45 protein-coding genes, 2 tRNA genes and 1 pseudogene (1 of these 48 running past the window's edge) are annotated in these 57,671 nt (G+C 73.1%); 24 read left to right on the top strand and 24 right to left on the bottom strand.

Translation table 11 applies throughout. The features are described from left to right. Positions 1–62 carry the beginning of an O-methyltransferase gene (locus tag ACFY3L_RS12560; protein ID WP_389322044.1) on the bottom strand. The gene continues 493 nt to the left of window position 1, outside the view, so the window shows 62 of its 555 coding nt (coding positions 1–62); its start codon is at positions 60–62; the stop codon falls past the left edge of the window. 51 nt (positions 63–113) lie between these two features. Between ACFY3L_RS12560 and ACFY3L_RS12555 the strand changes: the two genes are divergently transcribed. Continuing rightward, positions 114–827 (top strand): hypothetical protein, encoded by a 714-nt coding sequence (locus tag ACFY3L_RS12555; RefSeq protein WP_389322042.1) that lies wholly within the window; start codon positions 114–116, stop codon positions 825–827. Between the two features lie 17 nt (positions 828–844). Here the strand turns inward: ACFY3L_RS12555 and ACFY3L_RS12550 are convergent, their stop codons facing one another. From ACFY3L_RS12550 to ACFY3L_RS12525, 6 genes are all read right to left on the bottom strand, one after another. Next, the gene (locus tag ACFY3L_RS12550; protein WP_389322040.1) at positions 845–2,089 is read right to left on the bottom strand and encodes a serine hydrolase domain-containing protein; all 1,245 of its coding nucleotides are present in this window, start codon (positions 2,087–2,089) and stop codon (positions 845–847) included. A 940-nt stretch (positions 2,090–3,029) separates the two neighbouring features. Next, positions 3,030–3,605 (bottom strand): ATP-dependent Clp protease proteolytic subunit, encoded by a 576-nt coding sequence (locus ACFY3L_RS12545; protein WP_389322038.1) that lies wholly within the window; start codon positions 3,603–3,605, stop codon positions 3,030–3,032. Between the two features lie 496 nt (positions 3,606–4,101). Further along, entirely contained in the window at positions 4,102–5,979 is a 1,878-nt protein-coding gene (locus ACFY3L_RS12540) for a propionyl-CoA synthetase (protein WP_389322036.1), read from the bottom strand. A 10-nt stretch (positions 5,980–5,989) separates the two neighbouring features. Then, positions 5,990–6,268, bottom strand: coding sequence for a DUF6295 family protein (locus ACFY3L_RS12535; protein WP_389322034.1), 279 nt, complete (start codon positions 6,266–6,268; stop codon positions 5,990–5,992). A 2-nt stretch (positions 6,269–6,270) separates the two neighbouring features. Beyond that, entirely contained in the window at positions 6,271–7,020 is a 750-nt protein-coding gene (locus ACFY3L_RS12530) for a dienelactone hydrolase family protein (protein ID WP_389322032.1), read from the bottom strand. A 1,166-nt stretch (positions 7,021–8,186) separates the two neighbouring features. Beyond that, the gene (locus tag ACFY3L_RS12525) at positions 8,187–10,787 is read right to left on the bottom strand and encodes an FHA domain-containing protein (protein WP_389322030.1); all 2,601 of its coding nucleotides are present in this window, start codon (positions 10,785–10,787) and stop codon (positions 8,187–8,189) included. Between the two features lie 106 nt (positions 10,788–10,893). Between ACFY3L_RS12525 and ACFY3L_RS12520 the strand changes: the two genes are divergently transcribed. From ACFY3L_RS12520 to ACFY3L_RS12445, 16 genes are all read left to right on the top strand, one after another. After that, positions 10,894–12,066: a S8 family serine peptidase gene (locus ACFY3L_RS12520; protein ID WP_389322028.1), complete on the top strand. Its 1,173-nt coding sequence runs from the start codon at positions 10,894–10,896 to the stop codon at positions 12,064–12,066. Between the two features lie 139 nt (positions 12,067–12,205). Then, positions 12,206–12,769 carry an RNA polymerase sigma factor gene (locus ACFY3L_RS12515; RefSeq protein ID WP_389322026.1) on the top strand — a complete coding sequence of 188 codons (564 nt, stop codon included), beginning with the start codon at positions 12,206–12,208 and terminating at the stop codon, positions 12,767–12,769. Between the two features lie 67 nt (positions 12,770–12,836). Continuing rightward, the gene (locus tag ACFY3L_RS12510; protein ID WP_389322024.1) at positions 12,837–13,286 is read left to right on the top strand and encodes a hypothetical protein; all 450 of its coding nucleotides are present in this window, start codon (positions 12,837–12,839) and stop codon (positions 13,284–13,286) included. A 50-nt stretch (positions 13,287–13,336) separates the two neighbouring features. Beyond that, complete coding sequence (locus ACFY3L_RS12505; protein ID WP_389322022.1) at positions 13,337–13,744, top strand: VOC family protein; 408 nt, start codon at positions 13,337–13,339, stop codon at positions 13,742–13,744. Next, positions 13,735–13,807, top strand: a tRNA-Ala gene (locus ACFY3L_RS12500). Before ACFY3L_RS12505 ends, ACFY3L_RS12500 begins: the two co-directional genes overlap by 10 nt. Before the next feature lie 21 nt (positions 13,808–13,828). Further along, positions 13,829–13,904 (top strand) — tRNA-Gly (locus ACFY3L_RS12495). Between the two features lie 35 nt (positions 13,905–13,939). Further along, positions 13,940–15,217, top strand: a complete 1,278-nt coding sequence (locus ACFY3L_RS12490; RefSeq protein WP_389322020.1) for an SDR family NAD(P)-dependent oxidoreductase — start codon at positions 13,940–13,942, stop codon at positions 15,215–15,217. After that, the gene (locus ACFY3L_RS12485; RefSeq protein WP_389322018.1) at positions 15,211–16,323 is read left to right on the top strand and encodes a gala protein; all 1,113 of its coding nucleotides are present in this window, start codon (positions 15,211–15,213) and stop codon (positions 16,321–16,323) included. Before ACFY3L_RS12490 ends, ACFY3L_RS12485 begins: the two co-directional genes overlap by 7 nt. Next, positions 16,320–17,918, top strand: coding sequence for an ankyrin repeat domain-containing protein (locus ACFY3L_RS12480; RefSeq protein ID WP_389322016.1), 1,599 nt, complete (start codon positions 16,320–16,322; stop codon positions 17,916–17,918). The genes ACFY3L_RS12485 and ACFY3L_RS12480 overlap by 4 nt, the downstream gene beginning before the upstream one ends. Further along, positions 17,915–19,324 carry a hypothetical protein gene (locus ACFY3L_RS12475; protein ID WP_389322014.1) on the top strand — a complete coding sequence of 470 codons (1,410 nt, stop codon included), beginning with the start codon at positions 17,915–17,917 and terminating at the stop codon, positions 19,322–19,324. Before ACFY3L_RS12480 ends, ACFY3L_RS12475 begins: the two co-directional genes overlap by 4 nt. Before the next feature lie 292 nt (positions 19,325–19,616). Further along, positions 19,617–21,011: a hypothetical protein gene (locus ACFY3L_RS12470; protein WP_389322012.1), complete on the top strand. Its 1,395-nt coding sequence runs from the start codon at positions 19,617–19,619 to the stop codon at positions 21,009–21,011. A 193-nt stretch (positions 21,012–21,204) separates the two neighbouring features. Next, complete coding sequence (locus tag ACFY3L_RS12465) at positions 21,205–22,392, top strand: AAA family ATPase (protein ID WP_389322010.1); 1,188 nt, start codon at positions 21,205–21,207, stop codon at positions 22,390–22,392. A gap of 1,175 nt (positions 22,393–23,567) precedes the next feature. Continuing rightward, a complete protein-coding gene (locus ACFY3L_RS12460; protein ID WP_389322008.1) occupies positions 23,568–24,872 on the top strand; it encodes a VWA-like domain-containing protein in 1,305 nt (434 codons plus the stop codon). Between the two features lie 65 nt (positions 24,873–24,937). Then, positions 24,938–25,618, top strand: a complete 681-nt coding sequence (locus ACFY3L_RS12455; RefSeq protein ID WP_389322006.1) for a hypothetical protein — start codon at positions 24,938–24,940, stop codon at positions 25,616–25,618. Continuing rightward, positions 25,615–27,075, top strand: coding sequence for a histidine kinase (locus ACFY3L_RS12450; RefSeq protein WP_389322004.1), 1,461 nt, complete (start codon positions 25,615–25,617; stop codon positions 27,073–27,075). Before ACFY3L_RS12455 ends, ACFY3L_RS12450 begins: the two co-directional genes overlap by 4 nt. Continuing rightward, positions 27,063–27,731 (top strand): response regulator, encoded by a 669-nt coding sequence (locus tag ACFY3L_RS12445; RefSeq protein ID WP_389322002.1) that lies wholly within the window; start codon positions 27,063–27,065, stop codon positions 27,729–27,731. The genes ACFY3L_RS12450 and ACFY3L_RS12445 overlap by 13 nt, the downstream gene beginning before the upstream one ends. A 299-nt stretch (positions 27,732–28,030) precedes the next feature. Here the strand turns inward: ACFY3L_RS12445 and ACFY3L_RS12440 are convergent, their stop codons facing one another. Next, complete coding sequence (locus ACFY3L_RS12440) at positions 28,031–28,966, bottom strand: SDR family oxidoreductase (protein ID WP_389322000.1); 936 nt, start codon at positions 28,964–28,966, stop codon at positions 28,031–28,033. An 84-nt stretch (positions 28,967–29,050) separates the two neighbouring features. Here ACFY3L_RS12440 and ACFY3L_RS12435 point away from each other — a divergent pair, with 84 nt between their 5' ends. Together ACFY3L_RS12435 and ACFY3L_RS12430 are read left to right on the top strand one after the other, a co-directional pair. Next, entirely contained in the window at positions 29,051–29,680 is a 630-nt protein-coding gene (locus ACFY3L_RS12435) for a TetR/AcrR family transcriptional regulator (protein WP_389321998.1), read from the top strand. Positions 29,681–29,738: 58 nt separating this feature from the next. Continuing rightward, positions 29,739–30,653: a proteasome assembly chaperone family protein gene (locus ACFY3L_RS12430; RefSeq protein WP_389321996.1), complete on the top strand. Its 915-nt coding sequence runs from the start codon at positions 29,739–29,741 to the stop codon at positions 30,651–30,653. 1,245 nt (positions 30,654–31,898) lie between these two features. Here the strand turns inward: ACFY3L_RS12430 and ACFY3L_RS12425 are convergent. Next, positions 31,899–33,890, bottom strand: a complete 1,992-nt coding sequence (locus ACFY3L_RS12425; protein ID WP_389321994.1) for an FAD-dependent oxidoreductase — start codon at positions 33,888–33,890, stop codon at positions 31,899–31,901. Between the two features lie 83 nt (positions 33,891–33,973). Here ACFY3L_RS12425 and ACFY3L_RS12420 point away from each other — a divergent pair, with 83 nt between their 5' ends. After that, positions 33,974–34,804, top strand: coding sequence for a phosphoribosylaminoimidazolesuccinocarboxamide synthase (locus ACFY3L_RS12420; RefSeq protein ID WP_389321992.1), 831 nt, complete (start codon positions 33,974–33,976; stop codon positions 34,802–34,804). An 84-nt stretch (positions 34,805–34,888) separates the two neighbouring features. On the opposite strand, the gene ACFY3L_RS12415 is transcribed toward ACFY3L_RS12420, so the two are convergent. From ACFY3L_RS12415 to ACFY3L_RS12395, 5 genes and pseudogenes are all read right to left on the bottom strand, one after another. After that, a complete protein-coding gene (locus ACFY3L_RS12415; protein WP_389321990.1) occupies positions 34,889–35,533 on the bottom strand; it encodes a hypothetical protein in 645 nt (214 codons plus the stop codon). Positions 35,534–35,622: 89 nt separating this feature from the next. Continuing rightward, complete coding sequence (locus tag ACFY3L_RS12410) at positions 35,623–36,693, bottom strand: D-alanine--D-alanine ligase family protein (RefSeq protein ID WP_389321988.1); 1,071 nt, start codon at positions 36,691–36,693, stop codon at positions 35,623–35,625. Then, a complete protein-coding gene (gene alr / locus ACFY3L_RS12405; RefSeq protein ID WP_389321986.1) occupies positions 36,686–37,789 on the bottom strand; it encodes an alanine racemase in 1,104 nt (367 codons plus the stop codon). Before alr ends, ACFY3L_RS12410 begins: the two co-directional genes overlap by 8 nt. A gap of 66 nt (positions 37,790–37,855) precedes the next feature. Next, the gene (locus ACFY3L_RS12400; RefSeq protein WP_389321985.1) at positions 37,856–38,596 is read right to left on the bottom strand and encodes an ABC transporter permease; all 741 of its coding nucleotides are present in this window, start codon (positions 38,594–38,596) and stop codon (positions 37,856–37,858) included. Positions 38,597–38,649: 53 nt separating this feature from the next. Further along, a pseudogene (locus ACFY3L_RS12395) lies at positions 38,650–39,303 on the bottom strand (ABC transporter ATP-binding protein); the annotation flags it as partial. Positions 39,304–39,436: 133 nt separating this feature from the next. Here ACFY3L_RS12395 and ACFY3L_RS12390 point away from each other — a divergent pair. Beyond that, a complete protein-coding gene (locus tag ACFY3L_RS12390; RefSeq protein WP_389321984.1) occupies positions 39,437–41,266 on the top strand; it encodes a histidine kinase in 1,830 nt (609 codons plus the stop codon). Next, positions 41,230–41,871: a response regulator transcription factor gene (locus tag ACFY3L_RS12385; RefSeq protein ID WP_344503318.1), complete on the top strand. Its 642-nt coding sequence runs from the start codon at positions 41,230–41,232 to the stop codon at positions 41,869–41,871. The genes ACFY3L_RS12390 and ACFY3L_RS12385 overlap by 37 nt, the downstream gene beginning before the upstream one ends. Here ACFY3L_RS12385 and ACFY3L_RS12380 read toward each other — a convergent pair. From ACFY3L_RS12380 to ACFY3L_RS12360, 5 genes are all read right to left on the bottom strand, one after another. Beyond that, positions 41,839–42,780 carry a WxcM-like domain-containing protein gene (locus ACFY3L_RS12380; protein ID WP_389321982.1) on the bottom strand — a complete coding sequence of 314 codons (942 nt, stop codon included), beginning with the start codon at positions 42,778–42,780 and terminating at the stop codon, positions 41,839–41,841. The genes ACFY3L_RS12385 and ACFY3L_RS12380 overlap by 33 nt on opposite strands. Next, positions 42,780–43,745 carry a glycosyltransferase family 2 protein gene (locus tag ACFY3L_RS12375; RefSeq protein WP_389321980.1) on the bottom strand — a complete coding sequence of 322 codons (966 nt, stop codon included), beginning with the start codon at positions 43,743–43,745 and terminating at the stop codon, positions 42,780–42,782. The genes ACFY3L_RS12380 and ACFY3L_RS12375 overlap by 1 nt, the downstream gene beginning before the upstream one ends. Positions 43,746–43,748: 3 nt before the next feature. Then, complete coding sequence (locus ACFY3L_RS12370) at positions 43,749–44,852, bottom strand: DegT/DnrJ/EryC1/StrS family aminotransferase (protein WP_389321978.1); 1,104 nt, start codon at positions 44,850–44,852, stop codon at positions 43,749–43,751. Further along, a complete protein-coding gene (locus ACFY3L_RS12365) occupies positions 44,849–47,140 on the bottom strand; it encodes a hypothetical protein (RefSeq protein ID WP_389321976.1) in 2,292 nt (763 codons plus the stop codon). The genes ACFY3L_RS12370 and ACFY3L_RS12365 overlap by 4 nt, the downstream gene beginning before the upstream one ends. Before the next feature lie 99 nt (positions 47,141–47,239). Further along, entirely contained in the window at positions 47,240–48,640 is a 1,401-nt protein-coding gene (locus ACFY3L_RS12360) for a hypothetical protein (protein WP_389321975.1), read from the bottom strand. A gap of 90 nt (positions 48,641–48,730) precedes the next feature. On the opposite strand from ACFY3L_RS12360, the gene ACFY3L_RS12355 reads away from it, so the two are divergent. Beyond that, the gene (locus ACFY3L_RS12355; protein WP_389321973.1) at positions 48,731–49,750 is read left to right on the top strand and encodes an ROK family protein; all 1,020 of its coding nucleotides are present in this window, start codon (positions 48,731–48,733) and stop codon (positions 49,748–49,750) included. A 1-nt stretch (position 49,751) separates the two neighbouring features. Here the strand turns inward: ACFY3L_RS12355 and ACFY3L_RS12350 are convergent, their stop codons facing one another. Further along, the gene (locus ACFY3L_RS12350) at positions 49,752–50,315 is read right to left on the bottom strand and encodes a hypothetical protein (protein ID WP_389321971.1); all 564 of its coding nucleotides are present in this window, start codon (positions 50,313–50,315) and stop codon (positions 49,752–49,754) included. Positions 50,316–50,374: 59 nt separating this feature from the next. On the opposite strand from ACFY3L_RS12350, the gene ACFY3L_RS12345 reads away from it, so the two are divergent. After that, entirely contained in the window at positions 50,375–51,268 is an 894-nt protein-coding gene (locus tag ACFY3L_RS12345) for a pirin family protein (protein WP_389321969.1), read from the top strand. Here the strand turns inward: ACFY3L_RS12345 and ACFY3L_RS12340 are convergent. From ACFY3L_RS12340 to ACFY3L_RS12325, 4 genes are all read right to left on the bottom strand, one after another. Next, positions 51,265–54,171, bottom strand: coding sequence for an RICIN domain-containing protein (locus ACFY3L_RS12340; protein WP_389321967.1), 2,907 nt, complete (start codon positions 54,169–54,171; stop codon positions 51,265–51,267). The two genes, ACFY3L_RS12345 and ACFY3L_RS12340, sit on opposite strands and share 4 nt — an antisense overlap. Before the next feature lie 89 nt (positions 54,172–54,260). Beyond that, positions 54,261–55,250 (bottom strand): hypothetical protein, encoded by a 990-nt coding sequence (locus ACFY3L_RS12335; RefSeq protein WP_389321966.1) that lies wholly within the window; start codon positions 55,248–55,250, stop codon positions 54,261–54,263. A gap of 90 nt (positions 55,251–55,340) precedes the next feature. Next, a complete protein-coding gene (locus tag ACFY3L_RS12330) occupies positions 55,341–55,904 on the bottom strand; it encodes a sigma-70 family RNA polymerase sigma factor (protein WP_389321964.1) in 564 nt (187 codons plus the stop codon). Between the two features lie 99 nt (positions 55,905–56,003). Further along, the gene (locus ACFY3L_RS12325; protein WP_389321962.1) at positions 56,004–56,726 is read right to left on the bottom strand and encodes a hypothetical protein; all 723 of its coding nucleotides are present in this window, start codon (positions 56,724–56,726) and stop codon (positions 56,004–56,006) included. Between the last annotated feature and the right edge of the window lie 945 nt (positions 56,727–57,671).

Here is a 57,671-nt window from a genome sequence, read left to right as displayed (position 1 = left end):
TCGCAGGACATCGGGAAGCCACTGGTCTCGGCACGCTGATACGCGGCATCGACGAGATTCATGGCATCGACCCTATCGAACGGTGCCCGGCCGGGCGTGCGAAGCTGACCTCCGTGAAGTCACCGCGGATCCTCACCCTCGCCGCCCTGCTGGCCCTCGCGGCGCCGCCGGCCCTCGCCGGCTGCGGCTCCTCCGGGGACTCGCCCTCCACCGGCGACAAGGGCGGCGGCGCGCAGACCGCCACCAACGCGTTCGAGGTGAAGGACGACGTCAGCGTCGTCGAGGTCGACAGCGCGGGCGGCGCGATCACCGTGAAGGTCGGCTCCGGCCCCACGATCAAGGTGACGGAGACGTCGACCTTCAAGGCCGACAAGCCCGGCCGCAAGCAGACCGTCGAGGGCGGCGAGCTGGTCCTCGCGTCGACCGGCTGCGCGAGCGGCGACTGCTCGATCGCGTACACGGTGGAGATCCCGTCGACGCTCAGCGTGCGCCTCAACAGCGCGGGCGGCACGGTCTCCCTCACGGGGCTCACCGGGATCATCGACGTGTCCACCGACGGTGGCGCGCTCACCGCGGCGGGCCTGGCCCCGCCGGAGCTGACCGCCCGCACCGGCGGCGGCGCCGTCGACGTGACCGTCACGCAGTCCCCCGACCGCATCGACCTCGACAGCGGCGGCGGCGACGTGTCGCTGAAGCTCACCGCCGACGGCTACGCCCTCGACGTGCAGCTCGACGGCGGCCAGCAGTCCGGCACCGTGAAGTCCGACGCGGCCTCCCTGCACAAGGTGCACGTCGTCACCGGCGGCGGCAGCCTGACCTTCAAGTAGCCGCTGCCTTTCAGTGCTTAGTCCGTCAGTGCGGAGTAGATCAGCTGGCGCAGCTGCGGCCGGATCGGGTGGGTGCTCGACGGCAGCAGCTGCGTGTAGAACGCCACGGTGAGCCGCTCGGCGGGGTCGATCCAGAAGGCGGTGCTGGCGGCGCCGCCCCAGTAGTACGTGCCCGGCGTGGACGGCGTCCTGGCCGGGACGGGGTCGCGGACCACGGCGAACCCGAGCCCGAAGCCGATCCCCTCGAACGTCGTCTCGGCGAAGCCGCCCGTCTGCAGCCGGTCGAGGTCGACCCCGCCGGGCAGGTGGTTGCGGGTCATGAACCGCACGGTCCGGCTGCTCAGCAACCGTCGTTCCCCACCGTCCAGCGCGCCTTCCCGCAGCAGCATCGCGGTGAACCTGTCGTAGTCGGCCGCGGTGGAGATCAGCCCGCCGCCACCGGACTGCATGGTGGGCTCTTCCAGCGCGTACTTGCCGATGGCGTCGAACCGGGTCGCCTTGCCGCCGGCGGGGCTGGGCACGTAGAGCGCGGCGAGCCGCTTCGCGTCGTCACCGTCCGGGTCCACCGCCCACCGGGTGTCGGCCATGCCGAGCGGCTCGAAAATCCTGGTCCGCAGGAAGTCGCCGAGGCTCTGCCCGGACACCACCTCGACCAGCCGCCCGAGCACGTCGGTGGACACCCCGTAACCCCACCCGGTGCCGGGCTGGAAGAGCAGCGGCAGCGCCGCCCAGTCCCGGCTCGCCTGCGCCAGGTCCACCCCGGTCTTGGCGAGGATGTCGTACCCCGCCTTGCGGTACAGCGCGTCGACGACCGAGGTCTGCAGGAACCCGTACGTGAGCCCCGACGTGTGCGTCAGCAGATGCCACACCCTGATCGGCTCGACCGCCGGCACGGTGAACGGCGCGGAGGCCGACCCGCGGTCGTACACCTGCGGCGCCGCGAACTCAGGCAGCCACCTGCTGATCGGGTCGGTCAGCTCGAACCGCCCCTCCTCCCAGAGCATCATCGCCGCGACCGAGGTGATGGGCTTCGACATCGAATAGATGCGCCACAGCGTGTCAGGCTCGACCGGCAGCCCGGCCTCCATGTCCCGCCACCCGTACGTCGAGGCGTGCGCCACCCGCCCGTCCCGGCTCACCACCAGCTGCCACCCGGCCAGCCGCCCGTCGTCGACGTACCTGGCGAAGTGCGCGTCCAGCCGAGCCAGCCGCTCCGCGTCGATTCCAACCTGACCGGGCGCGACCTCAGGTTCAATGCTCACCCCCGGCAGCCTAACGCGAGTTCACCCCCGCGCCAGATCAAGCCCACCCTGCCCCCGACCCGCCGCCGGCCCGAACCCCGCCGCCGAACCCGGCTCGAGCGCAAGCGAACCAGCCCTGTAGCCCGCACTCATCCGAGGGCGGAACCCCGATGTCGAGCAAACCCACCCCGAGCCGAGCCCGGCGTCGAACTGGACCTGCCCGTGGAGAGGAACCTCGGCACGGGAATCGAGCCCTGACCCGAGACCAGCCATCAACCCGGCACAATGACGCCTCGCCAGCCGTCACGCGGCTCAAGACCAACCCGGCACGAGACCAGCCCTCGGGTGGACCGGCCCGCGAGGTTCAACCCACATCCGGACCAGCCCACCATCACACCGACCAACCGCCAGACCGGCCCGCACGAGACCACCCCGTCGCCGGTTCGACTGCGCCATACCCGCCCGCCGCCGAACCGGCCCCGCACGAGACCAGCCAACCGCCGGGCCGGCTCACCGCTGCGGCGACCCCGCTGCCGGGCCGCCCACCGCGGGGCAGTCCCGTCGCGGGGCAGTCCCGTCGCGGGGCAGTCCCGTCGCGGGGGCGACCCGTCGCAGGGGCGACCCGTCGCAGGGGCGACCCGTCGCAGGGGCGACCCGTCGCAGGGGCGACCCACCATGGGGTGACGCACCACGGGGTGACCCGTCGCGGGCCGACCCACCATGGGGTGGCCCACCACGGGGTGACCCGTCGCGGGCCAACCCACCATGGGGTGACCCACCACGGGGTGACCCGTCGCGGCCAACCCACCATGGGGGTGACCCGTCGCGGGGCCGACCGTCGGGCAAACCGGTCCGCGTGGCACTTGCCCATGGCGCGACCTTGCCGGCGTGGCGGGCGGACCGGCGTGGTGGGCGGACCGGCGCGGGCCAGGGCGGCTGCGGGCGCCGGTGCAGGCGGAGATCAGTTCAGCGCAAGCTGCTCCGCTCCCGCCACGACCCTGTCGACGAAGCCGTAGTCGACGGCTTCCTGGGCGGTGAACCAGCGGTCGCGGTCGGAGTCGGCTTCGATCTGCTCGTACGTCTGGCCGGTGTGCTCGGAGATCAGGCGCTGCATCGTCTTCTTCGTGAAGAGCATCTGCTCGGCCTGGATGGCGATGTCAGCGGCGGTGCCACCGATGCCGCCGGACGGCTGGTGCATCATCACGCGGGAGTGAGGCAGGGCGTAGCGCTTGCCCGGGGTGCCTGCGCTGAGCAGGAACTGACCCATCGAGGCGGCCATGCCCATCACGACGGTCGAGACGTCGTTGGGGATGAAGCGCATGGTGTCGTAGATGGCCAGGCCGGCGCTGATGACGCCGCCCGGGGAGTTGATCCAGAAGCTGATGTCCTTCTCGTGGTCCTCGGCGGCGAGGAGGATCAGCTGGGCGCAGATGCGGTTGGCGCTCTCGTCGTTGACCTCGGTGCCGAGGACGATGATGCGCTTGGTGAGCAGCCGGTCGAACACCGCGCTGTCGAAGGGGACCTGCATGTCTGCCATGAGCGGCGTCCTTTCCCGGGGCTTTCCTCGACCGTAGTGATCGCACGCGCGGAAGGGACCCCTGGTTCGCTGTGAGCGTGTTCGCTGTCAGCGTGTTCGATACCGACAATATGGTGATATTTCCGGTTTAGCGGGCGCGGAGCGCCTGATAAACCGGAAATGCGCAGGCGCGGACGGCCTGGCAAGCCCGGAAGCGCAGGCGCGGACCGTCCGGCCACACCCGAAACGCAGGCGCGGACCACCGCCACACCCGAAACGCAGGCGCGGACCGTTTGACAAGCGCGGAAACACGCCGGCGCGGACGGCCTGGCAAGCCCGGAAGCGCAGGCGCGGACCGCCTGGCAAGCCCGGGAACCCGGAAGCGGACCGCCTGGCATGCAGGTCAGGGAGCGCACCGTGAGACCGGAGCGCAAGGACAAGCCGGGAGCACGCGGGCAGCGGAGCACCCTGACAAAGCCGGAGAAGACGCCTGTACAACCCCGAGCGCAAGGAGCACTCACTCGGAACGCAGGATCGGGCGCAGGGTGTCCAGGACCGACGGGTCCTCGATCGTGGACGGGACCGCCGGGTCGTCGCCGGCGGCGATGCCGCGCATCGTCTTGCGCAGGATCTTGCCGGAGCGGGTCTTCGGCAGCGCCGGCACGATCTGCACGCGGCGGAGGGAGGCGACCGCGCCGATGCGCTGCCGTACCGACGCGACCAACTCCTGCTCGATGACCTCGTGCTCGGTGTCGACGCCCGCCTTCAGCACCACGAATCCGCGCGGCACCTGACCCTTGAGCTCGTCGTCGACGCCGATGACCGCGCATTCGGCGACGGCCGGGTGGGCGGCCAGGACCTCTTCCATGGAGCCCGTGGACAGCCTGTGGCCGGCGACGTTGATGACGTCGTCGGTGCGGCCCATGACGTAGAGGTATCCGTCGTCGTCGAACCGGCCGCCGTCACCGGTCAGGTAGGCGTCGGGGAACGCGCTCAGGTACGACTCGACGAACCGCTCGTCGTCGCGCCACAGGGTCGGCAGGCAGCCCGGCGGTAGCGGCAGGCCGATGACGATCGCGCCGTCGACGCCGGCCGGGGCGGGCGTGCCGTCCGGCTGCAGGACCCGCACGTCGAAGCCGGGCACCGGCACCGACGGCGAGCCCGCCTTCGTCGGCATCGGCTCCAGACCGCGCAGGTTCGCCGCGACCGGCCAGCCGGTCTCCGTCTGCCACCAGTGGTCGACGACGGGGACGCCGAGGGTGGCGCCGGCCCACTCGTACGTCTGCGGGTCGAGCCGCTCCCCCGCCAGGAACAGCGTCCGGAGCGAATCCGTCCTGTACCGGGCGACGAAGCTGCCCGACGGGTCCTCCTTGCGGATCGCGCGGATCGCGGTCGGCGCGGTGAACAGGGCCGTCACGCCGTGCTGCTCGATGACCCGGAAGAACGCGCCGGCGTCCGGGGTGCCGACGGGTTTGCCCTCGTACAGGACGGTGGTGGCGCCGGCGAGCAGCGGGCCGTAGACGATGTACGAGTGGCCGACGACCCACCCGACGTCGGACGCCGCCCAGAACACGTCACCCGGTCCCGTGGCGTACACGTTGGCCATCGACCAGGTCAGCGCGACGGCGTGCCCGCCGTTGTCGCGCACGATGCCCTTCGGCCGGCCTGTCGTGCCCGACGTGTACAGGATGTACAGCGGGTCGGTCGCGGTCACCGGTACACACGCCGCCTCCGTCGCACCGTCGAGGGCGTCGTCCCAGGTCAGGTCGCCGTCGCGCAACACTCCGGGGGCCTGCGGCCGCTGGAGGACGACGCAGTGGTCGGGCCGGTGGGTGGCCTCGGCGAGCGCGGCGTCGAGCAGCGGCTTGTACTCCACGACGCGGCTGCCCTCGATCCCGCACGACGTCGCGACGACCACCTTCGGCCGGGCGTCGTCGATGCGGGCGGCGAGCTCCTTCGGCCCGAACCCGCCGAACACGACCGAGTGCACGGCGCCGAGCCGGGCGCACGCGAGCATCGTGACGACCGCCTCCGGAACCATCGCCATGTAGACGACGACCCGGTCCCCCTTCCCGACGCCCAGCCTGCGCAGCGCTCCGGCGAACCTCGCGACCTCGTGTTGGAGTTTGCGCCAGGTGTACGAGCGGAGCGTGCCCGTGACGGGACTGTCATAGATGAGGGCCGTGTCGTCGGCGCGCCCGGCGGCGACGTGCCGGTCGACGGCGTTGTGGCAGGTGTTGAGCTCGGCGTCGGGGAACCAGCGGTAGAACGGCGGGCGGTCGCCGTCCAGCACCCGCATCGGCATGCGGACCCAGTCGACCCCGGCGGCGGCATCCCGCCAGAACCCGTCGGGGTCGGTGAGGCTGCGCTCGTACGTGTCGCGATAGGCGCCCATCCCTCGATGCTTACACCGGAGCGCTCCGGCTGGCCAGGCCCGCGGGCGCATGGTCGAGCGCGGCCTGGATCGCGGCCATCAACGCCCTGGCCGCCTCCTCGGTCAGCTCGACCGCGACCCGTGCCGCCGGCCCCTGCGCCGGATCCGCGAAGTCGATGTTGAGCGTGTGCCCGAACGGCGCGTGGTGCGGGTGGTCGACGTACACCGCCGCCCGCGTCACCTCGAACCAGCCGTCCGGCCCCTTCGCACTGCCCTCGATCTCGACGGTCTCGGTGTCGTACGTGCACATGCTCAGACCTCCAGCCGCTTGCCGTCGAGGTGCCGGTCGAAGAACGCGAAGATCCGCTTCCATCCGTCGACCGCCGCCTTCTGCCGGTACCCGGGCCGGTCCGGCGAGAAGAACCCGTGCCCCGCGTCCTCGTAGCTGTGCCGCTCGAACTGCTTGCCGTGCTCGGCGAGGATCCCGGCGAGCCGCTCGACCTCCGCCGGCGAGGGGTTCCTGTCGTCGTCGCCGAACAGCCCGAGCACCGGGCAGCCGAGGTCAGGCAGCCGATCCTTGATGGACGTCATCTTCAGCCCCGTCGACGCCGGCGGCGGCTCCAACGCGAACGCCCCGTAACAGTCCACCGCCGCGTCCAGCGGCATCGCCGTCGCGACCAGCAGCGCCTGCCGCCCACCCGAGCAGTGCCCGATGACCCCGACCTTGCCGTTGTGCCCGTCCATCGCCCGCAACGCGTCCGCCGCCGTCCGCACGTCCTTGATGATCTGCTCGTCCGCGATCCCGCCCTGCCCCCGCACGAACGCCGAAGCATCATCCGGCGACGCCCCCGGCGCCTCCCGCCAGAACAGGTTGGGGCAGATCGCGAGGTACCCGTTCACCGCGAACCGCCGCACCATCTCCTTCGTCGACTCGTCCCACCCCGGCAGGTGATGGATCACCACAACCCCCGGATACGCCCCCGGACCGAGCGGCCGGGCCTGGTAGGCCTGAATCTTCTCGTCACCGACGTACACCGTCTCGGCGCGGATCGCATCAGACATAACCCCAACCTACCGCCGCGCCCAGCCCCTCCACCCCCGCCGCCCGCGCCACACCCAACGCGACCAAGGCTCGCGTCTCCCCCAGCGTGATGATCGAAGGACGGATCCGGTCACCCCCACAGCCAGACCCGTCCTTCGATCTTCGCCCGGACCAACGCAAGTCGAAGCGGCGCGCCCTCAACCGAATCGGCACAGCACGGAGCGGGCCGCACCAGACAGCACGACACGGCACGAGGCAGGCCAGCACGCGGCGTACGGCACGAAAGCAGCGCAGGCCGGAGATCTCGGGGCGGCCAGCGCGGGGCGGGGCTGGGCCGCACGGGGCGAGCAGCGCGGCACAGAGCAACGAGGGGCGGGGACGAAGCGGGGCGGGCTCGACCCATGCGGGCCGGCCACGCCATCTGATCGACGCTGGACGAGGGCGACGGCGCCGTGTCGATGCCCTTGGGCGCAGCACCAGGAACCGAGGCCTGAGTCAGAGCGGCACCGATGGGCACGGACCGGACCGGGCCGAAGTCGTGCAGGCTCGGTCCATGCGGGTCGCCCCTCGCCGCCTGACCGGCGCCGCGACGGGTTGCTGCCCGATCGACACCACGGGGGTAGTACGCCTGGCCGACGCCAAGCGCTGGACGGCGCGAACCGAACCCAGTCGACGCAAGCTGAAGCCGGGCGCCGCTACGGCCCCATGCGGCGCCCGCCGAACAGCACCCACGAAGCGACGCGGCACCCAGTCAAGCCACGCGGCACCGGCCGAGCCCGCGGCCTGCAGCGACACAGACCGGACCGATACAGGCCGAAGCGGCGCTTGACCAGCCGCACACCGCCCGGGCGAAGCACCACCCGGCGAAGCGACGCTGCGCCCGCCCGAGCCATTCAGCAGCCAGCCAGCCAGGCCACGCGGCAGCCACCACAGCGACGCGGCACCCAGTCGAGCCACGCGGCAGCCAGCCAGACCACGCAGCGGTCGGCAAGGCGGCGCGGCGGCCACTGCAGCGACGCGGCACCCAGCCAAGCCGGCCAGCACGCAGTCGAGCCACGCGGCAGCCAGCCGGACCACGCAGCGGTCGGCGAGGCGGCGCGGCGGCTGAACGAGCCACGCAGCGGCTGGTGGAGCAGTGCGATGCGGTGGTGGCGCAGGGTCGGCGGGTGTGGGTGGTGGGTGAGGACTACTGGCGGCCGGGCTCCAGGCGGCGGAGGGCCAGGCGGGCGAGGGCGATGAGCGCGGTGGTCTGGAGCAGCAGGATCAGGACGGAGCGCCACCAGTCGCCCGTGGTGTGGGCCCAGAGGGTGTCCTTGAAGGGGATCATCGACTGGAGGTCGACGGTGGAGGCGCCCGCGGCCAGGCCCCAGCGGGTGGGGAAGAGCCAGGCGATCTGCTGCAGGACGGTCTGGCCCTGGAGCTCGAAGAGGCCGCCGGAGAGAACGAGCTGGGCCATCACGACCACGACGAGGACGGGGGTGGTCTGCTCGGTGGTCTTGGCGAGGGCGCTGACGAGCAGGCCGAAGGCCATGGAGGCGAGGGCCACCAGGGCGACGGGGATGCTGATCTCCAGGAGCCAGTGCTCGGGGAAGATCAGGGGGTCCTTGGGCGGGTTCTTGCCGAGCAGCGCCAGCCAGGTGAAGAGGGCCGTCTGCGCGACGATGATGATGGCGAAGACGAAGACCTTCGAGGCCAGGTACGCGCCGGCGGAGAGGCCGACGGCGCGTTCGCGTTTGTAGATGGTGGCCTCGTTGACGATCTCGCGGATCGCGGCGGCGGTGCCCAGGAAGGCGGCGCCGACGGCCAGGACGACGAGGAGGCGCTGGGCTTCGAGGCTGAACTTGGTGAGGCCGGGGGCGAGACCGTTCTCCCCGGGGACGGTGCGGGTCAGCAGGGCCAGGGCCAGCGGCAGGCCGAGGGTGAACAGGGCCAGGCCGCGGTCGGCGCCGATGACCCAGAACATGCGCAGGCACAGGGTGAGGAACTGCCGGATCGGGGCCGCCGGGTGCAGGGCTCTGCTGCGCAGTGACGCACCGCCGAGCTTGACCCGCGCCCGCCCGACCGCCCGCGCCGGCCTCTCCGGCGGCGCACCGGGCGCGGCAGAAGCGGCAGGGGCAGGGGCGGAGATAGGGGCAGGGGACGCCGGCCGCTGCGGCATGGTCTGCTCGGCGGTCTGCGACTCCACACCACCCGAAGCACCAGACGAAGCACCAGACGAAGCGGCAGACGAAGCAACAGACGAAGCGGCAGAGGAAGCGGCAGAGGAAGCGGGGTCGCGGGGCCTCGGGACGGTCACCCGCTCGACCGCGGCGGGCTTCGGCAGGGGCGCCTCGGCGATCTGGGCGGTCACATACTTCGTGTAGAGCTCCGAGCTGCGATACGCCCGCATCCAGTGGTCGGCGTTGGCGGTGACCTCGCGGAACACCTCGGCGTAGTCCTCGGCGCCGAAGAAGGAGAGCAGCTCGCCGGGCGGGCCGAAATAGCCCATGCGGCCGCCGACGGTCAGGACGAGGACGCGGTCGCACAGGTCGAGGTGCATGACGTTGTGGGTCACGACGGCCACGGTGCGGCCCTTGTCGGCGAGGTCGCGGAGCTCCTCCATGACCTCCTTGTCGAGCGCGGGGTCGAGGCCCGACGTCGGCTCGTCGAGGAACAGCAGCGACGGCTCGGTCAGCAGCTCCAGGGCGACCGAGACGCGCTTGCGCTGGCCGCCGGAGAGCTTGTCGATGCGCATCTTGGCGCGCTCGGTGAGGTTGAGGGTGCGCAGCACCTCGGCGACGCGGACGCGCCGCTCCTGGCGCGGCACGTCGTCGGCGAAGCGCAGCGCGGCGGCGAAGCGCAGGGCGCGGCGGACGGTGAGCTGGCGGTGCAGGACGTCGTCCTGCGGGACCATGCCGATGCGGTAGCGCAGCTCGGCGTAGTCGGCGTAGAGGTCGCGGCCGTCATAGCGGACCGTGCCCTGGGTGGCGGGGCGCAGGCCGGCGACGGCCTTGACGAGGGTCGACTTGCCGCAGCCGGAGGGGCCGATGACGGCCAGGAGGCTGCCCTCGCTCAGGGCGAAGCTGACGTCGTCGAGCAGGATCGCGTCCTTGATCCTGACGGTGAGGTCGTCGGCGATGAGGGAGGACGGGCCGGCGTCCTCGAACTCGTGCAGGCGCATCCCGTCGAAGATGAACTCGTGCCGGCCGATGGAGATCATGTCGCCGGGCTGCATCGCCTGGCGGGTGACCTGCTTGCCGTTGTGGAACGTGCCGTTGCGGCTGCCGAGGTCGACGACCTCATACCCGGTCGGGGTGCGGCGCAGCTCGGCGTGGTTGCGCGAGGTGCGCAGGTCGGTGAGGACGATGTCGTTGTCAGGGCCGCGGCCGAGGCGGATCAGCGCCGCCGCGTCGTGCAGGGCGGCGCCCCGCTGCACCGGCGGCTGGGCGGCGGGGACCGGCTCGGTGATCGTGACGACCTTGAACGCGACCTTGGGCCCGTCCGCGGCGCCGAGGTGCACCGCTCCCCCGTCGACGGCGGCGACGAAGGCGGCCTTCTCCCCGTCGACATACGTCCCGTTGCGGCTGCCGAGGTCGCGCAGGAACCAGCCGTCATCGTTCCAGATCACCTCGGCGTGCCGGCGGGAGATCAGGGTGCCCTCGACCACCAGGTCGTTGGCCGCGTCGCGGCCGATGGTCACGGTGTCGTCGGGCCGCACCAGTGAGCGCGCCTCACCGGCCGGGCCGGTGACGGTCACTTCGAGGACGGTGAGCTCGCGGGTCACGGTCTGCTGGTCATTGCTCGCCACGGGCATCATCATGCCGCCCACGTACGACAGAAAACAGCGGGGGTTTTTTGTATCAGGAAGCCGACTGCCGCCCTCTAGTTCCCAGACCACGTGAGGAGGAGAGCCCATGGCACCAGCGGACGCCCGTTCGGAGCAGTGGCGGTCGCGACGCGCCCGCAGGCTCGCCGGGCTGGGGTGGGTGCGTCGCGAGGACCGGGCGGACGGCACTCCGGTGCGGTTCGTCGCGGACGAGCTCCTGGTGCTCGACGACCACTTCGCCACCGCTCGTCAGGCGTTCATGGAGCAGGGCTTCGCCGTCCGGGACATCGTGGAGGAGGGGGATGTCCCGGAGGGGTTCCGGCGGGTGCGGTTGCCTGGCCTGGACGTCGCGCGTGCCGCGAGGCGGGTGCGGGTCCAGGCCGAGGCGGCCGGTGACACCAGAGTGGCCGCCGGGCCGAATCACGTGTTCGTATCGACGCCGTTGGAGCACGCGGGGCCGTATGGCCCGCCGCGGCCGGCGGCGCCGGGGCGCCTCACGGTGCGTGACCGTGCGGTGCCGGAGGTCGAGGTGCTGGTGCTGGACACCGGGGTGTGGCTCAACAGCCCGCTGCCCAAGGACCGGTATGTCACCGACGACCTCGAGTCCAGCATGCAGAGCGACGACGACGTGCGCGACGGCGACGTCGGGCACGCCAACTTCGTCGCCGGGGTGCTGGTCGCCAGGTCCGCACACGTCCGGCCACGGGTGGTGAGGATCGTCGACACGTTCGGGGTGTGCCGGGAGACCGACCTGATCGCGGGGCTCCGGCAGGCGTACGACCATCAGATCATCAACCTGTCGCTGGGCGGCTACACGCTCGACGACCGGCCGCCGGTCCTGCTGACGGCGGCGCTGACGAAGCTACTGGGCAGCGGCGACCGGGTGGTGGTCGCCGCTGCCGGCAACGACGGGCAGCACGACCGGCCGTTCTGGCCGGCGGCGTACGCGGGCACCAGCGTGTCGTGGCGGCGGCGGGTGGTCGCGGTCGCGGCGCACGACGGCCGGCGGATCAGCGACTGGAGCAACACCGGCACGTGGATCACGCTCGTGGCGCCGGGCGCCGACGTCACCAGCACGTTCGTGCATCACGAGGACTTCAGCGACGGCTGGGCGAGGTGGAGCGGGACCTCGTTCGCGGCGCCGTACGTCGCGGCGGCGATCGCCGACGCGCTGCCCGGTGCCGGCTCGGCCCGGCTGGCGGCGGAGGCGGTCATCGCCGGCGCGTCCCGCCGGTACGGCCGCTACGCAGGGCTGGCGTGATCGTATGCGCCACGGCAGCCACGGCAGGGGACAGCGGTGCCACACCGGGAGCATTACCAGGGGGAGGGGGGTGACGGGGTGCGGCACGCAGGTCGCCGCACCCCGTCACCGACAGGGCGCGATGATAGCCTTCGAGACCATGGCTGAGCCTGAAAACGCCGAGGTCCTGAGGGCGGCCGCCACCGGCGACCACAAGGCTTGGGAGTCCATCGTGGACAGATACGCCAACCTTGTCTGGTCGGTCGCGCGCAGCTTCCAGCTCGGCCGTTCCGACGCCTCGGACGTCAGCCAGGCGACCTGGTTGCGGCTGGTCGAGCACATCGCCGACATCCGTGACGCGGACCGGCTCGGCTCCTGGCTGGCCACCACCGCCCGGCGGGAGGCGCTCGCGCTGCTGCGCCGCGGCGGGCGGGACGTGCCGGCCGGCTCGGCCACCGACTTCATCGGGATCCTCGGCGGCACGCTCGCCGGCGAGGACGAGGACCTCGACGCGGGGGTGCTGCGCGACGAGCGGGACAAGGCGCTGTGGCACGAGTTCAGCGCGCTGTCCGGCCCCTGCCAGCAGCTGTTGCGGGTGCTCATCGCGGACCCGCCGCCGAGCTACGCCGAGGTGTCGGCGGCCCTCGACGTGCCGGTCGGCAGCATCGGACCGACCCGGCAGCGCTGCCTGGGCACGCTGCGACGCAGATTGGGCTCGACATGAGGCCACAACGGACCGCACCACAACCAGACCTCGACATGACGCCACGGACACAAGCAGGGCCGACCCGATGATCGGGGAGGAAGAGGTGCTGAGGGCATTGCGCGAGATCGCGGGCCGGCACGACCCGCTGCCCGACGACGTGCTCGCGGCGGCACGGGCCAGCATCGGCTGGCGTGACCCCGACGCGGCCCTGGCCGAGCTGACCGCCGACTCGGCGCGGGAGCGGCTCGTCGCGGTCCGCGGTGGCGGCTCGCCACGGCTGCTGTCGTTCTTCGGCGGCTCGCTGACGATCGACGTGCAGGCGACGACCCGCTCCGGCGTCGTCGAGGTGGTCGGCGCGGTGTCCCCCGCGGTGCCGGCCAGGATGGTCCTGGAGTCCCCGACCGGCAGCAGCCACGAGACCGACGTCGACGACGAGGGGCGGTTCCGCTTCCAGGATGTCGTCGCGGGGTCTGTACGACTGCGGTGCGAACCGGCCGACGGCTCGCCCGTCCACACGGAATGGGTCCTCCTCTAGGAGGGGCAATTCGCCACGAGACGGACACATCCGGCGGTACCCTGCAAGGCATGCCGATCGATCACGTGCAGATCGTGTCCATCCCGGTGAGCGACCAGGACCGGGCACGCGACTTCTACGTCAACGCGCTCGACTGGGAGCTGGTGAGCGACAACGACTCCGGCGACCGCCGCTGGGTCGAGGTGGCCCCGAAGCACGGCCAGACCGCGTTCACGCTCGTCACCTGGTTCGAGACCATGCCCGCGGGCTCGCTGCGCGGCATCGTGCTGGACACCGACGACATCGAGAAGACCTACGAGGAGCTGTCCGAGCGGGGCATCATCTTCGACGGACCGATCGAGGAAGGGCCGTTCTCGCGGGTCACGAGCTTCTCCGACCCCGACGGCAACACTTTTGTGCTGCACCAGCTCTACCAGCCGCGCACGAGGGTACTAAGCTACCCGCCGGCAGGGTCGTAGCGCAGAGGTCGTCGCGCCCGCACAGCACGCTGGAGGACGTCGGTTCGATTCCGACCGGCCCTGCCCCTCTATGCTCGTCCCCGGTGGGCCGTAGCGCAGAGGTCGACGCACCGCTTTGCCAGAGCGGAGGACGCCGGTTCGATTCCGGCCGGTCCACCCACACGTTTCCTTGCGGCCAGGGGCTAGGCTCTGCCGGTGCCTCGTCTGGACCCCTCCGACGTCGCGGCGTGCCTGCGTGTGCTCGCCGCGCTCAACGGCGCGGACGACGACGACCCGTCGGCCCAGGCGGTCCGCGAGGCGGTCGTCAGTTCGTACAAGAGCCGCAAAAAACACCAGAAGAGCGCCCGCAAGGCCGAGAGCAACGCCCATGACCTGCGGCTGCTGACCGGCAGCACCGAGCAGGACGACGAACTGCTGCGGGCCCGGCGCTGCTACGTGTGCAAGCAGCACTACCGCACGGTCGACCGGGCGTATCCGCTGATGTGCCGGCCCTGCTCGACCGGCAACACGGCCCGCCGCACGGCCCGCTGCGACCTGCGCGGCCGGCGCGCGCTCGTCACCGGCGGGCGGATCAAGATCGGCTACCAGACGGCGCTGAAGCTGCTGCGCGACGGCGCCGACGTCATCGTCACCACGCGCTTCCCGCACGACGCGGCCCGCCGGTTCGCCGCGGAGAGCGACTTCGCCGACTGGCGCGGCCGGCTGCGGGTGCACGGCGTCGACTTCCTCGACCTGCCCGCCGTCGTGGGCCTCGTCGACGCGGTCACCGAGCAGTGGGGCCACCTCGACATCCTCGTCAACAACGCGGCCCAGACCATCTCCCGGCCGTACGAGTACCACCGGTCCCTTCGTGCGGCGGAAACCGAGCAGGCATCGCTCGAACAATGCGTGCCGGTCGTCCCGGCGACGCAGGTCCCGGCGCTGCGCTCCACAGTGGACTACTTCCCCGCCGGCATGGTCGACGAGACCGGTGAGCAGCTCGACCTGCGCCCCGTCAACAGCTGGGTGCTGCACCTGCACGAGGTCACCCCGCGGGAGTGGATGGAGGTGCAGGTCGTCAACGCGTTCGTGCCGTTCCTGCTCACCGCCCGGCTGCGCCCGCTGATGCTCGCGTCGCCGCACCCCGACCGGTACGTCGTGAACGTCTCGGCGATGGAGGGCAGCTTCAGCCGCCGCAACAAGACCAGCCGGCACCCGCACACCAACATGGCCAAGGCCGGCCTCAACATGCTGACCCGCACGATCGCCGAGGACTACGCCCGTGACGGCATCCACGTCACCAGCGTCGACACCGGCTGGGTCACCGACGAGCGGCCGCAGGGCACCAAGGAGGCCTTCCACGAGGCGGGCTTCCGAGTGCCGCTGGACGTGGTCGACGGCGCCGCCAGGGTGTACGACCCGATCATCCGCGGCGTGCACGGCGACCGGATCTCCGGCGTCTTCCTCAAGGACTACCAGGTGGTGCAGTGGTAGACATCGCTTGCCCGGTGCTCGCGGCGCCGGCCGTGCCGCAGGCCGACCTCGCCGGCCTGTCTCCCCTCCTCCAACGGCTGCGCGACCCCGAGCCGGTCCGGGAGACCGAGCGCTTCCCGCTGGGCACGCTGCAGCCCGACGGCCGGGTCGACCTGTGCAAGCAGGGCCTCGGCGCGGCCGGCGTCACCCAGGTCCTCGACCGGGTCGTCGGGTCCCCGCACGCCGTGCACCTGCTGCTGGGCACCAACGGGCTCGGCGCCCCGGGGACCGCCGCCCTCGCCGAGGGCCTGCCGGAGGGGCATCGGGTCGAGACGCTGTACCTCGGCTGCAACGCGATCGACGCGGCCGGCGCCGCACCGTTGTTCGAGCGGCTCGCCGGCGACGACCGGGTGCGGGCGCTGTGGCTCAAGCGCAACCCGCTCGGCGACGAGGGCGTCTCGGCGCTCGCGGAGACGCTGCGCCGCAACACGACCATCGACACCGTCGACCTGGTCAACACCGGCCTGACGACCGCGGGCCTGGCGGTGCTCGTCGACGCGCTCGCCGCCCGGCCGGCCCCGGTGACCCGGGTGTTCCTCGGCGGCAACGGCCTCGGCCCGTCGGCGGGGCCGCTGCTCGCCCGGCTGCTGCGTGACGCCGGGGTCCGCGGCCTGTTCCTGGCCGCGAACCGGCTGGGCGACGACGGCGTCCTGCCGGTCGTCGAGGCGATGCACGGCAGCGACATGACGCTGGGCCTGGGCGGCAACGGGCTCACCACGCACACCGTCGCCGGGCTCGCACCACGGCTGCCCATGCTGGACAGCCTGGACCTGAGCCGCCCCCAGTCGCTGCGGGTGCTCGGTGCCACCGACAACCTGGTCGGTGACGACGGCGCCGCGCTCCTCGCCGACGCGCTGCCCGGCACCCGGCTGCGCCGCCTCGACCTGCGCCACACCGGCGTCGGCGGCCGCGGCGCGAAGGCGCTCCTCGCGGCGCTCCCCCAGACCGCCCTGACCCGCCTCGCGCTCGGCCCGGACGTCCCGCGCCGCGTGAAACGGGCCATCAGCGCGCTGCTCCCGGCCGCCGACAGGCAGCCGGGCAGCGAGATCGTGAGCGTGTACCGGTGACGACCCTGACCCGAGCGGGCGCCGGCAACTGGCGGCGGATCCGGCGCTGGGCGACGCCCCCGTCGATGATCCGGGCGGCGACGCAGGCCCGGCTCGCCGGCGACTGGCGCGCCGCGTGCGCCGCCGCGAACCTCGACGTCGAGCTCGACGACGGCCAGGCGAAGCTGTTCGAGGACGACCTCGCCCACTTCGCCCCGGACCTGCTGCGCTGGCACCTGCCGCGCAAACCGGCCCGCGGTGACACCCACCTGGACGCCCGGCAGGTCATGCACCTGGCCGGCGACGGGCCGGCGCTGTACGTCGGCGGCACCCGCCTCGGGTTCGGCTCGCAGCGGCTGCGCCTGTTCGCCACCGACGAGCCGCTCGACAGCGACGACTGGGACGACTGGGAGTGGGACGACGGCCCGCGGCCGTTCCACGCGCTGCACGACTACCGGACCCGCCGGCACCTCTGGGACGCCCGCGAGTCCGGCCGGCTCCTCGAGGGCTGCGGCTGGACGCACCTGCCGTTCCACGACCCGGCCGGCCGCCCGCTGCCGGAGGCGGCGTGGGGGGACACGGAGCAGGTCCTGGCGCTGCACGACGCCGGACAGTTCCGGGAGGCGTGGCAGGCCGCCGGCGCCGACGTGCCCGAACTGCCCGACGACGGCAGCCACTGGAACACGCGGATCCTGCGGCGGCTGTGGCGCGGGTTCCTCGGCGAGCACCGCGCCGTCCTCGACGCCGCCCGCGCCCGCCGCGCCGACGCCGCCGGGATCGTCTTCGGCTGGAACTACGTGCTGAAGCTGACCGGCTTCGACGACCAGCGGCTCACCGGCGAGTGGGTGGGGACCGGCTACCGGGACCGCGACGCCGACTGGCACCTGGACGCCCGCCCGTACGAGCGGCCCATCGACGCCGAGCTCGTCCGCACCGGCACGATCCCCGTGTCGTGGCTGCACCCACTCGTGCACGCCGCGTTCTTCCCCGAGGCCGAGGCACCCTCGCCGCGGGTGGGCGCGACGGCGGTGCCCGAGGCGCGGCTGCGCTGCCGTGACGGCGCGTGGCATCACGTACGGATGGCCGGCGGCCGCTTCGAGATCCCCCACTCCGACGAGGAGCGCCGCCGCGAGCAGGCCCTCCTCGCGCTCGGCGGCGAGGTGCACGGCTGCATCGCCGCCGAACGGGACTGGCGCGACCCCCACGCGAAGCTCCCCCGCGCCCTGCACGAGCTGCGCCGCGACCTCATGCTGCGGGCCCAGCACGGCGACCTGCCCGGCGTCGTGGAGCTCCTCGACGCGGGCGTCGACCCGCACGCCCGCGACCCGCACGGCCGGACGCTGCTGCACCACATCAGCGGCCTGATGGCGGCGCCGGACGACCTGACGCTCTTCGACCGGCTGATCGGCCTCGGGCTCGACGTCCACGCCCGGGACCGGCGGGGCATGACGCCGCTGCAGACCGCCGTGTACGACACCGGATCCGCCGAGCTCGTCCGCGCCCTGCTCGCCGCCGGGGCCGACCCGGACGGCGAGGACGACAACGGCGTCTCCGTCGCCGACACCCTGGACCGGTTCGGCCGCCCCGAACTGAAAACCCTGCTGCAGTCGCGGTGAGGGCGCTGCGCACGGCGCGGCGGTTCGCGGTGCCCCGCTGGATGATCGAGCGGGCGACGCGGTGCCGGCTCGCCGGGGACTGGCGGGGTGCGTGCGACGCGGCCGGCGTCGACGTCGGCCTCGACCTGGCCCGGATCGGGCGCGACCACGGCGCCGCGGTCGCCGCCGCGGTCGAGGACGACCTGCTGCACCTAGCGCCGGACCTGCTGCGCTGGCACCTGTTCCAGACACCGGCGCCGGGCGCGGTGACCCTCGCGGCGCACGGGCGGCACGCGCTGCTGGTCCGGCGGCGGCACCCCGGCACGCCCAGCCAACGGCTCGAGCTCGGGTTCGCCGAGCCGGACGGCTACCCGCCGTTCGCGCTCGACGGCGCCCGTGAGCGGTGGGACAGCCGGCGCACCGGCGAGCTGCTCGACCGCTGCGGCGGCTACGACGGGCACCTGCCGTTCCTCACCGCGTCCGGCGACCGCCTGCCGGAGGCGGCGTGGGGCGGCCCGGAGCGGATCATCGCCCTGCAGGACGCCGGTGACTGGGCCGCCGCCTGGACCCTCGCCGGGTTCGACGTCGGGCCGCTGCAGGCGGCCATCGGCAAGGGACGCTGGGTCGGCAGAGCGATGCGCGAGCGGCGGCACGACCTCACCGGGCTGCGGGCCGCCGTCGCCGCCGTGTTCGCCGCGGGACGGCACCGGGCCGGCGTCCCGCTCGGCCTCTCCCCGGACACCTCGCTCACCGTCGACGCCGACCTGCGGGTCTCGTACGGCACGTCGTCGCCCCTGCCGCCGATGGTGCCGGTCGTGCGCGCGGAACGGGCGGTGGACTTCGACCTCGTACGCCACGGGATCCTGCCGCTGGAGCACCTGCACCCGCTCGTCGGCGACGCGCTCTTCCCCGACCTCGCCGGGCTCTTCGACGGGCCGCCCGAGACGGTCCCCGACCTGGCGCCGGTCCGGGTGCGGTGCCAGGGCGAGTGGCACATCCTCGGCAGCCACGAGCACACCGCCGAGGAGATGCGGCGCGAGCTGGCGCTGCGGGCGCTCGGCGGGGCGCCGCTGCGCGGATGCTTCGCCGCGCAGGCCGGTTGGCGCGACCCCGACGCGTGGACGCCGAAGGCGCTGCGCCTGCGCCGCCGCGACATCGTGCTGCACGCGGTCAGCGGCGACGGGCCGGCGATCGTCGCGTGGCTCGACGCGGGCCTCGACCCGCACCTGCGCGACCATGAGGGCCGGACGCTGCTGCACCTGCTCGCGTGGCTGCCGGACCCCGGGCCGGTCGTCGCGCGGCTGCGGCACGCGGGCCTCGACCCGCACGCCCGCGACAAGGCCGGCCTCACCCCGCTCCAGCACGCCCGCGACCGCGGCGGCACACCGGCGGCGATCCGGGCCCTGGAGGAGCTGGGCTGCACATGATCCTCCGGTACGCCGTGCTCCCGGCCATGATCCGGTGGGTGACCGCGGCCCGGCTCGCTCACCCCGGCAGCAACCTACTCCGTCGACCAATCGGCCCCTCCTCGGATAAATCCAGGCGCAAGCGCCCGGATTTATCCGACATTTCGTATTTGTCGGGCAGGAGCTCGGCCTGGCGGGGCTCTGTCTCCACCGGCTCCGCCCGCAGCCGGTGCCTTGACAGGCCGACCGGTCTCCCGGGAAGCGAGGCCGGACGCCTGCGCCTCGATCACTGTCCGGGCCGGGGTGGTGCCTGATGTGGCGGCGTGAGCTGGCGGCCGCGCGGTGGACGCGGCGGTTCGGGGTGCCGGCGTGGATGATCGAGGCGGCGGCGGAGCGGCGGGCCGCCGGGGACTGGCGCGGTGCGTGCGCGGCGGCCAGGGTCGACATCGACCTCGACCTGGCGGGGATCGGGCGCGGCGACGGCTGGGACGTCGCGGCGCGCGTCGAGGACGACCTGCGGCACCTCGTGCCGGACCTGCTGCGCTGGCACCTCGACCCGGCCCGGCCCGTCACCGTCCTGAGCGGTCACGGCGACCGCGCGCTGTTCGTGCGGCGGCGCGAGCCCGAGCGGCTGTCGCTGCGCTACGGCGCGGTGCCGGCCGGCTCGTCGCGGAGTTCGCTGGTGTACAGCCGGGCGCTGTGGGACGACCGGTACACCGGCATCCTCGGCGGCGGGAGGCCGGTGCCGTTCCTCGACGGCGCGGGACACCGGCTGCCGCCGGAGCGCTGGGGGCTCGCCGAGCACGTCATCACGCTGCAGGACGCCGGTGACTGGATCGGGGCGTGGCGGCTCGCCGGCTTCGACCTCCAGCCGCTCCTGCAGCGCCGGTCCGACCTGCGCGCGTCGGTCCGCACGCCGTCGCGCGGACCGGCCCGCGGGACGTGGCGGCTCGACCTGACCGGGCTGCCCGCCGCGATCCGGTCGGCCGGGGCGGCGGAGGCGCTCATCGATCACGTGGACGGGGCGTACACCACCCTGATCCGCGACATGACGGTCAGCGGCTCGCCCTCGCCGGAGGCGGCAGGGCTGCGGCTGCCGGCGCCGCTCGTCGAACGGCCCGCCGACGTCGACCTCGTCCGCCTCGGGATGCTGCCGGCGAGCGCGCTGCACCCGCTGGTCGGCGCCGCCCTCTTCCCCGAGCTGCGGTGCATGCCGCCGTCGCCGGTGCCGGACACGGGCCCCGTCCGGGTCCGCCGCGACGGCGCCTGGCGGCTCACCGACCCCGCGGACGCGGGCTGGCACGACCCCTTGGCCGCGTTGCCGAAGCAGCTCCGGTTGCGTCATGCCGCGTTGGTACGACTGGCGCGCCACGGCGACGCCCCGGCCCTGTCGGCGTGGCTGGCGGGCGGCGGTGACCCGTACTTCCGCGACGGCAACCGCAGGACGATGCTGCACCTGCTCGCGTGGGTGCCCGACGCCGAGACGCTGCTGCTGGACCTTCTCGCCGCCGGCCTCGACCTGGAGGCCCGCGACGCGTCCGGCATGACGCCGCTGCTGTTCGGGGTGGCGCACGGCGGGTCCGCCGGGACGATCCGGGCGCTGGCGACGATGGGCGCCGACGTGGACGCCGTCACGTTCGCCGGCCTCGGGTGGGCCGACCTGGCGCGGGTCTCGGGGCGGCTCGACGAGCTGTCGTTCCTGGGCTGACCGGGTCGCGCTGCTGGGGGCGATCGGGTCGGTGATCGGGTCGCGTTGCCGGGGGCTATCGGGTCGCGTTGCTTGGGGTGACCGGGTCGCGTTGCTTGGGGAAATCGGGTCGCGTTGCTTGGGGTGACCGGGTCGCGTTGCTTGGGGAAATCGGGTCGCGGAATTGTCGTACCCGGGGGATACCGTGTCGCGCATGACCGCAGAACCAACGGCGCTGACCCTGCTCGCCGCGGCCGACGAGCTGCTCGCCGCGACGCGTTCGACCCGCGTGGAGCGACGCGACAACACACAGCTCGAGGCCCTGGCACTGGCCGTCTCCGCCAACCTGCCGGTCCTGCTGTGGGGCGAGCCCGGCATCGGCAAGTCCTCGGCGCTGCAGCAGCTCGCCGACCGGCTCGACGTGCCGATGGAGACGGTCATCGCCAGCATCCACGAGCCGTCCGACTTCGCGGGCCTGCCCGTCGTCGGCGACGACCCCGCCACGCAGGGCGTGCCGATGGCCCCGCCCGACTGGGCCGTCCGGCTCGCCAAGCGCGGCTATGGGCTGGTCTTCTTCGACGAGCTGTCCTCCGCCCCGCCCGCCGTGCAGGCCGCGCTGCTGCGCGTCGTCCTGGAGCGGCGCGTCGGCAGCCTCGAGCTCCCGCCCGCGGTCCGCGTCGTCGCCGCCGCCAACCCACCGGCGAGCGCCGCCGACGGCTGGCACCTCAGCCCGCCCCTGGCCAACCGGTTCGTCCACCTGCACTGGACCCACGACCCCGCCGTCGTCGCCCGCGGCCTCGCCGGCACCTGGCCCACCGCTGACATCCCCCGCGTCGACCCGCGCAAGGGCGCGTCGGCGCTCGCCAGGGCCCGCGGCACGCTGTCCGGGTTCCTCACCGCCCGCCCCGGCCTCGCCCACCACCTGCCCGCCGACGCCGAGGCCCGCGGCGGCGCCTGGCCGTCCCCGCGCACCTGGGAGATGGCGCTGCGCCTGCTCACGTTCGGCATGGCCAGCGACGCCAGCCGCGCCGCCCTGTCCACCGCCCTCGTCGGCGCCATCGGCGACGGCGCCGGCCTCGAGCTGGTCAACTACCTCGACGAGCTCGACCTCCCCGACCCCAACCGCGTCCTCGCCAACCCCGACGCCTTCCAGCTCCCCGCCCGCGGCGACCGCCAGCTCGCCTTCCTCACCGCCGTCGTCTCCGCCGTCCAGAGCAACACCACCCGCGAGCGCTGGGAAGCCGGCTGGACCGTCCTGAGCAAGGCCGTCGAGGCCGGCGTCCCCGACGTCGCCGCCCGCGCCGCCTCCGACCTCGCCGGCATGCGCAAACCCGCCTGGCCGGTGCCCGCCACGATCGACGCCTTCATCGACATCCTGAGCCTCTCCGGCGCCCTCCGATGACCACCACACCCCCGACGCGCGCGGTCGGCCCATCTCCCCCAGCAAGTGCGTCCGGCCCACCGCCTCAGGCGGGCGCGGCCGAGCTGGCGTCTCAGGCCGATCCGGCCGGGCTGGCGTCTCAGGCGGGCGCGGCCGGGCTGGCCGGCCAAGCGTCTCAAATCGGGGCGGCCGCTCTACGGTCTCAGACCGGCACGGCGGGTCCACCGCCTCAGGCGGACGCAACCGGCCCAGCGTCTCAAACGGGGGCGGCCGGTCCACCGTCTCAACCCAGCGCTGCCGGTCCACCGCATCAGGCGGACACGACCAGTCCACCATGCACGGCAGAGGTCGAGGCGACACACCCTGACTCAAAGCCACCGGCGTCCGGCTCCCCCTCACACACGCAACCAGCGCCACCGGCACCCACCCAGGCACCCCTGCCCGCGGGGACACAGCGACCACCATCCGCGCCCGCAACGCCACAAGTGATGCCATCCGCCGCCCCGGCAACGCACACCAATCCGTCCGCGTCCGTAGCACCATCCGCGCCCGCGACACCGCAAGCAACACCATCCGCCACCGCGACGCAGGCGACACCATCCGCCACCGCGACGCCGTCGGCCACCCCGACAACGCGCACCAATCCGTCCGCGTCCGCAACAACGCCCGTGTCCCGGACACCGCAAGCAACACCATCCGCCACCGCGACGCAGGCGACACCATCCGCGCCCGCAACGCCGTCGGCCACCCCCACAACGCGCACCAATCCGTCCGCGTCCGCAACACCATCCGCGCCCGCGACACCGCTAGCAACACCATCCGCCACCGCGACGCAGGCGACGCCATCTGCGCCCGCACCAACGCGGCCGACGTCATCTGCTTCCGCAACGCCGCAAGCGACACCATCCGTCACCGTGACGTCGCAGGCGGCACCGTCTGCGCCCGCGACGCCGCAAGCGACACCACCCACGTCCGCGACGACGCAGGCGGCACCGCCCGCGTCCGTAACGGCGCAGGCAACGCCGTCTGGCAGCGCGGCGACGGAGGTGGCATCGGCCGTGGCCACGGCTGGGCCGGCGTCTGCGCCATCGCCGCGCGCGCACCCGGTGTCTGCGGCCGGCTTGCCGGTCTCTTCACATCCGCGCCCACAACTGGCGTCGTCCGCGCCGGCGCTGGCTGACCAGACGCTGCCGTCCTTGGCGGCGGCGGAGGTGCCGCCCTCCGAGTCCGGGGTGGCGCAGGAGGCATCGTCTCCCGGCACGGGGGCGGCGGGCGTGCTGCCGGGGTCGCCTCCTCCTGGGCCGTCGGCAGGGGCGGCGCAGGCGTTGGATCGGACGAAGCTGCTCGCGGCGCGGTACAAGGCGGCGATGCTGCGACCGTACCTGGCGACGGCGTTGTACGCGTTGTCGGTCGTGCCGAGCCGGCACCTGGCGACCATGGGGGTCGACCGGCGGTGGCGGTTGTACGTGTCGCCGGAGTTCGTGCACGCGCACAGCGTCGAGGAGCTGGCCGGGGTTTGGGTGCACGAGGTGGCGCACCTGCTGCGTGACCATCACGGGCGGGCGGACCGGCTGCCGGCGGGTGACCGTGGCGACCACCTGCGGGTCAACCTCGCGCAGGACTGCGAGATCAACGACGACCTGGTCGCGGACAAGCTGGTGCTGCCGGCGTCGCGGGTGGAGCCGGCGACGTTCGGGCTGCCGGAGGGGCGGCTGTTCGAGGAGTACCTGGCCGGGATCCCGCACACGCACGCGCACCAGGTGCAGTGCGGGTCGGGGGCGCACGGCATCCCGGTCGCGGGTGAGGTCGGTGACGCTGCCGGCCCCGGCGTCCGGGACGTGGAGGCGGTGGCGATCCGGCGGCAGACCGCCGACGCCATCCGGGCGCACGTGCGGTCGCGCGGCACCGTGCCCGGGGGCTGGCAGCGGTGGGCGGACGAGATCGCCGAGCCGGTCGTCGACTGGCGGCGGCTGCTGACCGGGGCGTTGCGGCAGGCGGTGGCGTGGGCGAGCGGCGCCGTCGACTACACGTACGCGCGGCCGGGGCGGCGGACGGGGGCGATGCGCGGGGTGGTGCTGCCGAGCCTGCGCCGGCCGCTGCCGCGGGTTGCGGTGGTCGTCGACACGTCCGGCTCGATGGGCACCGACGACCTGGCGGCGGCGCTGAGCGAGGTGACCGGCGTGCTGCGTACCGTCGGCATCCGCGGCAACCGGGTCACCGTCGTCGCCTGCGACGCCGACGTGCACGCGGTGACGCGGGTGGTGAAGGCGGAGCAGGTCGAGCTCGGCGGTGGCGGCGGCACCGACATGCGGGTCGGGATCGCGGCGGCGCTGCGGTCGCCGGACAAGCCGCAGATCGTGGTCGTCCTCACCGACGGCGGGACGCCGTGGCCCGACGAGCCGACGGGGTGCCGGCTCATCGCCGGGCTGATCGGAGCGAACCCTCCGCTGCCGCCGTCGTGGGTGGAGTCGGTGCACATCACAACGACCAATGGCGGCTGATCCAGGTGTACGCGACGACTTTCGGAGACTGTCCCGCCGCGGTGCGGCTGCCTACCGTGAGGCGTATGGCAGAACACGAGCTGGGATTGTCCCGCGCCGACAAGTGGCTGATCGGCGCCGGGTTCCCGCTGGCCGGGGTCGCCGCCGGCTGGGCGTTGCCGCTGCTGGCGCGCTGGCTGCTGAGCCTGCCGTGGGTGCCGTTCGGAGGGCCGGTCCGGCTCGTGGCGGCGCTCGACCACGGGTTCGGGCGGGTCGCGCTGGTGGCCGCCGGGCTGCTGCTCGGGGTGGTGTTCGTGGTCGTGGCGGTGCACGAGACGCTGCGGGTGACCGTCGCCGACAGCGAGCTGCGGTTGCGGCTCGGCGACGCCGCCTGGGTGGTGCGCCGGGAGGACGTGTCGGCGGTGTTCGTCGACGGGCGGCTGCTCGTCGTGCTGGACCGGGACTCGCGGCAGGTGGTGCGGGAGCGGCTGGAGAAGGCCGGCGACCCGCACGTGGCGGAGGCGTTCCGGGCGCACGGGTACCCGTGGCAGAAGGAGGACCCGTTCGGGGAGCTGTTCCGGCGGTGGGTGCCCGACCTGCCGGACCTGCCGGCCGCGGTCAACGCGGTCCTCGCCGCCCGGGCGGTGGCGCTGACCAGCAAGAGCACCACTGACGCCACCGAGCTGCGCGACGAGGTCCAGAAGCTGGGGTACACGGTCCGCGACGACGGCACCACACAGCACTGGCGTCCCCTGGTGCGCTCATGAAGGCGCGCAACCTCGTCGTCGACGCGACCGTCTTCGTCATCTCGGCGCTGACGATGGTGGTCGCCGCGGCCTCCGGGCTGGACAGCGGTGCCCTCAGCGACGAGCGGCTGCTGCTGTCGACGGCCGTGACCGTGCCGGCGTTGGTGCTGATCTGGTGGCGGCGGCGCTGGCCCGTACAGGTGGCGCTCCTGCTGCTCATCCCGGCGGCGCTCACCGACTTCGTCGGCGGGGCGGCGATAATCGCGGTGTTCACGGTCACGGTGCACCGGCCGTTCCGGGTGGCGTTGGGGGTCGCCGTCGCGCACCTGCTGGTGCCGGTCCCGCTGATGCTCCGCTATCCGGACCCTGACCTTCAGGTCGTGGGCAACGCCACGGCCATGGCCCTGGTCACGTGCATCGTCCTGGCGTGGGGGTCGACGGTGCGGGCGCGGCGGGAGCTGATCGCGTCGCTGCGGGACCGGGCCGTGCGCGCCGAGACGGAGGCCGAGCAGCGCGCCGATCTGCTGCGCGGTCTGGAGCGGGAGCGGATCGCCCGCGAGATGCACGACGTGCTCGCCCACCGGATCTCGCTGATCAGCCTGCACGCCGGCGCCCTGGAGATCCGCCGCGACCTGTCGCAGGAGCAGGTCGCCGAGGCGGGCGGCACCATCAGGGCGAGCGCGCGCCAGGCGATGGAGGAGCTCCGGGAGATCCTCGGCGTGCTGCGCAGCAGCGACGCCGACGAGCTGCGGCCGCGCCAGGACCTCGCCGACCTGGACGAGCTGATCGAGGAGGTGCGCAGGGCCGGCACCCCCGTCGACCTCGACAACCGGCTCACCGCCGGCGGTGACACAGGGCCGGAGACGCTGCCGGCGGCGGTGAACAGGACCGCGTTCCGCCTCGTGCAGGAGGGCCTGACCAACGCCCGCAAGCACGCGCCCGGCGCCACCGTCGCGGTCCGCCTCGACCGCACGAGCCAGGGCGAGCTGCACGTGCTACTGCGCAACCCGCTGCCGGCCGTCCCGGTGCGCCCCGCGCTGCCGGGGTCGCGGTCGGGTCTCGTCGGCCTGGCCGAGCGCGTCACCCTTGCCGGCGGCCGCCTCGAACATGGCCCCCGCCGCACCGTCCCGAGCCTGCGGTACACCACAGCGCCGCAGTCCGACCCGGCGCCACAGTCCGGCGCGGCCCAGGAGTCCGGCGCGGCCCAGCAGTCCGACCCGGCGCCACAGTCCGGCGCGGCCCAGCAGTACGGCGGGGCACGGCAGTCCGGCCTGGTCCAGCAGCTCGGCGAGGCAGAGCAGGTCGGTGGGGCGCAGCAGTCCGCCGCTGCAGAGCGGGTCAGCGGGGCGCAGAAGGTCGGCGCGGCAGAGCAGTCCAGCGCGGGTCCGCAGGTCAGTGGGGGTCCAGGGCACGCCGGGGCGGGGGACGGTGGCGAGGTCGGGTTTCACCTCGAGGCGTGGTTGCCGTGGCGGGGGTGATCCGGGTCGTGGTCGTCGACGACGACGCGCTGGTGCGGGCCGGGCTGGCGATGGTCCTCGGCGGGGATCCTGAGCTGGAGCTCGTCGGGGAGGCGGGCGACGGTGTGGAGGCCGTCCAGGTGGCACGGGCCAGCCACCCCGACGTGATCCTCATGGACATCCGGATGCCACGGATGGACGGGCTCGCCGCCCTCGAGGCGCTGCGGGCCGGAGGGGTGCCGGGGTCCGTGGTGGTGCTGACGACGTTCGACACGGATGAGCACGTGCTGCGGGCGTTGCGGCTCGGGGCGCACGGGTTCCTGCTCAAGGACACGCCACCGCTGGCGATCCTGGACGCGGTGCGGCGGGTCGCGGCCGGCGAGCAGATGCTGTCACCGGCCGTGGTACGACGGCTCGTCGACCACGTGGTCCGCGACGACACCGCCGAGCGGCGCGCGGTCGCGGAGAGAGCCCTGGACGCGCTGACCCCGGCGGAACGCAAGGTCGCCGACGCCGTCGCCGAGGGCCGCTCCAACGCCGAGATCAGTGCGGCGCTGCTGATGAGCGTGGCCACCGTGAAGACGTACGTGTCGCGCATCCTCGGCAAGCTCGGCTGCACCAACCGCGTCCAGATCGCCATCATGGTCCACGAAACGCGCACCACCCGCGGCAGCTGACCACCGGGCGGTCCGCTCGGTGGTGGCTGCGGCCGCCGCTGACCCCGGCGGGAACGGTCCGGCCACCACGGGGTGCCCAGGTCGCGGGCCACGCAGGCCGCGGGCGTACTGACCGGCGACCTGCCAGACGCCCGCGGTCAGCCGTGGAAGGGCCGGCGAGGGCGGGCGCCCACATCGCGGCGTGCTGATCTACCGGCGCCCGCGGTCCGTCGCGGAAAGAGGCGGCCGGAGCGGGTATGCACCGCCGAGCTGCCCGACGCCCGCGATCTGGCGCGGAAGGGGCGGCCGGTGGTGGGGGTTCAGCGGTGGTAGCGGTCGGCGATGAAGCCCGGCGTGGGTGGCTCGGCGAGCACGGGCACGTCCGTTGCGGGCAGGCCGGGGGCGGTGTTGGCGCCGAAGCCGCGGCGCAGGGTGCGGACCTGCTCCTCCATGGCGGGGACGCTGGTGCGCGCCTGGCGTTCGATGACGCGCTCGGACAGGCGGCTGTTGACCATGGTGCGCAGCCAGTACACGAGGGCGACGCTGCGGGGGACGAAGACCTTGCGGCGGCGGTGTTCGAGGGCGGAGACGAAGGCCTCGGCGCAGCGCTCCACCGACGTGGTCGAGCCCAGCGGCGGCGGCAGCTTGCGCAGCGTCTCGCGGAAGGTGGGCATGTCGTCCTGGGCGTCGCGGACGAGGTCGGTGTCGATCCACGACGGGTGGGCGGTGCCGACGCGGACGCCGTGGTGGGCGACCTCCAGGCGCAGGGCGTTGCCGAAGTGCTCGACGCCCGCCTTCGACGCGCAGTACGGCGCCATCCCCGGCAACGCGGCGAACGACGCCGCCGACGCGACGATGAGCAGGTAGCCACGGGACTCGATGAGGTGCGGCATGACGGCGGCGGCGGTGCGCATGACCCCGACGAGATTGACCTCGACCGTTCGTACCAACGCCTCGATGTCACCGGTGGCCACGGTGCCGCGGCTGGCGACGCCCGCGTTGGCCACGACGGCGTCGATGCGGCCGTGGGCGGAGACGGCGCCCTCGACGGCGGCTGCGAGACTGGTCTGGTCGGTGACGTCGCAGGGGAACCACGCCGCGTCGAGGTCCGCGGCGACGGCGGCGAGGCGGTCGGGTTCGAGGCCGACGAGGACGACCTTGGCGCCGCGGGCGGCCGCGATGCGGGCGGTGTGCTCCCCGATCCCCCGGGCGGCTCCGGTGATGAGCACCACCTGGCCGGACAAGCTGTGCTGCACCGTAGGGCCTCCCGTCCGCGGTACCGTCCAGTACCAGGCAAACTAACACCCACGGACATTCTGGCGAAAGGCCGAGGCAGGCGCATGACGAGCACGAGAACCGCCGAGGAGGTCCGCGCGGCACTGACCGGCGGGCTGGCGGCGGCGATCGCGGACAAGGGCTACGCGGCGACGACGATCGCCGACGTGGTCATGCACGCGCGGGTGTCGAAGCGCACGTTCTACGAGCACTTCACCGACAAGGAGGCGTGCCTCATGGCGCTGTACGAGCAGGGCTGCGTGCACCTGCTCGCCGTCGTGCGCAGCGCCGCGACCAGCACCGACCGCAGCGGGGACGCCGGCTGGAAGGCGATGGTCAACGACGGGGTGACCGCGTACCTGAACGCGTTGGAGAGCATGCCGGCGGTCACCCGCACGCTGCTGGTGGAGATCCAGGCGGCCGGCCCGAAGGCGTACCGGCTGCGGCAGCAGATGCAGCGCCGGTTCGCCGATACGCTGGTAGAGGTGGTCGATGCGGCGCGGGCCGCCGACCCGGCCATCCCCGAGCTGTCCCAGCTGCTCGCGATCGCGCTGGTGGGAGGGGTGCACGAGATGATGCTGCAGGTCTCCGACCCGTACACGGGAGCCGGGCCGTCGTTCACGTCGCTCGCGCCGGCCGTCGACGAACTGGTCTACGCGATCCTCACGAATCCCTGGTCCGCCGGGATGGAATGATCGAGCGCACCCGCGAGTTGCGTTTCTTGCAATCGTTGTTCAAGGAGGCTGCGTTCCGGTGCTCAACCCCAGCGAGCTCTACACGCTCACCGAGGACCCGCCGGCCGTCGACCGGCCGGTGCTCGTGCACGCGCTGACGGGCTTCGTCGACGCCGGCAACGCGAGCCGCCTCGCCCGCGAACACCTGCTGACGATCGGCTCGCCGCGGACCGTGGCGACGTTCGACCTCGACCAGCTCTACGACTACCGCAGCCGGCGCCCGGCGATGCTGTTCGTCGAGGACCACTGGGAGCACTACGAGCAGCCGCGCCTGCTCCTGCGCGTCCTGCGCGACGCGACCGGCACCGAGTTCCTGCTGCTCGACGGCCCCGAGCCGGACCTGCAGTGGGAGCGGTTCACGGCCGCGGTCATCGAGCTGATCGAGCGCTTCGACGTGCGGGCGACGGTCGGCCTCACCGCGATCCCGATGGCCGTGCCGCACACCCGCCCCACCGGCGTGACCGCCCACGGCACGAGCCGGGACCTGATCGCCGGGTTCGAGCCGTGGCTGCAGCGCGTCCAGGTGCCCGGCAGCGTCGGCAACCTCCTCGAGTTCCGCATCGGCCAGCAGGACCGCGACGCGTTCGGCTTCGCCGTGCACGTGCCGCACTACGTGGCGCAGGCGGAGTTCCCGTCGGCGGCGGAGAAGTTGCTCGCCTGCATCTCCGAGTCGACCGGCCTGCAGCTGCCCACCGACGAGCTGCACGCCGCCGCCGAGTCGGTCCGCGCCGAGATCGACGTGCAGATCGCCCAGGCCGACGAGGCCGCGTCGCTGGTGCGGGCCCTGGAGGAGCAGTACGACGCGTACACCCGCGGCCGCCAGGGCAACAACCTCCTGGCCGACTCCCCCGCCCCGCTCCCGACGGCGGACGAGATCGGCGCGGAGCTGGAGCGCTTCCTCGCCGAACAGACCCGCAACGACGAGAACCCGTAGCCCCTCCGCCACGGTGCGCGACGCCCTCTCGCACCGTGGCGGCCCTGGTGGGAATATGGAAACTACGGTCGGTCACGACCCCGGAGATCGACTTGTTGGGCGGGTGTAGGGTTGCTTTGCAGCGGTCACCCCGGCACCCAGCAGTCGAAGCCTGTGCCAGCAGCGAGCGAGACGGTCCAGCCACAGGGCCGCCAGCGATCAGTACCGGACGTATCCGCCAGCCATCACGCGCGGACAAACCCGTCAGCGTCGGCGACGTAGCCGTTGATCCGCCGGGTGCGGGACGGGCGGGCCAGGCCGGGCGGCGGGCCAGGCCGGGCGCGCGGGCCAGGCGGGTGTGGGTCCTGCGACGACGTGGCCGCGGATCTGCCTGGGGTGGATCTGGCCCGGGGTGGATCAGCAGATGCGGGTGCGGGTGCGGGTTTGCGTCTGACCCGCGGCGGACGGTCGGACGGGTCCGGGACGAGCGAGTCTTGAGACGACTGGGCGCGAACTGAGCTTGTCAGCGAAGGCGCGGGCTCGCGAGGCAGCCAACGCCAAGCTGCGGGCCAGGCGCAACAAGTCCGTCAGTGGTCAGGCGGACGAATCTGGCGGTGTCAATCATGACCTGGCCGTTGGTCTCCCGCGCGCGGATCAGGCAGGAACGAATTCTGCCCAACGCAGATCAAGCAGGCGCGGATCAAGCGGGCGGATCAAGCTGCCACGGGACGAGCTGCGGCATGGAACGAGCTGGGGGCGGACCAGCGCTGCCACGAGTCCAGGCGCTGGGTGCCCTGGGTCGGTGGGCAGGACGAATCGCCAGTGGCCGGGCGCGGACGGATCTGGCGGCAGCGATGACGTGGGCGTTGGTCCGCCCCGTTCGGATCAGGCGGGTGCGGATCAGGCGACGGCGTAGCCGCTGATCTGCCCGGCGTGGATCAAACGGCGCGGGACGAGTGGGTCCGGGAGTAGCCGCGCGCGGGCCAGGCGGGTGCCGGGGCCGAGCGGGTGCGGGAACCCGCCGGCGTGGGACGAGCAAGTTGCGGGACCAGGCGGGCGCGGAACGAGCACGGTGCGGGACCAGGCAAGCGCGGAACAAACAAGGCCGAGACCAGGCGAACGCGGAACCAGGCGGGCGTGAGGCGAGCAGGGTGCGGGACGAGGTCGCCGGCGAAGGTGGGGCCGGTCCGTACGGGGCGGACCGGCGGCCACGAGTCCGGGTGCCGGCCGGACGACAGCGTCGGGTCGAGCGAGTCCGCCAGGGGGTCAGGCGCGGACGAATCTGGCGGCGTCGGCGATGACGTAGCCGTTGGTCTGTTCGGTGCGGATCAGGACGGAGCCGGCGCTGCCGGCGGTGAACTGGAACGTGCCGAGGGGCATCCACTGGCCGCCGGAGGTGCGCTGGTCGACGGTGTGGGTGGTGACGCCGCCGGTGTGGACGACGTCGACTGGGACGTTGCTGGCCCGGTTCGTGTGGGCCGTCCAGCGCAGCTGCACCGTCCAGGCGCCTGAGGACGGCAGCGACGGCGTGAAGCGGAGGCGGTTCACGCCCTTCGCGGTGTTGTTGTCGTGCTCGTAGTCGCTGCCGTAGTAGCCGGCGATCGAGGTGCTCGGGAGCCAGGTGCCGGCGCGGGTCACGCCCGCGCCGCGGGAGTCGATGATGACTTCGGCGCCGGCGGAGATGTCGATGCGCTGGCCCAGGTCGCGGAGCAGGGACTGCAGCGTGGAGATGTTCACCCGCTGCACGGGCACGCCGGTCGTCAGGGCGAGCCGGGCCGCCACCGCCGCCGACTGGCCGAGGACCATGAAGACGGGTTCCATGCGGATCGAGCCGTACGCGATGTGGCTCGCCGACAGGCAGACCGGGACCAGCAGGTTCGCGCACTGCGCCTCCACCGGGACGATCGAGCGGAAGCTCACCTGGTAGGGGCCGGGCACCCCGACCTGCACGTCGCCCTCGTTCTTCGCGACGCCGGACACCACGAGCCGCTGGCAGTTGTGGGAGTCCATCGTGTAGCTGGCGAGGCCCACCGAGTCGGGGACGGTCGCCGCGCCCCGGCAGTTGTGCTCGGTCATGACGTACGAGGAGACCATCCGGCGGGCCTCCCGCACGTACAGCATCGGCGGCCAGGACCCGGTCGCAGTGAACTCGTCGGGTGCGGGGCCCCAGGCCGCCGTGGCGGAGCGGATCGTCGCCGGGACGCGGGGGTCGTTGGCCAGGAACCACATGAGGCCCTGCTGGTAGGTGCGGTGGTCGGCGACGATGGCGTCCCGGACGGCGAACGAGGCCGTCGGATAGCTCCACGAAGCGCCGATGTGGTCGGTGGAGAAGGCGCCGTCGTTGTTCGAGTCGGTCTTGCCGCCGCCGACGTCGACCGTGTTGAAGAAGGGTCCCGTGTAGCCGGCGTCGATGTAGCGCAGCAGCAGCGCGTAACGGCCCGCGTCGTAGCCTGCGGGGCGCTGCCACGGGAGCCGGTTCGTGGCGCTGGTCAGGCACATGCGGAAGTTGTACGCCTGGACCCGGTCGTCGGCGGTGCCGTTCGGTGCGAGGGTCGCGGCGGAGACGCCCGGCAGCAGCCCGCTGCCCGGGTTTCCCGGGGTCACGTACGGGTCGACCGGCCTGACGAACTGGTGCTTGTCGCGCAGCTGGACGCCGTTGACGCTCTCGCCGTAGGCGGCGTTGCCCTCGCGTCCGAGGGTCGTCGCCACGCCGGCCTTCGCCATCAGGTCGCCCTCGTAGCTGGCGTCGACGTACATGAGGCCGCGGTACACCTGACCGTCCTCGGTGGACAGTTCGACGATGCGGTTGCCGGCCTTCGTGACGGTGGCGAGCCGCCGGCCCAGCTGGACGGTGACGCCGGCCTCGGCGAGGAGGTCGGCGAAGACGGCGGCGGCGACGTGGGGCTCGAACTTGAACCGTGCCGGCGATGTCGGGGTGACCGGTGTGCCGGCGTATTTCGCGTGGACGCGGCGGTAGAACTCGTGCGAGAGGCCGCCGATCGCGGCGGTGTTGCCGGTGTCGGTGGCGCCGAGGCCGGCGGTGGTCATCCCGCCGACGTGCGTGCCCGGGTCGATCACCACCGCGGTGCCGCCCGACCGCTGGAACTGGACGGCGGCCGCGAGACCGCCGGGCGTCGCACCGTAGACGACGAGATCCGCGCTGACGACGGCCGCGGACGCGCGGACGCCGGGGCCGAGCACCACGGCACCGGTGCCGAGCGCGCCGGCGACGATGAGCTGACGACGGGTGTGCGGCATGAGAGGGCTCCTCCGGGCAACCACAACGGAGGGGTCGCCGCACCCCTGAGATCGAAGGAAGTCTAGGCGTTAGGCTGGCCGGCGTGAAGCTGTTGCATTCGGGCAAGGTCCGCGACGTGTATCTGGACGGCGACGACCTGATCCTGGTCGCGTCCGATCGCATCTCGATCTACGACGTGGTGCTGCCCACCCCGATCCCCGACAAGGGCGCGGTCCTGACCCGCCTGTCGCTGTGGTGGTTCGAGCAGCTCGCCGACATCGTGCCCAACCATGTGCTGTCCGCGACCGACGTGCCCGCCGAGTTCGCCGGCCGGGCCATCCGCTGCCGCCGCCTCGACATGGTCCAGGTCGAGTGCATCGCCCGCGGCTACCTGACCGGTCTCGGTCTCAAGGAGTACGTCCGCGACGGCGCCGTGAGCGGCGTCACGCTCCCGCCCGGCCTGGTCGAGGCCGACCGCCTGGAGCAGCCGATCTTCACCCCGACGACGAAGGAAGCCGTCGGCGTGCACGACGAGTTCATCACGTTTGACGACGTGGTCGAGCGGCTCGGCAAGGAGCAGGCGGAGGAGCTGCGCGACCTGACCTTGCGCGTCTACGCCCGCGGCCGCGACATCGCCGCCGAGCGCGGCATCATCGTCGCGGACACCAAGCTCGAGTTCGGCCGCACCGCCGACGGCACCCTGATGCTCGCCGACGAGGTCCTCACCCCCGACTCGTCCCGCTTCTGGCCGCTCGACGAGTGGGAGCCGGGCCGCACGCAGTTCTCCTTCGACAAGCAGTCCGTCCGCGACTGGTCCCGGGACGCCGGCTGGGACCAGACGGCGCCCGGTCCCGAGGTCCCCGCCGATGTCGTCGAGCGCACCCGTTCGCGATATGTCGAGGTGTACGAGCGGCTGACCGGCCTCCCCTTCTGAACCTCCGGCAAGGACCCCGGCAAGGACCTCGGCAAGGACCTCGGCAAGGACCTCGGCCCACGAAAGGGCCGTGGCCGGCCGTGATCAGTCCGTGCGGACGCCGCAGATCATCCAGTCGCCGTCCTCTTTGACGAGGGTCACGGAGATGTTGACCGACTGGGTGCGGTCCGAGTCGGGGTCGTGGAGCGTCACCCGCGCCCGCACCTCGGCAGAGTTCCGGCCCTTGGTCTCGCTGAGGATCTTCCAGTCGAAGGTCGTCTTGTCGTCATCGTCGTCGTCGACGTAGTCGCTGCCCCTGAGCGCCTTGGGCCGCTCGGAGGAGCACACCATGTCGACGACGGCGGCGCGGTCACGGTCGTTGACCGCGTCGAGGTAGCGCTCGGTCACGTCGGTCGGGGAGTCGACGAGGACCCGCTGGACGAAGAACCAGCCGCCGACGACCACGACCAGCAGCGCCAGGAACGCGCCGGCGATGAGCAGCACCCACTTGCCGGACCCGGACTGCTGACCACCGCTCCCGACCGGCTGGAGCTGCCCGGTCGGCGGGAACCCGGGCGGTGGCACCTGATACCCGGGCTGCGGATAACCATCAGGCTGCGGATAGTCAGCAGACTGCGGATAACCAGCAGACTGCGGGTAGGCAGCGGGCTGCGAGAAGCTGGGCGACGGCGGTTGGTAGCCCGGTGGCTGGTACGGCTGCTGCGGATCTCCAGCGGGTGGATACGTCACCGGGAACTGCCTCCTATGACCGACGCGCGACGGCCATCGTATCGAGGCCCGCCCCATCGCCGCCGACCCGAAGAACCCGCGGAAGCCGCTCAGGACTCCAGCGCGGGCCTCGGCTGCCGGGCCAGGGCGGTCGCGATGAGGACGTCGAGCAGCGCCGGGTAGTCCAGGCCCGCGACCCGGAACATCTGCGGGTACTGCGAGACGGCGGTGAAGCCCGGGAACGTGTTGACCTCGTTGATGACCGGCTCCGTGCCGTACCGCAGGAAGAAGTCGACCCGCAGCAACCCCCGGCATTCGAGGGAGCGGAACGTGCGCACCGCGAGGTCCTGGAGCCGCTCGATGATCGCCGGCTCCAGCTTCGCCGGGATGTCGAAGATGGTCGTCGGGTCGAGGTACTTGGCCTCGTAGTCGAAGAACTCGTGCTTGTCGGGGAAGCTGATCTCCAGCGGCGGCCCGACCTGCAGGGAGCCGTCGGGGTGCTCCAGGACGCCGAGGTCGACCTCCCGCCCGTGCACCATCTCCTCGACGAGCACCTTCGCGTCGCTGGCGCGGGCCTCGGCGAGGGCGTCGTCGAGGTCGGCCCAGTCGTCGACCTTGGACACGCCGAGGCTCGACCCGGCCCGGGACGGCTTGACGAACACGGGCAGCCCGAGCCGCTCGCGTTCGGCGGGTGTCACGGTGCCGGTGCCGCCGCGGAGCACGACGCCGTCGGCGACGGGTAGGCCGTCGGCGACGAGGAGCCGCTTGGTGAACTCCTTGTCCATGCCGGCGGCGCTGGCGAAGACCCCGCTGCCGACGTACGGCAGGCGGACCATCTCCAGCACGGACTGGATGGTGCCATCCTCGCCGTACGGACCGTGGATCGCGGGGAAGACGACGTCGCACTCGCGCATCGCGCCGATCGCCTCGGCGAGGCTGGCGAGCGCGGGCGTGTCGGTCTCCTTGGTCAGGTCGAGGAGCCCTTCCAGGTCGAGGCCCTCCGGTGACGCGGCGTCGGGGCCGAAGACCCACGTGCCGCCGGGGGTGATGCGCACGGGCACCACGTCGTAGCGGGACCGGTCGAGGAACCGCACGATGCTCAGGGCCGATTTGCACGAGACCTCGTGCTCGCCGCTGCGCCCTCCAAACACGACGGCGACGCGGACGCGACGATCAGCCATGCACGTGCTCCTTACCGAGGTACGTTCGCGGGACGCGGGCGCCGATGCCCGTCAAGATCTCATGCGGGTTGGTCTGTGCCCAGGCCGCCCACTCTTCCACGGTCGGCTCGGCCCCGTCGCCCGGCCCGAACAGCACGATCTCGTCACCGAGGGCGACGTCGAGGTCACCAGCGTCGGCGACGAACTGGTCCATCGCGACCCGCCCGGCGATCGGGCACCGCCGGCCGCCGATCGCGACGGCGCCGCGGTTGCTCAGCAGGCGCGGCACGCCGTCGGCGTATCCGGCCGGGACCAGGACCATCGTGGTGTCGCGGTCCGTCACGTACTGGTGGAGGTAGGACACCCCGGTCCCGGGCGGGACGCGTTTGACGTTGACGGCGCTGGCCCGCAGCGTCATCGCCCGCCGCAGCCCGGCGGTGACCCCGTCGATCGGCTCGACCCCGTAGAGCGCGAGCCCGGCCCGGACGAGGTCGTAGTGGGTGGCGGGCAGGTCGATGATCCCGGCGGAGTTCGCGAGGTGCCGCAGCTCCGGCTCCAGCCCGGCCTTCGCGGCGACCGCGAGGGCCTCGTCGAACCGTTCGAGCTGCAGCGCCACCGACGGGTTGCCGGGGTCGTCGGCGGCGGCGAGGTGCGACCAGATCCCGCGGACCCGGATCGTGCCGCGCCGCTCCAGGTCGGCGGCCCGCGTCACCAGGTCGGGCCAGTCGGCCCAGGCGACCCCGTTGCGGGTCAGCCCGGTGTCGACCTTGAGGTGGACGGCGGCGCCGGCCGGCATCGACTCCAGGTGCCGCGGCGTCGACACCGACAGGTCGACGTCGTTGCGGACGGCCCACACGAAGTCGTCGCCGGTGCCGTACAGCCAGGCGAGCGTCGGCGCGCCGATCCCGTCGGCGCGCACGGCGCGGGCCTCGGCGATGGAGGTCACCCCGAGCCAGGTGGCACCGCTGGCGAGCGCCGTGCGGGCGACCGGTAGCAATCCGTGACCGAACCCGTTCGCCTTGACGACGGCCATCGTCTGGGCCCGTGGGGCGGCGAGACCGGACAGGAGCCGCGTATTGTGCGCCACGGCGTCAAGATCGACGACCGCCTCTGCCATTGGTTGCACCCGCCACCCCCTTGTCCCGCCGATCATAGTGGTCACCGTGCGTCACCGCAGTGTCGGTTAGGTGGCACGGTAGAGGCGGACGGACAGTCCACCGGCGATCAGGCAGGTGGCGGCGAGGACCGCCAGGTGCAGCGGGCGCGGGGCGTCGCCGGCCCACGCGGCCTGGATCGCCTGCCGGAACGCGCCCAGCGGCGTCCAGTCGCCGACGCGGCGCAGCGCCGGCGGGAGCTGCTCGGCCGGCACGTACAGGCCGGCGAAGAACGCGGACGGGAACCACAGCGCGAAGGCCCAGCCGGTCGCGGTCTTGGCGCTGCCGGCCGCGGCGGCGACGAGCAGCCCGACGGGGAACAGGCCGAGGACGCCGAGCAGCAGCACGGGCAGGACCAGCGGCAGGTCCGGCAGCCGCATGTCCATCAGGGTCACGCCGACGGCCAGCGTCAGCGCGGTCGAGACGAGCACGACGGCGCCGTTCATGAGGACCTGCGCGCCGAGCAGCGCCGACGGCTTCACCGGGGTCGTCGCGAAGCGGCGCAGGATGCCCTTCTCCCGGTACGTGGTGAGCACCACCGGCAGCATGAAGAACGCGACCATGGCGAGGGACACCATGACCGACATCGACGGCAGGACGGTGTCGATGCCGCGGTGCCCGCCGAGCGCGGCGTCGGGGACGCGGGTGCCGGGCGACCAGCCGAAGACGAGCAGCAGCGCGACCGGCAGCAGGACCGTGAACAGCGGCGGCGTCACCTCCCGGAGCATGAGCCGGGTCTCGACGACCGTGAGCCGGGTCAGGGTGCGCATGATCAGCCCTCCAGAGCGGACGTGAGCGAGACGAAGGCGGACTCCAGCGAATCGGCGCGGCCCGTCAGCCCGGCCGGGGTGTCGACGGCGACGGTGCGGCCGGCGTCGATGACGGCGATCCGGTCGCAGAGCCGCTCCGCCTCGTCCATGAAGTGGGTGACGAGCAGCACGGTGACACCGCGGTCGCGGATGTCCTCGATGAGCCGCCACGTCTCCCGGCGGGCGTGCGGGTCGAGGCCGGTGGTGAGCTCGTCGAGGACCGCGACCTCCGGCGAGCCGACCAGCGCCAGCGCGATCGACATGCGCTGCTTCTGCCCGCCGGAGAGCCGCTTGTACTGCTGGTTCGCGTGCTCCGCCAGGCCCAGCGACGCCAGGAGCGCGGCCGGGTCGGCGGGGTCGCGGTAGAACGAGGCGAACAGGTCCAGGGCCTCGCGGACCCGGATCCGGTCCGGCAGCTGCGACTCCTGCAACTGCACGCCGAGCCGCTCACGCAGCGCCGGGTCGCGGGGGTCGAGGCCGAGGACGCGGACCGTGCCGCCGTCCGCGGGCCGCAGGCCCTCGATGATCTCGACGGTGGTGGTCTTGCCGGCGCCGTTGCGGCCGATGACGCCGAAGATCTCGCCGCGCTCGACGGTGAACGACACGTCCCGGACCGCGTGCCGGTCGCCGTAGCGCTTCTGCAACTGGTGGACGTCGATGACTGCCATGCCGTTGATCGTGCGGGATCGGGCCGGCGGGCAGAATGACGCTGGGCACCGCAAGGGGGTGCACCTAACCCCACCCCCCGGACGGCGGCCAGGGCCGATGTGGGAGGCGCACCATGACGCGAGACTGGGCGGCATGACCTGGGTGAGGGGTGTGACGCGCAGCGGCGTGCTGCTGGGTGTCGCCGTCGTCGTGTTCGTGCAGTTCCTGCTGACGCTGGTGATGCTGCTCCCCGGTGTCCTGCTGGGCCTGGTCTTCCTGATCCCGCCGCCGGTGCTGTACGGGCGGCGGCTGACCAACCGCTGGCGGGCGATGTTCGCCGCGTGGACGGGGCGCGCGGTGCCGGAGCCGTACCGGCCTCCGCCGGCGGACCCGGAGCCGGACGCCGACGGCATGTACCGGCACGACGCGACCCTCTACAAGACGCCGCGCCTCCCGAGGTTCTTCCGCCGCCTCGACTGGCTGATGAAGGACCCGGCGACGAAGCGGGACCTGGTGTGGCAGCTGCTGTTCCCCGTCGCCGTCCTCGCGGTCGTGCCGGTGGGGCTGCTGGTGGCGCCGTGGACGGTCCGGGCCGTGGGGGTCTGGTCGGCGTGGATGCTGGCGCCGATGGACCCGGCCCGGGCGGCCAGGAAGCAGACCCGCGGCGAGCGCACCCAGCGGCGGCTCCTGGCGTGGGGGCGGGCCGCGCTGCTGGTGTGCTGCGCCGCCCTCGAGGTGGTGCTGCTGGCGTTCAGCCTCGTCTGCTTCACGCTCGGCTTCGGCCTCGGGTTCGTCTTCACAATCCCCGTCGCGGTCTCGCACTTCCGCTGGCTGGCGAACCTGCGCCGGCAGTTCGCGCGGTGGGGCGGGGTGGAGGTGCCGCGCCCGTACGAGCCGGAGCTGCGGCCGCACCGCCGCCCCGACGGGCTGCTGCAGGTGCGCAACAACCTGTACAAGACCGAGTCGATGGCCGGGTTCAACGCCCGCTGGCTGTGGACGTGGCACGACGTCGCGTCGTGGCGGGACCTGGTGTGGCTGGCCGTGGACCCGGTCGTCACCGTCGCGCTGCTCGGGCCGCCGGTCGCCGCCGCGGTCTACGGCGCGTTCGGCCTGGCGCTGCCGTGGCTGTGGACGACGGTGTTCGACGCGGAGTGGTCCGCCTGGTACGGCGCCTGGGACGGCAACCGGACCGCCGGCCTGATCATGGGGGTGTGCCTCGTCGCGGTCGGGCTCGTCACCGCCGGGCGGCTCGTCACCCTCCACGCGCGGTGGACGGCGCTGCTGCTGCGCCCGACCCGCGAGGCGGCGCTGCGCCTTCGGGTGGAGCAGCTCACGCGGAGCCGTGCGGACGCCGTCGACGCGCAGGCCGCCGAGGTCCGCCGGATCGAGCGGGACCTGCACGACGGCGCGCAGGCGCGGCTGATCGCGGTCGGGCTGACCCTCGGCGCGATCGAACGGCTCATGGACACCGACCCGGCGGCCGCCAGGCAGCTGGTCAAGCAGACGAAGGAGACCGCCGCGGCGGCCCTGGAGGAGCTGCGGGACCTGGTCCGCGGCATCCACCCGCCGGTGCTGTCGGAGCGCGGCCTCGCCGACGCCGTACGAGCCCTCGCCCTGGACCTCAGCACGGACACGGCCGCCGACGTGACCGTCACCGGCACATTGCAGGGAAGGCCGCCGGCACCGGTGGAGTCCGCCGCCTACTTCGCGGTCAGCGAGCTGATCGCGAACGCGACCCGGCACGGCGGCGCCGCGGCCGTCACCGTCGCGCTGGGCCACGAGCACGGGCTGCTGCGGGTCGTGGTCACCGACGACGGCACCGGCGGCGCGGACCCGTCGCGGGGCACCGGCCTGCGCGGCATCGAACGCCGGTTGGGTACCTTCGACGGGACCCTGGCCCTGCACAGCCCGCCCGGCGGGCCGACCGTCGCGACGCTGGAGCTGCCGTGCGTGTTGTCCTCGCCGAAGACCTCTACCTCCTGAGGGACGGCATGGTCCTGCTGCTGCAGAGCCACGGCTTCGAGGTCGTCGCCGCCGTCGACACCGGCCCGGCGCTGCTCGCGGCGCTGCTGGAGCACCGCCCGGACGTCGCGGTCGTCGACGTGCGGCTGCCGCCGAGCTTCACCGACGAGGGGCTGCAGGCGGCGCTCGCCGCCCGCCGGGAGGTGCCGGGCCTGCCGGTGCTGGTGCTGTCGCAGCACGTGGAGCAGCTGTACGCGCGGGAGCTGCTCGCCGACGGCACCGGCGCGGTCGGGTACCTGCTGAAGGACCGCGTGTTCAACGCCGACCAGTTCGTCGACGCGGTCCGCCGGGTCGCCGCCGGCGGGACCGTGATGGACCCGACGGTCATCGCGAAGCTCGTCGCCCGGCCGTCGCCGGCGACGGGCACGCTGACGCCGCGGGAGCGGGAGGTGCTGACGCTGATGGCGGAGGGCCGCTCCAACGCCGCGATCGGCAAGCAGCTGTTCCTCAGCGACAGCGCCGTCGGCAAGCACATCGCCAGCATCTTCGCCAAGCTCGACCTGCCGGTGTCCGACGACGACAACCGGCGGGTCCTAGCCGTGCTCGCTCACCTGCAGAGCGGCTGAGACGAACTCCGCGTGGTCGCGGATGTAGTCGGCCGCGTCGTAGTAGTGCGACGCGAAGACCAGCAGCGCGGCGTCCGGCGAGTAGCGGAACTGCGTCGCCCACGTCATCGGCGGCAGGTACAGGCCGGTCGCGGGGCTGTCCAGGAGGAACTCCTGCCGGACGACGCCGTCGTCGGCGACGACGCTGCAGCGGCCCTTCACGCAGATCAGGAACTGGTGGCACTCGCGGTGCGCGTGCTGGCCGCGGACCTTCTCGTTCGGCACGTCGAAGACGATGAAGTAGCGCTTCACCGGGAACGGGATGTCCCGCTCGAACTCCCCCACCGACAGGTTGCCGCGCAGGTCGTGCACGTAGTCGAGGCGGTGCACGGTGACCCCGCGGACCTTGGTGTCGTTGACCCGCTCGCCGGTCTGGGTGTCGTGCGGCTCCGCCGGCACCGGCGCGGCGTCGACGTAGCCGGTGAGGCGCGCCGGGTTGCCGACGACGATCGCGTACGGCGGCACCGACCGCGTGACGACCGCGCCGGCGCCGACCATCGCGTGCCGGCCGATCGTGACCCCCGGCAGGATCGAGGCGTTCGCGCCGATCGACGCGCCGGTCTCGACCGTCGTGCGGGCGAAGGCCTCCGGGTACTGGCGGCTGCGCGGCATCCGGTCGTTGGTGAACGTGACGTTGGGGCCGACGAACACGTCGTCCTCCAGCGCCACGCCGTCCCACAGCTGCACGCCGCACTTGACGGTGACCCGGTCGCCGACGACGACGTCGTTCTCGACGAACACCCCGTCGCAGATGTTGCAGTCGGCGCCGATCCGCGCGCCCGGCAGCACGTGCGCGAACGCCCAGATGCGGGTGCCGTCGCCGATGGCGGTGCTCTCGCACAGGGCGTTGGGGTGGGTGAAGTACGACATCAGCGCTGTCCTCCCAGCTGGACCACGACCTTCTGCGAGCACGCGTACTGCAGCTCCCGCGCCACGACGGCGAGGGGCCGGCGTTTCGTGTTCTCGTAGCCGCGCCACGCGTATGAGCCGACGACACCGAGCCCGAGCGCGTTCACGCCGCCGAAGAACAGCACGACGAGGATCGTCGCCGCGTAGCCGGGCACGTCGAACAGGCCGGCGAGGCGCGCGGACAGCACGACCACGCCGAGCACCACCGACACCAGCAGCCCGAGGATCCCGGCCGCCATCAGCAGCCGCACCGGCAGGTCCGTGAACGCGAAGACGCTGTCCATGAGGTACGTGACCTTCTTGCGCAGCGTCCAGCCGGAGCTGCCGCTCATGCGGGCGCGCCGGGTGTAGGCGACCTGCTTGCGGCGGAACCCGAGCCAGAACAGCATCGCGACGAGCGACGTGTTCGCCTCCTCGCAGGCGAGCAGGCAGTCGCGGAACGCCTGGTTGCAGCCGAACATGTCGACGCCGCCGCTCGGCATCTCGCGCACGACCATCCGCCGGTACAGGCCCCAGAACAGCTTCGACGCGATCCTGCTGCCGAGCGGGTCGGCGCGGCCCTCGCGGGTGCCGACGACGACGTCGAACTCGTCGGTCGCGAGGGTCCGGAAGAACTCCAGCGCGAGCTCCGGCGGCTCCTGCAGGTCGGCGGCCATGACGGCGAAGTACTCGCCGGTGGCGTGCCGCAGGCCGACGCGGATCGCCGCGAACGACCCGAAGTTGCGCGACAGCAGCACCAGCCGTGCCGGGAACCGCTGCGCGGGCAGCAGCGACTGCAGCAGCTCCGCCGACCGGTCGGGGCTGCCGTCGACGACGAAGACCGCCTCGAGGGCACCGGCCAGCGCGTCGTGCAGGTCGCCGACCGCGGCGAGCAGGTCGTGGATGGTGTCCTCGTTGCGGTACACGGGGACGATGAGGGAGTACACGGCTCAGCCCTCCCCGTCCCCGGCGCCGAACGCGTTCACGGCGGCGGCGACCCGGTCGACCTGCTCCGCCCGCAGCTCCGGGTGGCACGGCAGGCTCAGCACCTCGGCGCACAGCCGCTCGGTGACCGGCAGCTCCAGCCCGGCGAACCGGTCGCCGTGCACCGGCTGGCGGTGGTCGGGCAGCGGGTAGTGGACGTCGTGCGCGACGCCGTGGGCGCGCAGGTGTGCCGACAGCGCGTCCCGGTCGGCGCAGCGCAGCACGTACAGGTGGCCGACGTGCCCCGGCGCGTCCACCTCCGGCAGGGTCAGCTTCGGGTGGCGGATCGCGTCGCGGTACCGGGCGGCGACCGCGACCCGCGCGGCGTTCCAGCCGTCCAGGTGCGGCAGCTTCACCGACAGGACCGCGGCCTGCACCTCGTCGAGGCGGCTGTTGCGGGCCGGGCCGGTCACCTGGTGGTACTTGCGGTCCCAGCCGTACTGCCGCAGCCGCCGCACCCGCTCGGCCACCTCGGCGGAGGCGGTGACGACGGCGCCGCCGTCGCCGAGCGCGCCGAGGTTCTTCGTCGGGTAGAAGCTGAACGCGGCCGCGTCGCCCCACGCGCCGGCCCTGCGGCTTCCGGAGGGACCGTCGAGGGACGCGCCGTGGGCCTGCGCGCAGTCCTCGACGACGGCGGCGCCGTGCCGGTCCGCGACCGCGCGGAGCGCGGGCATGTCGGCGAGCCGGCCGTACAGGTGCGTGACGAGGACCGCGTCGAACGTCTCCCGGTCCAGCAGCTGCGGGTCGAGCGTGGCGGTGTCCTCGTCGACGTCCACGTAGACGGGTTCGGCGCCGAGGGCGAGCAGGGCGGTGGTGCCGTAGCCGCCGGCGTTCGCGACCAGGGCGACCCGGTCGCCACGGCCGACGCCGACCCCGGCGAGGGCGAGCTCGATCGCGTCGGTGCCGTTGGCGACGCCGACGGCGTGCGGCACCCCGCAGTAGGCGGCGAACGCCTCCTCGAACCCGGCGACCTCCCGGCCGAGGACGAACCACCCGCTGTCGATGACCCGCCGGACGGCGTCGGTGAGGGCGCCGGCGAGCGGCGCGTGGTGGGCGGCGAGATCGTTCATGTCACCTCATAGACCGTGAGCTTTCCGGCCCGGAAGCGCTCCTGGGCGTGCGCGCCCAGGTCGCCGACCGGCCCGGCGGTGGTGTCGGCGACCAGCCAGCGGACCTGGTACCGGTCGCGGAGGACCCCGATCGTCGCGGGGCCGGGGTCGGTGAACGCGGCGTCGTTCCCGGCGAGCCGCGCGGGGTCCCAGAAGCCGGCGAACCAGGGCAGCACCCCGTCGTCGGCGGCGCGCTCGTACGTGCTGCTGGTGAAGCCCCAGCCCTCGACGAGGACCCGGTGGCCGCTCGCCGCGGCGAGGGCGAACCGCCGGTTGTCGCACGTGCCGCCGGCGGGGGTCACCCCGAAACAGTGCGCGTTGGTGGCGAGCAGGTCATCGGGTGCGGCGTGGCGCCGCAGCCAGCGGCCGGCGTCCCACGTGTCGCGGTCGATGGCGCTGGTACGGCCGTCGCCCGCGACCTGCTCGGAGGGCGGGACGGCGCGCCAGCCGCCCCTGGCGGTGTCGGTGACGACGGCGGCGGTCTGGTCGTAGGCGGTGGACAGCCCGAACCCGGCGCACATCGCGATCGCCACCGCCAGGATCCGCCCGTCGCGCCGGATCAGCCCGGCGGCGACGACCACGACGGCGAGGGCGGCGAGCACGGCGTACGGGCGGCTGAGCTCCCACCCCAGACCGCTCCCGGCCGGCGGTTCGCCGGTGGTGGTGCGCAGCAGGAAGACGACCGTGGTGCCGGCCACCGCGGCGAGCGCGAGGAGCCCGCCGCGCGCCTGGGTCATCGTCCCGGCGGTCGCGGCGAGCCCGGCGACGGCGGCGAGCGCGAGGTACGGCCGGGCGGACACGATCAGGTAGGACTGGGATCCGCCGGGGTGCCCGAACAGCAGCACGCCGCCCATGCCGCCGGCGCCGATCGCGGCGAGCAGCAGCACCGGCGCGTCCAGGACCCGCCGGCCGAGGGCGAGGCCGCCGCCCCAGATGAACAGCCAGCACAGGACGGTGATCGCGGCGGCGACCCAGGCGTGCGCCGCCGGCGTGCCGGGGCCGGTGTACCCGGTCCAGGTGCCGGCGACGGTCGCGAAGCCGTTCATGGTCGCCAGGGGCTCGACGACGAGGCTCTGGCTGGCGCCGCCGCCGTACAGCAGGACCGTCGAGGCGGCGGTGAGCACGCCGGTCACGACGGTCGCGAACAGCGCCGGCCGGTGCAGGCCGCGGCGGGCGACGAACCGGACGGCGACGACGAGGACCAGCGCACCGGTGAGCAGCGGCAGGTACGGCGCCTTCGCCCCGGCGAGCCCCACGAGCAGCAGCACGACCAGCGCCCACCGGCCCGTGGCGGAGCCGGCCGCGGCGCCGTCGAGGATGTCGAGCAGCAGCAGGACGACGGCGGCGAAGAGCAGGGCGCCGAACGTCTGCGTCGGGCTGGTCCAGGCGACCAGGCGGTAGACGGAGCCGTCCTCGTAGGGCCCGAAGCCGAACCAGCCGTCGGGGTGCGGCCAGCCGTACGGGTCTGGGGCGAGGACGAGCATCGTGACGACGGCGGCGACCGGGCCGGTCCACCAGCGGCCCGCGACGCGCCGGGCGAGGACCGCGACGAGCAGCAGGGTCCCGGCGAACATCGGCAGCGGGGTGAGCCGGACCAGCAGCGCGAGGGGGTCGATACCGGTCACCCAGCTGGTGGCGGCCATCTCCGGGTAGACGAACCAGTGGTACACGAGCGGCTCGCCGGACACCCAGGGCGCCTGCATCGGCATGTGCTGCTTCGCCTCGGCGACGAGCGCCAGGTGGAACGGGGTGTCGGCGTCGAGCGGGCCGGTGACGGGCCAGCCGAGGCCGTGGAAGCGGAACATGCGGACGCTGCGCAGGCAGAACACGCCGACGACGGCCAGCATCGACCAGGACCACAGCGCGGGGGCGCGCTCCCCGGAGCCCCGCCAGGCCTTGCGCAGCCGCGGCACGAGCAGGGACGCGCCGATCATCCCGGCGGGCCAGGCGAGCACCAGCAGCGGCACCCCGGCGGCGCGGGCGGCGATGTACGTGAGGACCTCGGCGACGTAACCGACCGCGGCGCCGGCGACGACGTCGGCGACGAGCCAGCCGGACCGGCCCAGCAGCACCCGCCACAGCAGCAGGCCGGGCAGCACGACCCCGGCGGTGAGCCAGCCGGCGAACGCGAGCGTGGTGGGCAGCGCCACCCCGTAGAACCGCAGCATGAACGCGATCCCGGTGAGGCCGGCGGCGAGCGGGAGCAAGGACGCGAGGGCGGCGCCGCGCGGCCGGCGGCCGGGGGTCACGGATGGCTCGTCCGGACCGGCGCCAGGGTCACGTATCGCGTCCAATGTCGTGGTCACTGCACCGCCCAACGCCGCGGGCGCCGGGCGCGTCGCGCCGTTTCACCCGTTCGCGGCGCACACCGCCGGGGTCGCGGGACCGGGCGGCAGCGGGTGCGCGACCCCCAGGGCCGCCACGGCGGACACGGCGGCCGCCGCGACCAGCACCACCACCGCGAACCGGACGGGCCGCGGGCGCGTCCCGCCGGAGCCGCCGGCCGGCCCGGTCAGCAGCGCGCAGCCGGCCACCGCGAGCAGCACGAGGGGCAGCGCGAAGCGGGTCTCGGTGGCCGACGTCATCAGCGACGCGCAGACACCCGCGGCGAGGACCGCGAGGGTCCGCGCCCCCGGCGTGCGGCACGCGGCGACGATCCCGGCGGCGACGATCAGCACGACCGGCACCGTCAGCTCGTAGTGTTCGGCGGTCGCGGCGGCGCTGTACGGCGTCGACCACGACCACGCCAGGGCGGCGGCGACCTTCTCCGCGAGGAACAGCGCCGACTCCGGCAGGTTCGTCAGCAGCGCCCGGACCAGTCCGCCGGTCGAGGCGGCCAGGCGCCCGTCGACCGCCGCCGCCATCGACGGGTCGCAGTAGAACTGCTGCGGTGCCCCCGCCGCCGGCTCGATCGTGTCGTAGCGCACGACGTACGACGCGTATCCGGCCTGGAACCCGGCGAGGTCCGCCGTGCCCGGCGGCGTCAGTCCCGGCGCCGACCCGCGCAGCGCGTTGAACGCCACCTGCGGCAGCGACCCGGCGACCACCCCGGCCGCGAACCACAGCGCCGGCCACCGGCGGGTCACCACGACGACCCCGCCGAGCGCGGCCAGGGGCAGCAGGTAGGCGGGCCGCAGGTTGACCGTCACGCCGGCGGCCACCCCGGCGAGCCCCAGGCACCACGCCGTGCCGGCGCGCAGCGCATCGGCTCGCGGCGCATCGGGTCGCAGCGGGTCGGGTCGCAGCGCATCGGCTCGCGGCGCGTCGGGTCGCAGCGGGTTGGAGCGCAGCGGGTTGGGTCGCAGTGCCAGCCACACCGCGGTCAGGAAGGCGGCGACGGCGGGCAGGTCCATCAGCGGAAACGGCGCGAACCTCGCCGCGACGAGCCAGGTCAGCGGCGCACACACCCACACGGCGGCCGGGCGGGCGGCGATCCGGGGCAGCAGGAACCCGCCGACGAGCGCGACCAGCAGCGCGTTCTCCAGCAGGACGGCGTACCGGCCGGCGCCGGTGACCAGGTGCTCGGCGAGCGCGGCCGGAGCGTAGACCAGCGGTGTCAGGGCGCCGCGGAAGTCGAGGTCACCCACCCGGACCGTGTCCGCGGCGGTGAAGAGGGCGAGCGAGCCGTCGAAGTAGTGGGCCGCGTCGTAGACGAACCCGCCGGCCGGCCCCTGCGCGGCGGTTGCCGCGAGCAGCGCCGCGGCCGGCCACCACCTGACGAGGTGCCCCTGCCGCTCCAGCACCGCCATGAAGATCCGAACGATCGAGGTGCCCGCCGGGTCACGGGGTGCGGTACCGTGTTCGCCGCTGACCTTCGATCTCGGTGAGGAGCAGGACCGATGGGCACGGCAGAGGATTGGGTCGTCGTCGGCCTGGACAACGGCGGCACCGCCAACAACGCCACGGTGCTCTCCCATGACGGGGCGTTCCTGGTCGACGGCCTGGTCGAGGTCCCGAGCCGGGTCCTGGAGGGGCCGGCGATCGCGGTCGAGGCCCTCGCCGGCGCGTTCGAGAACATCCTCGCGGTGACGAAGACCGACCGGTCGCGGGTCGCGGCGGTCGGCCTCGACACCCCCGGCCCGGCCACCGCCGACGGGGTCATCTCCTCCAAGGGCTCGACGAACTTCTCCCAGCAGGCCTGGTGGGGCTTCGACTTCCGCGGTGCCCTGGAGCAGCGGCTCGGGCTGCCCGTCATCTACAACAACGACGGCAACGCCGCCGCCCTCTACGCGCACCACGTGCACTTCGGCGCCGACGCGACGCAGCGCTCGTCGGTGTCGGCGATCGTCGGCACCGGGCTTGGCGGCGGCGTCATCGAGCAGGGCAACGTGGTCAAGGGCGCGGCCGGGATGGCCGGCGAGCTCGGCCACGTCCACATCCCGATGCACGGCCTGCTCGAGGAGGGGCAGCCGCTGCCGTCGTGCGGCTGCGGGTTCCTCGGCGACGTGGAGAGCGTCAGCTCCCTCACCGGCATCGTGCGCAACCTGCTGCCGTACTGGCTGACCCGCTTCCCGGACCACCCGCTGCACCAGGCCGACTCGATGAAGGCCGCCGCGAAGCAGGTCCGGTCCTTCGCCGAGCAGGGCGACGAGCTGGCGCTGCGCATCTTCGACCAGCAGGCGATGGGGCTCGGGCGGCTGTTCACGATCGCGGCGAACTTCACCGACCCCGACTGCTACTTCGTCGGCGGCGGCGTCGTGGAGGCCGCGGCGCACTTCCGCGAGTGGTTCCTGGCGAAGGTCCGCGAGTACACGCTGCTGCGCGAGGAGCAGTCGGCGGTCGCCACATTCGCCCTCGTGCCGGACCGCGACATGGCGGGTGCCCGGGGCGCCGCGATCGCGGCCGCCGCCAGCCTCTGACTCACGCCTGGTCGACGGGTGCGGGGGCCCGGGCGACGTTCTCGCCGACCTGGGCGAGGACGCCCTTGTCGTCGCGCTGCCAGCGGCGGCCGCGGCTGTCGGTGAAGCGCAGCTCGACGTGCATGTCGGCGGACGGGGCGAGCCGGATCGTGCCGTCCTCGTTGATCCGGTCCCGCTCGACGGGGCCGTCGGTGTTCTCCTCGTCGAACCCCGCGTACACCTCCGGCTGCTCCGCCGGCGGCACGATCCGGACCCGGCGGATCGCGGTCCAGGCGGCGGGCGGGTCCCGGAACACGATCTCCAGGTCGTAGACGGGTGTCTGGCCGGCGTTGCGGATCGCGGCGCCGACCACGCCCCGCGTGATGATCTTCTCGAACGTCTCGCGCTCGCTGACCGCCCACGCGCACACCCGCTCGGCGTCGGCCCGCGCCTCGGCCAGCTGGTATGCGGAGAGCAGGTCGGCGGCGCCGGCAACGGCGCGCTGGACGCCCCGCAGCGCCTGGAACGCGAGGAACACGGCCGCCCCGGCGACGAGCATGGCGAGGGCCGCTACGACAAGTCCCATCACAACGGACAAATTACCCGTCCGTGGTTGCCGCCGGGCCGCGGAGAGAGAATCGGACGATGGAACTCCTCGAAGGCCGCGACGTCCCGCTGGGCCGCCACTCGGTGGTGCGGCGGACCCTGCCGAACAAGGTCCTCCGGACCGTCGGCGCATGGTGTTTCCTCGACCACTTCGGGCCCGAGGAGGTCACCGGGCGGCCGGGGATGCGGGTCCCGCCGCATCCGCACATCGGCCTGCAGACGGTGACATGGCTCTTCGACGGGGAGATCCGGCACCGCGACAGCCTCGGCTCCGACGTGCTGATCCGCCCCGGCGAGCTCAACATCATGACGTCGGGGCGCGGCATCGCGCACTCGGAGGACTCCCCCACCGCGAAGCCGCCGCTGCTGCACGGGGTGCAGCTGTGGGTGGCGCTGCCCGACGGCGCGCGGTGGCAGCCGCCGCGCTTCGAGCACCTCTCGGACCTTCCCGTGGCGGAGTCCGCCGGTGTACGGATGACCGTCGCGGTCGGCTCGCTGGGCGGGGTCACGTCGCCGGCCGTGGTGCACAGCGAGCTGGTCGGTGCCGAGGTGCGGCTCGCTGGTCGTACACCGGCGGAGATCGCGATGAATCCGGCGTTCGAGCACGGGGTGGCCGTCACCGACGGGAGCGTGCGGGTCGAGGGCCTCGACGTCGTGCCCGGCTCGCTGCTGCACCTGCCCGAGGGCCGCTCGTCGCTGCGCCTGCAGTCGGAGGGCGACGCGCGGCTGTTCCTCATCGGTGGCGTGCCCCTCGACGAGGACCTGGTCATGTGGTGGAACTTCGTCGCGCGCTCCCACGAGGAGATCGTGGCAGCGCGCGACGAGTGGCAGGCGGGATCTTCCCGGTTCGGGGTCGTGCCGGGTGGTCAGGAGCCGCTGCCGGCGCCCGCGTTGCCCACCACCCGGCTGCTGCCGCGTCCCCGGGCTCGTTAGAGCAGCCGCCACAGGTGGTCGGCGGTGCCGTTGTCGTCGAACTGCACGACCTGCGCGGAGTTGGCCGTCGACATGCCCGAGACGCCGAGCACCTTCATGCTGTGCTGCACCTGGATGCGGACCCAGCCGTCGCCGTTGTCGATCAGCCGCCACAGGTGGTCGGCGGATCCGTTGTCGTCGAACTGCTGGACGAGCGCGGAGTTGGCCGTCGACATGTTCTGCACGGCGAGGACCTTCCCGCTGTTCTGGTTCTGGATCTTGTACCAGCCGCCGCCGGCGTCGACGAGGCGCCAGTTGTGGTCGGCGGTGCCGTTGTCGTCGTACTGCACGACGTTCGCGCTGTTCGCGGTCGACATGCCGGCGACGCCGAGCACCTTGAGGCTGTTCTTGTTCTGGATCCGCTTCCAGGCCACCGGCGTCGTGGTGCCCTCGACGCGCCACTCCAGGATGCCGGCCGACACGCCGGCCTTGAGCTGCACGGCGAGCCGCAGCGCGGTGGTGCTCACGGCGGTGAACGTCACCCGGTTGAAGGTGTTCGTCGCGGTACCGTACGCCGACGCGCCGCTGACCGGCACCCACGCGCCGCTCGCGTCGCGGTACTGCACCTGCCACGACTGCGGGGTCCGGCACTGGCCGGTGCCCGTGTCGTCGAACCAGTACACCGACACCGCGCCGGTCGTGATCGCGCTCGCGTAGGTCAGCTGCACCCACTCGCTGGTGCCGAGGTGGTCCCAGAACGTCATCCGCGGGATCGACTGGTCCGCTGAGCTGCTGGGGATCTTGCCGTCGTTGATCGCCGCGACCGAGTCGCCGCTCCAGCAGTGCGACGCCGACGGGGTCGCCGGGATGACCCAGTCGACGGCGTCGGCACCGTCGCTGACCCGCGGGAACGTGGTGATCCTGACCCGCTGCGCCCCCATCGGCAGCAGCTGGACGGTCTCGTTCGGCTGGCTCGAGCGGGCCGGGCTCTGCTGCAGCGTGCGCACCACGCCCTCGGCGTCCGCCTGCCAGTTCGGGATCCTCCGCGCGGTGACGCTCAGGGAGACCGGCGCGCCGTCGCGGGTGAACGGGTTCGCGGCCAGGGGCCCCGGCTTGCGGGCCACCGTCACCTGCGGGTTCGCCGGGTCGATGAGCAGGCCGTAGTTCCACGGCGAGTTCGCGTACACCTCGTTGGCCGGCCACGCGTCGGTGCCGCCGATGCGCTGCCAGCGCTCCGCGATCGACAGCGAGAACGTCAGCGGGCCGTTGTCGACGCTGACCGCGTTGCCGTTCTTCGCCCAGGTCCGCACGGTGGTGCGCATCGGCAGGGTGACGGTGACCTTGTCGCCGTTGTTCCAGGTCTGGTCGACGATGACGAACGAGCCGGCCTCGACCGTGCCGGTGACCACGGTGCCGTTCACCCGCACGACCGCGCCGGTGCTCCACTTGGGGATCCGCAGGTACAGCGGGAACGCCACCGCGCCGGGAGTGCCCATCGTCAGCGTGATCGTGTCGCTGAACGGGTAGTCGGTGTCCTCGGTGACGGTGACCGTGGTCGCGTCGGCGCCGACCTTCGCGGTCACCTGCGAGTTGCCGTACATCGCCGCGCACAGGCCCTTGTCCCAGGTCGCGAACCACAGCTCCTGCGCGTAGTACGGCCAGCCCATGCCGTAGTTGTGCGGGCAGCAGCGGTAGTTGTGGATGCCGAGCAGGTAGGCGAGCATCGGGAAGCCGTTCTGGAACTGGCCCTGGGTCAGGGTCGCGTTCGTCAGGCCGATGCTGTTGGCGCACGTGATGTAGTGGATGCCCTGCTGCGCCGGGTCGAGCGAGGCGGGCAGCAGGTTGAACGCGAGGTCCTCGCACCGGTCCAGCCAGATCGAGTCGCCCGTCATCCTCGCGAGCATCTGGTGGCTGTGCATGAACTCGACGATCCCGCAGGTCTCGAAGCCCTGGCGCGGGTCGGTGTACCCGGGGCGGCAGTTCTCGTCGCCGGCGAACCCGCCGCCGGGGAAGTTGCCGTAGAGGCCCATGACGGTGTCGTAGTCGCGGTACGTGGCGGCCGGGAACTTCGGGTCCGGGTCGAGCAGGCCGAACTGCGCCGGCTCGCGGAAGCCCTGCGCCAGGTTCACGTTGTGCCAGTTGGGGATGCCGTTGGTGTAGTCCGCGGAGCCCGCGTGGATCTTCCGCACCAGGTCGAGCAGCCACGTCTCGCCGGTACGGTTGAACAGCCAGTACACGCTGTCGATGTTGTCGCCCCAGCGCAGGGCGGCCCAGCTGCGGTTGAACACGGCGGCGGGCTGCGCGTTCTGGAACTGGAAGTACTTGCGCATGAACGTGTTGACCCGGTTGTCGGGGGTGCCGTTGCGCTCGTTGTACTCGGCGTGGGAGCGGATCGCGTCCAGCAGCGGCATGTGCGGCCAGAAGTCCGGGCCGCCCTCCAGGCTCGTCCGCAGCGCGTTCGGCCCGAAGAAGCCGTCGGCGGCCTGGTTGTTGATGATCCCGTCGATCCACTGGCGGGCCAGGGTCAGGATCCGGGTGTTGCCGGTGACGTAGCCGAGGTCGCCGAAGCCGCGCAGCCAGTAGGGCAGCTCCTCCCAGGCGCCCTTGGTCTTGTCGACCCACCCGCAGTTGTTGAGCTGCAGGTAGTCGGACACCTCGGGCATCCTGCCGCAGAGGCCGTCGGCCTCGATGTTGAGCTGTGTGCGGAGCCAGCCGCGGGGCTGGACCGCGCCCGGTGGCAGTTTCAGGAACGCGGTCGCCTTCAGCGGGGCGAGGTTCGGCCAGTAGTGGCCGCCCCGGGCACCGGGCGTGACGGTTTTCGCCGTGCGCACCGCTGCGCTGGCGGGGCTGGCGACGGCGGTGGACATGGCGATCGCGCCGCCGGTGAGGGCGACACCGCTCGCGACGAACGTTCTGCGGTCCATGGACCGGGCTCCTTTGCTCCTGGCGGGGAACATCGATGCCCGATTATGCGCAGTAACGCGCCTTTATGAAAGAACTCGTTTTATTTTGTTTAGTTCTCGCTGTCGCTTGTGCGGTCTTCCATGGGGGTGCCTTTCACGGGGGTCCTGTACCAGCTCGTCGCTCCACCGGCCAGCAGCCCGAGGCCGCCGGCGAGCGCGCCGGCGACCGCCCACCTCGACCAGCCCGGGCCCGCGAGGGCGCCGTTGCTGAACACGCCGGCGTCGGCGAACCCGGTCATCACCGCGAGGCACGCCCCGCCGATGGCGGCCACGAGGTTCGCGGCACTCTTCCTCAGTGCCAGCATCCCGGCCGCCGCGAGCACCCCAACCCCGGTGAGCAGCGGCCACAGCCTGGCCAGGAGCTGGGTGCCGAGGTTCTCGGCCGGCGACGTGGCCAGCTGCGCGCTCACGACGATCCAGGCCACCACGACCGCACCCGCCACCCCGGCGACCACCGCCAGGGCGATCCGTGACCTGGGCGTCGCCAACCCGATCGCCACCGCGGCGAGGAGCGCGCCGGACCACCACCAGCCGGTCGCCGGCGGCTCGGCCTTGGTGATGACGCCCCGGATGATGCCGGGCGTGCTGCCGTCGATCTCGAGGGGGACGCTCCACGCCCTGGCCGGCAGCTCCCGGGCCCGCTCGTCGTGCCAGCGCACCGTGCGCTGCCTGGACACCTGGTGCCACGCCGGCTCCGTGGTCGCGCCGCCTTTCGCGGTGCCGGTCAGGGAGCGGCTGGCCACCCAGGTCGGCGAGCTCCGGTTCTCGGCCACCCCGTCCCCGGAGATCCTGAGGAACGGCTCCCCCTGCATGCCGAGCACGACCACCGTGCGGTCCGACTCGCTGCGCAACTCGAGGCGGGCGCCGCCCTCGACGGCCCGCACGGTGACTCCCGGCTCAGACACCGAGGCGACGCTCACCACGTAGTCGACGGCGGCGGGGGCGTCGGCCCCGTGCGCCCCGGCCGGCGCGATGTACCCGAGCGCGGCGAGAACCCCCAGCACCACGGCCACCGCTGCTCTCGCTGCTGACCGCGTCATCGTCTTGCTGCTTGCGTCATCCACTGGCTTGCTGTTCGCGTCGTCTTTCCTGCTTGCTGTTCGTCCTGGCATTCGTCCTGGTGCTCGCGGTCATCCGGCTCGTGCGGCGGCGATCGCGGCGACCAGGTCGGCGCGGGCGCGGGCGACCCTGGACCGGATCGTGCCCACGGGGACGTCCTCGATCTCGGCCGCTTCGGCGTACGACAGCCCGAGCACCTGTGTCAGCACGAACGCCACCCGCCGCTCCGCCGGCAACCCCGCGACCAGGTCGGCGGCCGCGTGCAGTCCCGCGTGGTCGCCTCCCGCCGGCTCCTCCGGCTCCGCCGCGACCCGCGCCTCGAGCCGCCGCCCGCGCACCGCGGCCCGCACATGGTCGGCACACGCCCGCCGGGCGATCGCGAGCACCCACGTCCGGGCACTGGACCTCCCGGCGAACTCCGGCAGCGCCCGGAACGCCCGCAGGTAGGTGTCCTGCGTCACGTCATCGGCATGCCCCGCCCCGACCAGCGCGGCGACGAACCGCCACACCTCCGGCTGGGTCAACCGAACGAACGCCCCCGCCCCGCCCCGGTCACCGCCACGGGCGGCCAGCAGCGCCGCCGTCGCCGGGTCCGACGTCGGGTCAGCTGCCTCCACGCCGGCCTCACCAGTCACGCGGGGAAGCCTAACGCCCTTTCCTGCCAATAGCCCCACCGCCTCGCCCACCGTCCCATCCAGTGACCGTCATCTACGCCTCACGCAGTTCGGCCGATCTCAGACGGGCCGATCGGTCTCAGACGGGTCGGCCGGGTCCGAGGGTGGACCGCTCGGAACGGCCGCCGGCGAGCTCTCCCGAGCCTGCCCCGTCCTGCCTCTGCGCCGGCGCACCACCTCGGCCCCGATCAGACCCGCGATGACCAGGACGGACAACGTGACCCAGAGCGGAGCAAGGCTACCCGCCGAGGACTCCCCGTCACCTGCCTGGCCGTCCGCCACGGCCCCGCTCGCCGGGATCAGGCACGCGACCTCCACCGCCTGCACACTGGCGTCGGTACTACCGGCCGACGGGACGAGCGCCTGACAATGCCCCTCGACCGGCGCCCCGAGGTCGACCGCGACACGCCACGCACCCGCGGGCAGGACCCCGCTCCACGTCTGCGTCCCCCGCTCGTCGCCCGTCTGCGTCAGCCGCTCCCCCACGATCGCCGAAGCCTGCCCACTCCCCGAAGCTCCGGGAGACGCCCCCGCAGGACTCGCCGACAGCGTGACGACCGTCGGCTCGTTGATCGGATGCCCGTCCTGCCACTGAGCGGTGATCCACACCGACCCCCGCCCATCCGAGTGGATGACGACCGAAGCCCCACCATGCGCACCCGCCGGCGAACCCCAACCGAACACCAGCACCACCGCCAGCACCAGCCCCGCCGCGACCCGCCGCCCCACACCCAGACCTCGACCAGCAGGCGAACGCCGGCCCACCGCCAACTCCTGCCCCACCGTCAACCTCCGTACCACAGCACCCATCCCCGCCGACCACCTGCGCGTCATTCCGCCCATGCCGCCCGCCACAGCCAAGCCTCGCCCCACAGGGGGCCGCCGATCCGCGCGGCCAGCCTCTGTCCTGCCTCTGGCTCCTGTCCTGTGCCCGGCCTCTGGTCCGCACTCGGCCTCTGAGCCGCACCCGGCCTCTGAGCCGCGACGGGCACCAGCACCATTCCGAAGCCGTGCCCGACACTCGAACGCCGAACCGAATCTGACCGGCGGCCGTCGATCCTCTGCGCCGCACCGGCCGCCGCCCCAGCCATGGCAAGAAGTCGACCCTCAGCACGGCGCCGCCCCGCAGAAGGCTTCTCGCCCGCGCACAGTCGCCGCGCCGCACCTGCCACCGCAGCCACAACAAACGCTCGCCCGACAGGACGGCACCGGCCCGCAGGCCGCCCATCACCGGCGTCCCGCCTCTGCGCCGCACGGGCCACCGCGGCCACAGCTACGCCTCGGAGCAGACCCAGCCGCCCCCGCACACGACCCGCCCCTCGAACAGCGACCAGCAGCAGCCCCGCACCTGCCCTTCGGACCACACCCCGTCCCTGCCCCGCGACACCGGCCGACCCGGCGACGCCAAACCGCCTCGCCAACGCCGCGAGCAGCACGGACGCGGCAACAGCACACCACCCGGGCAACGCCACGAACGGTCCCAGCGCCGCCACCCGAAGCCATCCGAACAGCGCCGCGAGCGGTCCAAGCACGCCAACGGCAAACCATCCAAGCAGCGCCACGAGCGGCACGGACGCGGCAAGGGCAACCCATCCGAGCGGCGCCGCCAGCAGACCGAGCCCGGCAACCACGGACCATCCGAGCAACGCCGCGAGCGGCACCGGCGTCGCCACCCCAAGCCATCCGAACAGCGCGGCGAGCGGTACAAGAGCGGCAACGACGAACCGC

The sequence above is a fragment of the Dactylosporangium sp. NPDC000521 genome (genome assembly GCF_042898305.1).
GTDB lineage: Bacteria > Actinomycetota > Actinomycetes > Mycobacteriales > Micromonosporaceae > Dactylosporangium.
Note: the sequence above shows the minus strand (reverse complement) of the source record. Positions and strands in the feature narration are given on the sequence as shown.

Coding starts and splice junctions, on each gene's coding strand:
- ACFY3L_RS12535 (WP_389322034.1), bottom strand. CDS start 6,268: ATGTGCACGTACGACACCGAGACCGTCGAGATCGAGGGCAGTGCGAAG.
- ACFY3L_RS12360 (WP_389321975.1), bottom strand. CDS start 48,640: ATGGCGGTGCTGGAGCGGCAGGGGCACCTCGTCAGGTGGTGGCCGGCC.
- ACFY3L_RS12390 (WP_389321984.1), top strand. CDS start 39,437: ATGACCTGGGTGAGGGGTGTGACGCGCAGCGGCGTGCTGCTGGGTGTC.
- ACFY3L_RS12340 (WP_389321967.1), bottom strand. CDS start 54,171: ATGGACCGCAGAACGTTCGTCGCGAGCGGTGTCGCCCTCACCGGCGGC.
- ACFY3L_RS12545 (WP_389322038.1), bottom strand. CDS start 3,605: ATGGCAGACATGCAGGTCCCCTTCGACAGCGCGGTGTTCGACCGGCTG.
- ACFY3L_RS12380 (WP_389321982.1), bottom strand. CDS start 42,780: ATGTCGTACTTCACCCACCCCAACGCCCTGTGCGAGAGCACCGCCATC.
- ACFY3L_RS12510 (WP_389322024.1), top strand. CDS start 12,837: ATGATCGGGGAGGAAGAGGTGCTGAGGGCATTGCGCGAGATCGCGGGC.
- ACFY3L_RS12455 (WP_389322006.1), top strand. CDS start 24,938: ATGGCAGAACACGAGCTGGGATTGTCCCGCGCCGACAAGTGGCTGATC.
- ACFY3L_RS12540 (WP_389322036.1), bottom strand. CDS start 5,979: ATGGGCGCCTATCGCGACACGTACGAGCGCAGCCTCACCGACCCCGAC.
- ACFY3L_RS12505 (WP_389322022.1), top strand. CDS start 13,337: ATGCCGATCGATCACGTGCAGATCGTGTCCATCCCGGTGAGCGACCAG.
- ACFY3L_RS12450 (WP_389322004.1), top strand. CDS start 25,615: ATGAAGGCGCGCAACCTCGTCGTCGACGCGACCGTCTTCGTCATCTCG.
- ACFY3L_RS12355 (WP_389321973.1), top strand. CDS start 48,731: ATGGGCACGGCAGAGGATTGGGTCGTCGTCGGCCTGGACAACGGCGGC.
- ACFY3L_RS12350 (WP_389321971.1), bottom strand. CDS start 50,315: ATGGGACTTGTCGTAGCGGCCCTCGCCATGCTCGTCGCCGGGGCGGCC.
- ACFY3L_RS12410 (WP_389321988.1), bottom strand. CDS start 36,693: ATGGCTGATCGTCGCGTCCGCGTCGCCGTCGTGTTTGGAGGGCGCAGC.
- alr (WP_389321986.1), bottom strand. CDS start 37,789: ATGGCAGAGGCGGTCGTCGATCTTGACGCCGTGGCGCACAATACGCGG.
- ACFY3L_RS12400 (WP_389321985.1), bottom strand. CDS start 38,596: ATGCGCACCCTGACCCGGCTCACGGTCGTCGAGACCCGGCTCATGCTC.
- ACFY3L_RS12435 (WP_389321998.1), top strand. CDS start 29,051: ATGACGAGCACGAGAACCGCCGAGGAGGTCCGCGCGGCACTGACCGGC.
- ACFY3L_RS12345 (WP_389321969.1), top strand. CDS start 50,375: ATGGAACTCCTCGAAGGCCGCGACGTCCCGCTGGGCCGCCACTCGGTG.
- ACFY3L_RS12520 (WP_389322028.1), top strand. CDS start 10,894: ATGGCACCAGCGGACGCCCGTTCGGAGCAGTGGCGGTCGCGACGCGCC.
- ACFY3L_RS12470 (WP_389322012.1), top strand. CDS start 19,617: ATGTGGCGGCGTGAGCTGGCGGCCGCGCGGTGGACGCGGCGGTTCGGG.
- ACFY3L_RS12425 (WP_389321994.1), bottom strand. CDS start 33,890: ATGCCGCACACCCGTCGTCAGCTCATCGTCGCCGGCGCGCTCGGCACC.
- ACFY3L_RS12335 (WP_389321966.1), bottom strand. CDS start 55,250: ATGACGCGGTCAGCAGCGAGAGCAGCGGTGGCCGTGGTGCTGGGGGTT.
- ACFY3L_RS12515 (WP_389322026.1), top strand. CDS start 12,206: ATGGCTGAGCCTGAAAACGCCGAGGTCCTGAGGGCGGCCGCCACCGGC.
- ACFY3L_RS12465 (WP_389322010.1), top strand. CDS start 21,205: ATGACCGCAGAACCAACGGCGCTGACCCTGCTCGCCGCGGCCGACGAG.
- ACFY3L_RS12530 (WP_389322032.1), bottom strand. CDS start 7,020: ATGTCTGATGCGATCCGCGCCGAGACGGTGTACGTCGGTGACGAGAAG.
- ACFY3L_RS12370 (WP_389321978.1), bottom strand. CDS start 44,852: ATGAACGATCTCGCCGCCCACCACGCGCCGCTCGCCGGCGCCCTCACC.